Consider the following 57,338-nt stretch of genomic DNA (forward strand, 5'->3'; position numbering starts at 1 on the left):
TCGGGTACGCTGGCCGCAGCCAGCATGACGATCTGAGGGCATGCCATGAAGCGCTCGACACAGATCGGGCTGGCCGCGGTCGGGGTCGTGCTCGTCGCCTCGTTCTGGCCACGCTCCAGCGAGGAAACCCAGGAAAGCCTCGTCTATAACAGCCTGAGCGATTGCCGCGCCGGCGGGCAGCTCAGCGCGCAACAATGCGAGACCGCCTTCTCCGAAGCGACCGCCGCACGCCTCAAGGATGCGCCGAAGTTCAACAACCAGAACGAATGCGAGGCGCAGTACGGCGCCAATGGCTGTTCCAGCGCCAGCATCGGCGGCGCCCAGTATTTTGTCCCGGCGCTCGCGGGCTTCATGCTGGCGCGGGGCCTGGCCGGTTCGCAGGCGCAGCCCCTGCTGCCGCCGACAACCGCCGCTTGCCCGCCGGGCTCCGCCCAGCCGGAATGCCAGCAGGCGCGTGCCGCCGGCTCCTCTTCCTCGTCATCCGGCGGCGGCGGCTCCTATGGCAGCAGCAGCTCCTCGAGCAGCAGCCGCTCGCGCGCCTATTCGACGACGACCGGCGGCAGCGTCGCGGTGTCGCCGACGAGCACCCGCGGCGTGAGCACGACGACCAGCGTCTCGTCGCGGGGCGGCTTCGGCTCCATCGCCCGTTCCTTCTCCTCGCATTCCTCGTCCTGAGATGCGTCGCGTCACGCTTCCACCCCGTCCCGACTGGGCCGCGCAGGTCGAGCGGCTGGGCTTCGCCTTCCACACCATCGACGGCGAGACCTATTGGGACGAGAGCGCCGCCTTCGCCTTCACGCTGGAGGAGATCGAGCGCGACATCGAGGCGCCGACCGAGGCGATCGAGGAGCTCTGCTTCGCCTTCATCGAGAAGGCACTCGCCAGCGAGGAGATCCTGACCAGCCTCGCCATCCCAGCCGCGCATTGGGACTATATCCGGCGGAGCTGGCAGAGCGGCGAGCGCAATCTCTATGGCCGGCTCGACCTCGCCTATGACGGGCATGGGCCGGCCAAGCTGCTGGAATACAACGCCGATACGCCAACCGCCCTGTTCGAATCGAGCGTCGTCCAGTGGGACTGGCTCGAGCAGGCGATGGCGCGTGGCGCGCTTCCCCCCGGCAGCGACCAGTTCAACTCCCTGCACGAGCGGCTGATCGCGGCCTTCGCCGGCCTGCGCACGCCGTCGCCCTATCGCCTGCATCTCACCTGCGTCGAGGGCAGTGCCGAGGACAAGGGCACGGTCGACTATCTGACGGATTGCGCCGTCCAGGCCGGCCTCGATGCGCGTTTCACTTATATCGAGGAGATCGGCCTGCTCACGGACGGGCGCTTCTGCGACGGCGCCAACCAGCCGATCGAGACCCTGTTCAAGCTCTATCCCTGGGAATGGCTGTTCCGCGAGCGCTATGGCGAGGCGCTGGCCGGCTCGCGCTGCCAGTTCATCGAGCCGCCCTGGAAGGCGCTGCTCTCCAACAAGGGCCTGCTCGCCTGCCTCTGGGAGATGGAACCGGGCCATCCCAACCTGCTGCCGGCCTTCTTCGAGGGCGACCCGCGCTGCGCGACGCTGTCGGCCCGCCGCGTCCGCAAGCCGCTCTATTCGCGCGAGGGCGCCAATGTCACGCTGATGGAGCGCGACCGCGTCCTCGACAGCGACGACGGCCCCTATGGCGCGGAGGGCTATGTCCTGCAGGATGCCGCGACCAATCTCTTCTCTGCCGGTGGCAATTACGCGGTGCTCGGCTCCTGGCTCGTCGCCTCGCAGGCCTGCGGACTTTGCGTCCGCGAGGATGCCTCGCCGATCACGAAGAACACCTCGCGCTTCCTGCCGCACTATATCGAGCCGTGACCGCGACGCGACATGACCGCGCCGTGAAGAGTTGCTAGCCTTCCGGCCCGATAAGCCTGCCGAAAGAGTCTGCCATGCCTGCATCAGCCTCCACGCCTCGCGGCCTCGACCATCTCGTCATCGGTGTCCGCGATCTCGACGCGGCGGGAGCCTTCTACGAAAAGCTCGGTTTCAGGGTCGGTGCGCGCAATCGCCACCCCTGGGGCACCGAGAATCGGATCGTCCAGTTTCCCGGCTCCTTCCTCGAACTGGTGACGATCGCCGATGCGGGCGCGATCCCTCCAGCCGGCGAGCGGACCTTCTCGTTCGGCGCCTTCGTCCGCGACGCTCTGGCGGGGCAGGGCGAGGGGCTCTCGATGCTGGTGCTGGAAAGCACGGACGCCAAGGCCGACGCCGCCGCCTTCAAGGCTGGCGGAATCGGTGATTACGAACCCTTCTTCTTCGAGCGGCAAGGCAAGCGGCCGGACGGTTCGACGGTCAGGGTCGCTTTCGAACTCGCCTTCGCCGCCGATCCGAAGGCGCCGGAATGCGGATTCTTCGTCTGCCGGCAGCTCGAGCCGCAGAATTTCTGGAACCCGGCCTTCCAGCAACATCCGAACGGCGCCACGGCATTGTCGTCCGCGGTGATGCTGGCCGAGGACCCGGCGGCGCACCGCGCCTTCCTCACCGCTTTCAGCGGCGGGGCCGAGGTGCTCGAAGGCAACGAGGATTACGTGCTGGCGCTGCCGCGCGGGCGCCTCGACGTGCTCGATCCCGAAACCGCGCAGGGCGCCTATCAGGTCGAGCCCGATACGACGCCGGCGCGCTTTCTCGGCTTCTGCGTCGCGGTGCCGGATCTGGATGCGGTGGCGGAGCGGCTGACGGCTGCGGAGGTTCCGTTCATCCAGAACGAGGAGCGGCTCTTCGTGCAGGCGGAAGACGCCATGGGCTGCATGGTCGCCTTCGAGCCGGTCTGAACGGCTCAACGGAGAGCCACGACTTTCCGGCTGAAATCCCTCAGCCCTCATCCTGCGAGACGCCGCTGACGCGGCTCCTCAGGATGAGGGCCGAAGGGTGTGCCGGACCGACCTCTCAGGCCGCGTTCTCGGCGCGCTCCGCCGGCAGTGATGCGAGCAGCCCGATCAGCGCGCGGTCATGCAGCACGACCATGCGCTCCTTGGGCTTCAGCCAGATCACGGCGTCATCGACCGTCTCCGCATCGACGAGCTTGGCCTGCGCCACCGCGCGCTCGGGGTCGATCTCGCCGCGCCGGCGCGGATGGCTGTCGGGCAGCATCAGCTCATGCGCATGCCGAAGCTCGGGATCGGCATGGATCGCTTTCAGACCGTCGGCATCGTCGAAGCCGGCCTGGGCGAACTCTGTCTGCAATTCATTGGCGCGAAGGGCGACCGATGGCGGGTCGCCTTCCTCCGGCGTCAGCAGGAGCCCGCGGCGCTTCAGCCAGAGCCCGATGCCGAGCTGGCCCGAGGCCCATGACAGCGGGATCGCCAGGACGAGACCGACGATCGTCGGCGACATCCAGGCAAAGAGCGCAGTCGCGATCATGAAGGCCGAGAGGCCCGTCACCACGCCGAGAACCGTGTGAGTGCGATGCCGGCGGATGATGTCGTTGAGCGGGATCGAGCCGTCGTCGCGACGCTGCGGATTCCAGCCGGTGTCGCGCCCGAGCAGGATCTGGAAGACCGAACCCGACTGGATCAGCATCATGATCGGCGCGAAGAAGGCCGAGAACAGCACCTCGATCAGCGAGGACAGGATCAGCCGGATGGCGCCGCCGCCGGCCCGGCGCAGCTTGTTGTTGAACAGCGTCAGCAGGAGGCCGAACAGCTTCGGCGCCAGCAGGATCGCCATGGTCAGCGCGAACAGCCGCAAGGCGCGCTCGGGGTCGAACCGCGGCCAGACCGGGAAGAGCGTGAATTCCTGCGTGAAGTACTCGGGCCGCGCGTAGTTGACCTGCAGCACGATCAGGATACCGACGACGAGCTGCATCAGCCAGAAGGGCGAGGCGAGATAGCCCATGATGCCGGTGGCGAAATGCTGCCTCGTCGGCAGGACGAAGCCCTTCGCGCCGATGATGCGCGAATGCTGGAGATTGCCCTGGCACCAGCGCCGGTCGCGCACGGAGATGTCGATCAGCGAGGGCGGACTTTCTTCATAGGAGCCAGTCAGGTCCGGCAGCATGTAGACCGACCAGCCGGCGCGACGGATCAGCGCCGCCTCGACGAAATCGTGGCTGAGCACATGGCCGCCGAAGGGCGGCTTGCCCTTCAGGTCCGGCAGGCCGCAATGCTCGGCGAAGGCGCGCGTCCTGATGATGGCGTTGTGGCCCCAGTAATTGCCGTCGCGGCCCGACCACATGGCGAGCCCGGTGGCGATGACCGGGCCGTAGACGCGCGCCGCGAACTGCTGAAGCCGCGCGAAGAAGGTGTTGCGGTTGATGATCAGCGGCAGCGACTGGATGATACCGGCGTCGGGATCGTTTTCCATCGCGGCGGCGAGGCGCACGATGCAGCTGCCGGTCATCAGGCTGTCGGCATCGAGCACGATCATCTGCTCGTAATGCCCGCCCCAGCGCGTCACGAAATCGGCGATGTTGCCGGCCTTGCGGTGATGGTTCTTAGGCCGGTGGCGGTAATAGACCCGCGAATTCGGACCGAGCCGCTCGCGCAAAGCCAGGAAGGCGCGTTCCTCGGAGACCCAGATGTCGGGATTGGTCGTGTCGGAGACGATGAAATAATCGAAATGCTCGCCGAGCCCGGTCGCCTCGACGGATTCGCGGATCGCGGCGACCGCGGCGAAGGTCCGTGCCGAGGACTCGTTGTAGATCGGCATCACCACGACGGTGCGATGCTTCAGGCTTTCGGCCCGCTCGGCCCGTCCGACGCCGAACAGCACGCCGAAGAACCCGAGGAGCGCGCTGGTGAAGGCCAGCGCGATCCACGAGAAATTGATCGTGAACAGCAGGAGCAGGACGTACTGCAGCGAGGTCGTGCGGCTGACCGACACGACATGGTACATTTCCCAGGCGCCATAGGCCGTGAGCGCCAGCCCGCCGCCGAAGACGAAGAGGCGCTTCAGCCACGGCGTCTTCCAGTCGCGCGGAGCGGCCGGCTCGCGGCGGTCCGACGCCTTCCAGCTCCGGAAGGACTGCACGGGCATGACGAGGCGGCTCTCCGGCGGCGTCGCCGGCTCGCGCGAGACGAGTGCGCGCATGTCGGTGCCCGCGGCGCTGGGGCGGGGCGCGGTTACCACGTCCATCGGTCCAACCAGGTTTCAGAGACGGCCTGACCGCCTGCTTGCAGGACGAGCCGCAGCTCGCAGAGATTGTCGTTGCCGGGGTCGACCTCGAAGCCCACGCGCATCTGCTTGCGTTCGGGATAAGGCCAGAGGCGGATGTTCTGGATCGAGCCCGGAGCGGTCGAGACCGCGGCGCGGATCGCGGCTACGGTTGCGGCATCCCCCAGCTTGCCCCCGGTGAACTCGAGCAGGAAGCGGCGGCGGCGGCCTTGCGAGCCTTTGCCCTGTCTCATCCGGGTTACGACGGCGAGGTCCGGGCGATCCGGCGGTTGCCAGCACCAGGCCTGCCGATAGCTCATCGAGACTTCGCTGCCGGCGGCCAATGGCTGCTTCGGCCGCCAGTACATGATGATGTTTCTGTTCGCCTCGGAATCGCTGGGAATCTCGATGAGCTGGATCGAGCCCGCGCCCCATTCGCCGAGCGGCTCCATCCAGACGCTGGGCCTCAGCTCGAAGCGCTGATCGTCGTCCTGGAAGGCGGCCGCGTCGCGCTCGCGCTGCATCAGCCCGAAGCCCTTGGGATTCTGGTCGACGAAGGAGGAAACCTGGAGATTGGCCGGGTTGTTGAGCGGCCGGTAGATCCACTCGCCCGAGCCCGACTGCATCTGTACGCCCGAAACCTCGTAGATCGCCGGGCGGATGTCGTCGAAGGTTCGCCGGCTCTGCGGGCCGGAGAGGAAAATGCCGGTCGCGCAGCCGAAGCCGACATGGTCGAGCGCCTGACGCGCGAACAGCGTCATCTCGACATCCATGAAGGTGACGTCGCCGGGCCGAAGGGTCATCCGCACCGCGCCGCTGACGCTCTCCGAATCGAGCAGGCCGTGAATGACCAGCGCGGCGGTGGCGGGGTTCGGTCGTTCGATCCAGAAGGCGCGGAAGAAGGGGATTTCCTCGCCGCGCTGCTCGCCGGGCCGCAGGATCAGGGCGCGCGCCATCGCGCCGAAATTCTGCCCGCGGGCGAGGGCGCGGAAGAAGGTTGCGCCCTGGAAGCTCGCGACCTCAAAGGGGCGTTCCAGCCCCGCCGAGATTCGCATGCCGGAAAACTGTAGATCGGCATTGTCCGGGGGTGGGGCGACCCGCCCATAGTCGAACTTGCTCCGGTCGAAGGCGACCCGGCGCACCATGTCGTCCTCGACGGTGAAAAGGCTGACCGGGTTCGCGAAGACGTAGCCGCGATGCAGGGGCTCGACGGTGAAGCCGCGATTCTCGCCGGCCCAGATCGCGGCAGCGGGCTGCATCCGGATGCCGGAATACTGGTCGAAGGGCAGCGTGGCGTAGCCCTCGGGCAGATCCGTCGCCGTGAGCGGTATTAGCGGTTTTTGCGCCAGCATGCGCGCGGCATCGACGACCAGCGAAGGGTCGAAGCGCTGCCCGTCGGCGAGGCTGGGAATGTTGAAGGCTGCGGCGCCTGTCTGAGTTTGGGCGGACGCGGAAGCAGCCAGCGACGCCAGCGCTACGCCGCCAGCGGCGGCTTCCAGAAATTGCCTGCGATTCAATGACTTCGCCATGTGGTCCAAACTACGCGGACGACGCCCTCGTCCTCCGCGCTTCTAGAGCATTTCCAAGGCCGGTGAAAAGCGGTGGCGAGCGGAAAAATCTCGCCGGCCATGCTTTTGACGGATGCGGTTGCCGGTCGGTCGGCGGGCTATGTGCCGTTGGTCATGAGAATGGCCCCTTTTTATCGTGCGATGACTTTGGCAAATGCTGCCTGGATCGGCTATCCACGCGGCCTGCAATGCCATCATGCGATGAAACGACCGCGGATATCGCGGCTCGCACAGACAGGAAACGAGAAACATGACCGAAATGCAGCCCACCCGGTCCTGTCTCGCCATTGTTCTGGCAGCCGGCGAGGGAACGCGCATGAAATCGCAGCGCCCGAAAGTGCTGCACGAGGTCGGCGGACGGTCGCTGCTCGGGCACGCCCTCTCGGCGGTCGCCGAAGCCGGCGCCGAGGCTGCCGTGGTCGTGATCGGGCCGGACCGGTCGGAGGTCGGGCGCGAAGCCCAGCATTGGTTCCCCACGACCGAGCTCGCGATCCAGCAGGAGCGGCGCGGCACCGCCCATGCCGTTCTGGCGGCACGCGAGAGCCTGCGCCGCGGCTATGACGACGTCATCGTCGCTTTCGGCGATACGCCCCTGGTGCTGCCCGAGACCTTCGCCGCGCTGCGCGCCGGCCTGGCCGCGGGCGCGGCCGTCGTCGTGCTCGGCTTCGAGGCGCAAGACCCGACCGGCTATGGCCGGCTCATTGAGCGGAATGGTGAGCTCGAGGCCATCGTCGAGCACAAGGACGCGACGGAGCAGCAGCGCGCGATCACGCTCTGCAACGCCGGGCTGATGGCATTGTCAGGCGCTCGCGCGCTGGAGATTCTCGAAGCGATCGGCGACGACAACGCCCAAGGCGAGTTCTACCTGACCGATGCCGTCGCGGTCGCCCGTTCGCACGGGCTTTCCGCCACCGTGCTGCGCGCGCCGGAGAGCGAGGTCCACGGCGTCAACGATCGCGCTCAACTCGCTGTCGCCGAAGCCGAATTCCAGCGGCGCAAGCGCCTTGCCGTGATGGCGGAGGGGGCGACGCTGATCGCGCCCGAAACCGTCTTCTTCAGCTTCGACACGCAAGTCGGCCGCGATGTCCTGATCGAGCCCAACTGCTTCTTCGGCCCCGGAGTCAGCATCGCTGACGGCGCCGTGATCCATGCCTTCTCGCATTTCGAGGGCGCCGAGATCGGGCCCGCCGCCATGGTCGGCCCCTTCGCCCGCCTGCGCCCTGGCACGAAGCTCGCGGAAAAGGCCAAGGCCGGCAATTTCGTGGAGATCAAGGCCGCCGAGATCGGCGTCGGGGCCAAGGTCAACCATCTGACCTATATCGGCGACGCTTCGGTCGGCGCGGCAGCGAATATCGGCGCCGGCACCATCACCTGCAACTATGACGGCTTCCTCAAGTCCCGGACGACGATCGGCGCCGGCGCCTTCATCGGCTCCAATTCCGCGCTCGTCGCGCCCGTCACGATCGGCGACGGCGCCTATGTCGGCTCCGGCTCGGTCATTACCAATGATGTGGCTCCGGATGCGCTCGCCATCGGCCGCGGCCAGCAAGTGGAGAAGGCTGGCTGGGCCAAGAGGTTCCGGGAAGCCTCGCTCGCCCGCAAAGCGGCCAAGAAAGCGGCGGAATAGGTCGCGAATCGCGTCAAAGCGGCAAGTCGCCGTTCACAGTTCGTCACGCATAGTGATTGGGTCCGCGCGCGTTTCGCGGCTATGCGCTTTGCCTATAGCAATGGCTGAAGGGGATCGCCCATGTGTGGCATCGTCGGGATTCTGGGCAAGGAAGCAGTGGCGACGCAGGTCGTCGAAGCGCTCAGGCGGCTGGAGTATCGCGGCTACGATTCAGCGGGCGTCGCGACGCTCGAGGGCGGCCAGCTCACCCGCCGACGCGCCGAGGGCAAGCTCAAGAATCTCGAGATTCGCCTGTCGAACGAGCCGCTCGAAGGCTTGGTCGGCATCGGCCACACCCGCTGGGCGACCCACGGCAAGCCCAACGAGGTCAACGCCCACCCACACGCGACGTCGAAGCTCGCGGTGGTCCATAACGGCATCATCGAGAATTTCCGCGAATTGCGCGCCGAGCTCCAGGCCGATGGCTATGTCTTCGAGACCGAGACCGACAGCGAGATCGTTGCGCATCTCGTCACCCGCGAGCTTGATCGCGGCAAGTCTCCGTCTGATGCGGTGGCTGCGAGCCTCCCGCTTCTGCATGGCGCTTTCGCGCTCGCCTTCCTGTTCCAGGGCGAGGAAGACCTGCTGATCGGCGCCCGCAAGGGCTCGCCGCTGGCGGTCGGCATCGGCGATGGCGAGATGTATCTCGGTTCGGATGCGCTGGCGCTCGCGCCCTTCACCAACCTCATCGCCTATCTGGAAGAGGGCGACTGGGTCGTGCTGCATCGCCGTGGCGCGACCTTCTACGACAAGAGCAACACGCAGGTGGAACGCCGCGCCCAGCGTGTCGCCGCCGGCGCCTTCCTGGTCGAGAAGGGCAATCACCGCCATTTCATGGCCAAGGAGATCTACGAGCAGCCGGAGGTCGTCGGCCACACGCTGACGCAGTATCTCGACATGGTTGCCGGCAAGGTGCGTCTGCCCTTCGGCGACAAGATCGACTGGAAGGGCCTCTCGCGACTGACGATCAGCGCCTGCGGCACCTCCTATTATGCTGGCCTCATTGCGAAATACTGGTTCGAGAAGCTGGCACGCCTGCCGGTCGAGATCGATGTCGCCTCGGAATTCCGTTATCGCGAGGCGCCGCTGCCGGAGCAGGGCCTGGCGCTGTTCATCTCGCAGTCCGGCGAAACCGCAGATACGCTGGCCGGGCTGCGCTACGCCCGCCAGAACGGGCAGGCCATCCTCTCGGTCGTCAACGTTCCGACCTCGACCATCGCGCGCGAAAGCGACGCGGTCGCGCAAACGCTCGCCGGCCCCGAGATCGGCGTCGCCTCGACCAAGGCATTCGTCTGCCAGCTTGCGGTTTTCGCCTCGCTCGCGCTCGCTGCAGCGCGGGCCCGCGGCACGCTCTCGGCCGATGAGGAAGCCGTCCATGTGCAGCACCTGATCGCGCTGCCCGGCCTGATCGCCAAGGCGCTGGAGCTGGAGCCCGAGATCGAAAAGCTCGCCCGCGAGCTCTCCAAAGCCAAGGACGTGCTCTATCTCGGCCGCGGCACCAGCTTCCCGCTGGCGCTCGAAGGCGCGCTGAAGCTGAAGGAAATCAGCTACATCCACGCCGAAGGTTACGCGGCGGGCGAGCTCAAGCACGGGCCGATCGCGCTGATCGACGAGGATATGCCGGTCATCGTCGTCGCGCCTCACGATGCGCTCTTCGAGAAGACAGCCTCCAACATGCAGGAGGTCGCGGCGCGCGGCGGGCGCATCATCCTGATCACCGATGCCAAGGGCGCCGCCGAATGCGGCATCGAGCCCGAGGCGACGATCGTGATGCCGGATATGGACCCCACCTTCGCGCCGATCGTCTACGCCCTCCCGATCCAGATGATCGCCTATCAGACGGCGGTTTTCATGGGCAAGGACGTCGACCAGCCGCGCAACCTGGCGAAATCCGTCACGGTGGAGTGAGGGTGCGGCCGGGGCGCTCAGCGCTCCGGCCGGCTCGCCACATAGGCGCCAGAGGCGATCAGGCAGAGCGCCGTCGTCGCCAGCGCGATCGGCGGCGCCGAGGTCAGCGTCAGCAGCAGGAAGCTCGCCGCCATCGAGCCGCAGGCGAGGAGTTTCGCCCGCCGCGCGATGGCTCCCGTCTCGCGCCAGCGCAGCACATGCGGCCCGAGCTTCGGATGCCCGGTGAGCCAGGCCTCGAAGCGCGGCGATGAGCGCGAGAAGCACCAGGCCGCCAGGATCAGGAAGACGGTTCCGGGCATGACCGGCAAGACCAGCCCGATCGCGCCGAGCACCGTGAAGAGCCAGCCTGCGACGATCAGCACGGGCCGCGTCAGGCGGCGTGGCGGCTGATTGTCGTTCGGCACGGGCTCGATCCTTGCTTGCAGCCGGAAGGGCAGGTACTGGCGGATGCCGCCGTCTCGCCTATCATGTCATATCGCGGCGCCGACCGGTGCCGGCAAGGCGACCGGAGAGCGCATCGTTGCCACAGCATTTTCAAGCGAAGTGGATGCCGGTTCGCGTGACGAAAATGCGAGAGGACAAAGAACGCGACCATGACCGCCGGCCCGCCTGATCCACGCCTCGTCCTGCCGACCGAATTGACGCGCCCGACGCTGGGCACGCGCCTGCGCCGCTATTTCCTGACGGGGCTCGTCATCGCGGCGCCGCTCGCCATCACGGCTTCGGTGACCTGGTGGTTCATCAACTTCATCGACGGGCTGGTGAAGCCGCTCATCCCGAACTCCTACCTGCCCGATACCTATCTGCCGTATCCGATTCCCGGCTTCGGCCTCGTCATCGCGCTGGTCGGGCTGACGCTGCTCGGCTTCCTGACCGCCAATCTCGTCGGGCGCTCGCTGATCAGCGCCGGGGAATCGATCCTCGGCCGCATGCCGGTGGTTCGCGGCCTCTACAAGGGGGTCAAGCAGGTCTTCGAGACCATCTTCTCCCAGTCGGGCACCTCGTTCCGCACGGTCGGCATGGTGCAGTTCCCGCAACCGGGCATGTGGTCGATCGTCTTCATCGCGCAGGAGGCGGCGCCGGAGATCGCCGACCGCCTGCCGGATGGCGATCAGCAGATCGGCGTCTTCCTGCCTTGCACGCCGAACCCGACGACGGGCTTCTTCTTCTATCTGCCGCGCCGCGAGATCGTGGAACTCTCGATCTCGATCGAGGACGGCGCCAAGCTCATCATGTCGGCCGGGCTGATCCAGCCGGGGGAGGCGGCGCCGAAGCTCGCGCCGCAGCCGGGCTCGATCGTCTGATCAGGGCTGAAGCGCCAGCCAGATCTCCAGCACGCCATTGCCTGTCGCCGGATCGAAACGCTGGTCCATGCGCTCCAGCGTCGGGCCATCGGCGGGCTTGCGGCCGGATTTCGGCAGCCAGTCGCGCCAGATCGCCTCATAGGTCCGCTTGATCGCCGTGACATGGCCACGGTGCTCGAAGATCGCATAGGTCTGGGCCGGGACGCGGGTGCGGGCGAATTCCGCCGGCAGATTGTCGAAATCCGAAACCGCGACGCCGGCGATATAGTCGAAATTGCCGTTGTCGTCGCAGTTCAGGCTGACGCCATAGGTCGTGTAGCCGAGCTGGCCCGGCACATGGCCGATATGCGGAGCGAAGCGCTGCCAAAGCGCGGGAATGCCTTCGACCTTGCCGACGGAGAACGAGCCGCCGAGCCCGGCGATCAGCATGGGCTTGCCTTGTTCGATCCGGGGTTCGGGCAACGTGATGGATGTTTCTGCCTGCATGGGAAGGGGCTCCGAGAGACGGATGATGGAGAGATCGCGCCTCGCGCGCAGGGCCTCCGGCGTCATGCCGAACTGCTCGCGGAAGGCGCGGGTGAAGGCTTCGTGCGAGCCATAGCCCCAGCTCAGCGCGACCGAGAGGATATCGGGCGCGCCGTCAGCCAGTTGCCGCGCCGCTTCCGTCAATCGCCGCTCGCGCACATAGCGCATGATGGAGCGCCCGGTGGACGCCCCGAAGGCACGGCAGAGATGGAAGCGCGAGACGCCGCTGACCTCCGCGATCTCGTCGAGCGAAAGCTCGGAGGCGAAGCGGCTCTCGATGCACCAGATGGCTGTCTTGACCGGGTCCATGGTCCCTCCACGAAGCGGCCGAACACTGACGCGAGCGCAACCGGCCCGCTTGATCGGGATTGCTCCGGGCTCAGCCGGCCCTGAGCAAACGGATCGCGACGTCGCGCTCGAACAGATAGAGCAGCACCCGGATCGCCTGGCCGCGCGGCGTCTCCAGATGCGGGTCGCGTTCGATCAGGAGGCGTGCATCATCGCGCGCCGCCGCGAGCAGGTCACCATCCGTTTCCGGCCGGGCGATGCGCCAGTCGGGCGAGCCGGATTGCTTCGTGCCGAGCACCTCGCCTTCGCCGCGCAGGCGCAGATCCTCTTCCGCAATACGGAAGCCGTCCTCGGTCTCGCGCATGATCGTCAATCGAGCCTCGGCGATCGGCCCGAGCGGCCCCTTGTAGAGCAGGAGGCAGGTCGAGGCCGCAGAGCCGCGCCCGATCCGCCCGCGCAATTGATGGAGCTGGGCGAGGCCGAAGCGCTCGGCATGCTCGATCACCATCACGCTGGCATTGGGCACGTCGACGCCGACCTCGATCACTGTGGTCGAAACGAGGATGCGGGTCTGCCCGGCGACGAAGGCAGCCATGGCGGCGTCCTTCTCGCGGCCGGGCATCTGGCCGTGCAGCAGTCCCACCTTGTCGCCGAAGATTTCGCGCAGCGCCTCGTAGCGCTCCTGCGCGGCAGCAACGTCGAGCGTGTCGGATTCTTGCACCAGCGGGCAGACCCAGTAGACCTGCTGGCCGTTCTCGACGGCGCGGCCGATGGCGCCGACGACCTCGTCGTAACGCTCCGAGGAGATGGCGCGGGTGACGATCGGCTTCCGGCCCGCCGGCTTCTCGGACAGGATCGAAATGTCCATGTCGCCGAACCAGGTCAAGGAGAGCGTTCGCGGGATCGGCGTCGCGGTCATCACCAGCACATCGACCGCCTCGCCCTTGGAGCCGAGCAGCAAGCGCTGATGCACGCCGAAGCGGTGCTGCTCGTCGACGACAGCCAAGGCGAGATCATGGAAGGCGACGCCCTCCTGGAACAAGGCGTGGGTGCCGACGGCGATGTCGATGCTGCCATCCGCCAGCCCTTCGAGCACCTGCCGGCGGCCGGCGCCCTTCTCGCGTCCGGTCAGCAAGGCGAGCTTCAGCCCGGCTTGCTCCGCCAGCGGCGCCAGCCGCTCGGCATGCTGGCGGGCGAGGATCTCGGTCGGTGCCATCAGCACCGATTGCCGGCCGGCTTCGGCGGCGGCAGCCATCGCCATCAATGCCACCACGGTCTTGCCGGAACCGACATCGCCTTGCAGCAACCGCAGCATCCGCTCCGGCTTGGCCATATCGGAATGAATGTCAGCGATCGCCTTGCGCTGGCCCTCCGTCAATTCGAAGGGCAGGGCGGACTGGATGCGGAAGCGCAAGCCGCCATCGCCCGTGGTGGCGCGACCGGCGATCTTCTTCTGCTGGCGGCGCACCAAAGCGAGCGCGATCTGGCTCGCCAGCAATTCGTCATAGCCGATGCGCCGACGCGCGACGGTATCGCCCTCGGCGGCCTTGCGGTCGGCAGGGTGATGCAGGGCTTCGATCGCTGCATGGAAGGAGGGAAAATCGCTTTTGGCCAGGAAGCCGGCATCCTGCCATTCCGGCATGTCGGGGCAGCGCTCGGCGGCCGCCTGGGCGATGCGCATCATGACGCGCGCGCCGATGCCCTCGGTCAGCGGATAGACCGGCTCGAAGGCAGGGAGCGTCGCGGCGAGCTTGGGATCGAGGATGCGCTCGGGATGCACCATCTGGCGCATGCCTTCCCAGAGTTCGAGCTTGCCCGAGATGATGCGGTAGGCGCCAACCGGAAGAGTCTGGGCGAGATGGCGTGAATCGGCGTGGAAGAAGACGAGCGTGACGTCGCCGGTCTCATCCTCGACGATGATGCGATAGGGCGCCTTCTTACCGGCCGGGGCAGGGCGGTGCTCGCTGACGCGGGCCGCAAAGGTCGCGATATCGCCGATCGGGGCTTCGGCAATCGAAGGGCTCGGCCGGCGGTCGACCGCCCCGGTCGGCAGGTGGAACATCAGGTCGATGACGCGCGCGGGCCGCATCTCATCACCGAGGAAACGGTCCAGAACCTTGCCGAGCTTCGGCCCGACGCCGGAGAGCGTCGTGGCGGAAGCGAAGAGCGGATCGAGGATCGAAGGGCGCAAGACGTCTCAGCGATATGTCAGGAGCGCGAAGATCGCGGCCGCTTGGCCGCTGACTTCGCCGGGTTGGGTCGTTATATAACGCGCTAAGGCAGGCTCTGCGACGGGGCCGGCCCGTTCGTCATTGCGCCATCCCCCAGGTTTTCGGACCTGATCTTTTCTTGCCGAGGTTCCCATGTCCGGCTCGACCCGTTCCAGCGCCGATCTCGACCCGCGCCGCCGCAAGATCCTGTTCCGCGCCTGGCATCGCGGCATGCGCGAGACGGACCTGATCATGGGCCGCTTCGCCGACGAGGCGATCGCCGGCTTCAGCGAGGCCGAGCTCGACGAGTTCGAGCGGCTGATCGAGGTGCTGGATCGCGACCTGCTCGGCTGGATCACCGGCGAGATCGCCGTGCCGGAAAACTACGACACGGAACTGTACCGGCGCCTGAAGGCGTTTCACCACCACGACAAGCCGATTCATGTGTGAGCACCGATGAAGTGTGCGCTGTCATCCCGGGTGTAGCGAAGCATAGACCCGGGATCCATTCCGGAACGCTGCCGATAGAGATTGAGGCATGGATCCCGGCTCGGCGCCGCTTCGCGGCTTGTCCGGGATGACCTGAGATTTTTGGACGAACGACGATCGAATGAGCATTCCTCCTCCCAGCCAGATCGCCAAGCCGCAGATCGACCGCCTGCTCGATGCGCTGAACCGCGGCGACAAGCCGACGCTCGCCGGCGTGCCTGATGGATTCGACGCCGTCGTCCTTGCCGATCTCACCCGCGCCCGGGCGAAGAAGGCCGAGGGGGCAGCGATGCTCGTCTTCGTCGCCCGCGACGGCCAACGCCTGCAGGTGCTTGAGAATGCACTGCAATTCGTCGCGCCCGATCTCGAGGTGATGAGCTTCCCGGCCTGGGACTGCCAGCCCTATGACCGTGTTTCCCCGGCGCCGGCCATCGTCGCGCACCGGATGACGACGCTCTCACGCCTGGCCAAGACCAAGTCGGGTGACCGGCCGCGCCTGCTGCTGACAACCGTCAACGCCGCGCTCCAGCGCGTACCGGCTTTCGGCAAGGTCGCGTCCGAGAGCTTCTCGGCGGCGCCGGGCAACATGGTCGATATCGAGGAGCTGGCGCGCTGGCTCGACATCAACGGCTATCTGCGCACCTCGACCGTCCGCGAGACCGGCGAATTCGCCGTGCGCGGCGGCATCGTCGACCTGTTCCCGCCGGGCATGCCGGCGCCCATCCGGCTCGATTTCTTCGGCGATACGCTGGAATCGATCCGCACCTTCGATCCGGAGACGCAGCGCACCACCGGGCAATTGCGCGGACTCGACCTCGTGCCGATGTCCGAGGCGCAGATGACCAGCGAAAGCATCCGCCGCTTCCGCCAGTCCTATATCGCGACCTTCGGCACGCCGGGCCGCGACGACACGCTCTATGAAGCCGTCAGCGAAGGCCGCCGTCCGGCCGGGCTGGAGCACTGGCTGCCGCTGCTGGCGGAAAAGCTCGACACGCTCTTCACCTATCTGCCGGACGTGCCTGTTGTGCTCGACCATCAGGCCGAGGATGCGGTCGGCGAGCGCATCAGCCTGATCAAGGACTATTACGACGCCCGCAAGGCTGCGCTCGACCAGGGCGGGGCGGGCGGCATCCCCTACAAGCCGCTGCTCCCCGATGCGCTCTATCTTTCGCCAGCCGAATGGCGCGGCATCGTCGATGCCGCGGGCGTAGCGACGCTCACCCCGTTCCAGCTGCCCGACAGCGAGGGCAAGCTCATCCTCGATCTCGGCGGCAAGCAGGGCCGCAGCTTCGCGGCCGAGCGCGCCGGCGAGTCCGGCAGTGTCTTCGAGGCCGCCGTCGCCCATGTCCGCGCGCTGGAATCCGACGGCAAGCGCGTCATCCTCGCCGCCTGGTCGGAAGGGTCGCGCGAGCGCCTGGCCCATGTCCTCGAGGATCATGGGCTGAAAAGCGTCCAGATGACCGGCTCGCTGCGCGCGGCCTTCGACCTCAAGCCCGGCACGGTCGCGCTCGCGGTCTGGGGTTTCGAGAGCGGTTTCGAGGCCGGGCGCCTTGCCGTCATCGGCGAGCAGGACATTCTCGGCGACCGCCTCGTGCGTCCGCGCCGCAAGACCAAGCGACCGCAGGATTTCATCGCGGAGCTGTCCTCGCTCGTGCCGGGCGATCTCGTCGTCCATGTCGATCACGGCATCGGCCGCTTCATCGGCCTGCAATCGATCACGGCGGCCGGCGCTCCCCATGATTGCCTGGAGATCCATTACGCCTGGGATTCGAAGCTATTTTTGCCGGTCGAAAACATCGAACTGCTTTCCCGCTACGGCTCCGAGGATACCGAAGTCCAGCTCGACCGGCTCGGTGGCGGCGGTTGGCAGGCGCGCAAGGCCAAGCTCAAGCAGCGCATCCGCGAGATGGCCGGCAAGCTCATCCAGATCGCGGCGGCCCGCGCGCTCAAGGAGGCACCGCGCCTCGTGCCGCCGGATGGGCTCTACGACGAATTCGTCGCCCGCTTCCCCTTTGAGGAGACGGAAGACCAGCAGAACACCATCGATGCCGTGCTCGACGATCTCGCGGCCGGGCGCCCGATGGACCGGCTCGTCTGCGGCGATGTCGGCTTCGGCAAGACCGAGGTCGCACTGCGCGCCGCTTTCGCGACCGCGCTCAACGGCAAGCAGGTCGCGGTCGTGGTGCCGACGACGCTGCTGGCGCGTCAGCATTACCGCAACTTCGCGGATCGTTTTGCCGGCTTACCTGTCAATGTCGGGCAGGCCTCGCGCTTCGTCGGCTCGGCCGATCTCAAGGCAGTGAAGCAGGGCGCGAGGGACGGCACGATGGACATCGTCGTCGGGACCCATGCCCTGCTCGGCAAGGGTGTCGACTTCAAGGATCTCGGCCTCGTCATCGTCGACGAGGAACAGCATTTCGGCGTCGCCCATAAGGAGAAGCTGAAGGAGCTGCGCGCCGAGGTGCATATGCTGACGCTCTCGGCGACGCCGATCCCGCGCACGCTCCAGCTCGCCATGACCGGGGTGCGCGAGCTCTCGATCATCGCGACACCGCCGGTCGACCGTCTCGCCGTGCGCACCTTCGTCACGCCCTTCGACCCGCTGATCGTGCGGGAGGCCTTGCTGCGCGAGCGCTACCGGGGAGGGCGCTCCTTCTATGTCGTGCCGCGCATCGAGGACATCGCCGAGGTCAAGGACTTCCTCGACAAGCAGGTGCCGGAGGCCAAGGTCGGCATCGCCCATGGCCAGATGGCGGCGGGCACGCTGGAGGACGTGATGACGGCCTTCTATGACGGCCAGTACGACATCCTGCTCTCGACCACGATCGTCGAGTCGGGCCTCGATATCCCGACCGCGAATACGCTGATCGTGCACCGCGCCGACATGTTCGGCCTCGCCCAGCTCTACCAGCTCAGGGGCCGCGTCGGTCGCTCGAAGACGCGCGCCTATGCGCTCTTCACCGTGCCGGCCAACCGCAAGCTCACCGAGCAGGCCGACAAGCGGCTTAAAGTGCTGCAGTCGCTCGATACGCTCGGCGCCGGCTTCCAGCTCGCCAGCCACGACCTCGACATCCGAGGCGCCGGCAATCTCCTCGGCGACGAGCAGTCCGGCCATATCAAGGAAGTCGGCTACGAGCTTTACCAGCAGATGCTGGAGGAGGCGGTAGCCGCGCTCAAGGCCGGCATCGAGTTCGAGACCGAGACGCAATGGTCGCCGGCGATCCAGGTCGGCGCACCCGTCATGATCCCCGAGCACTATGTCGCCGACCTGACGCTCAGGTTGACGCTCTACAAGCGCCTCTCGACCATGGACGACGATGCGGAGCTGCAATCCTTCGGCGCCGAATTGGTCGATCGCTTCGGCCCGCTGCCGGAGGAGGTCAACCAGTTGCTGGAGATCGTCGCGATCAAGGCGCTCTGCAAGCGCGCCAATGTCGAGAAGGTCGAGGCCGGACCGAAGGGCATCATCGTCGCCTTCCGCAACAACGAATTCGCCAATCCGGAAGGGCTGGTTTCGTATGTCGCGAAGATCGGCACGCTGGCCAAGGTGCGCCCTGACATGCGTGTCGTCTTCATCGACGATTTCGACAGCGTCGAGCAGCGGCTGAAGGCGACGCGCCGCCTGCTCACCGATCTCGCCCGCATCGCCGAACGCAAGAAGGCAGCCTGAGATCGGGGCCGGACCGCAGACTGTTCCGGCAGCCTGCGGTTGACCCAGAGCGGTGCATCGGTCGATAGTGCCGCCAGTCATGTTCCGTGAGCATCGGCCCGAAAAGTCGGAAAACGCCGATGCAAAACAAAAACCACAGCAAGATGGGGCGATCATGCTGTCGATTTCGAACCGGACTGCCCTGTGCCTGACAGGGATCGCGCTATCGGGCTGCATGCAGTCCATGCCGACGGCGGAAAGCTTGACCAAGCCGACGGTCGAAGCCTTTGCGCGGCTGAGTTCCTGGACGCCGTGGAAGCCGACGCCTGAGCAGGCGCCGCCTCTGGTGATCGCCGACACGCCTCCCGCCCGGCAGGAGGTTGTAGCCGTGCCGCTCTCCGAACCCGCCATCCAGCTGAAGGAACTGCGCCGGCCGGTCGAACGGCGCCGGCCTCAGCAGACCGCAAGGCTGTCGACGGCCCGGACTGTGCCGGTTTCGGCGGGGCCGGTCCGCGCGACAGTTCCGCAGGAGAGCGCGCCGCTGCTCCCTGCCAAGGTGTCCTGCCAGACGACGAACCAGCCGGGCGAGCGCGTCAGGATGGAATGCAAGGCCGTCGAGTGAGGCGGTCGCGCCGCCGCCTCGATGCGTTCCTGCCTGTTCAGAAGTAGCGCACGTCCTCGGCCTCGACGCTGAGCGGGTCTTTGCCGCGCTTCGTCAGCCATGAGTAAACCGGCGGCACCCGGTCCGCGATCGATTCGACGTGGATGTCGATCAGGCACGGCCCGTCGGTGTAGGCGAAGGCCTTGGCCAGCGCCGCGTCGAGTTCCTCTGAGTTCGTCGCGGTCCAGGCTTTCACATCGAAGGCCTCGGCGATGGCCTGCCCGCGCGGCGGCGTAAAATCGACGCCGAAGCACTGGTTATGGCCTTTCAGCCGATGCAGGCCCTTGATCCATCCGAAAGTGCCGTTGTTGAACAGCAAGAGGATGGCTGGAACCTGCAACCGGACCAGTGTCTCCAATTCGCCGACCGACATCCCGAATGATCCATCGCCGAACATGCCGATGGGCCGGCGTTCCTTGTCCGCGAACCAGGCGCCCACAGTCGCGGGAAGCGCCGAACCGAGGCCGCCGAAGGCGCGCGGGATGGCGAAGCGCGTTCTGCGATCCTTGAGCTTGAGGAAACGCGTCATGTGAGGCGTCGGCGTGCCCGCATCCGAGTAGATGTGAGCCGGCTTGCCGTAGAGCTCCAGAGCCTCGTTGAAGCAGCGCACGGCCCGTTCCGGCCGCAGAGGCGTCGCCTCCGAGCTCAACAGGGCTTCGGCATTCGCCCAGAAATTCGCGCGCAGCTCGTTGAGCTGATCCACCCAACCCTGCGTCCGGCCGGCATCGTTCTCGGCGGGAGCCATCTCGATCAGGCGTCGCAGGACGAGGCTGGCGTCGCCCTGGACCGACACCACGTTCTGATAATTGTTCGCCATGACCTCCGGATCGATATCGATCTGGGCGACGCGCTTGTTCAGCGTGATCTTCGGGAAGGTCCAGCCGATGGTGACGACCGAACCCATCCGCGAGCCCACGAAGAGCACGAAGTCGGCATGTTCCAGCGCCCAATTGGCATGCGGATGGAAGCCGTTGTCGCCGATGACGCCGACCGCGAGGCGATGGTCGTCGGGCATAGTGCCCTGTCCGGTCATCGTCGTGCAGACGGGGATGTTCAGGCGTTCGGCCAGCTCGGTGACGTCCGGGCCGGCGCAGGAGCGGTTGACGCCGCCCCCCGAGACGATCAGCGGGCGCTTGCTGCTGGTCAGCAGCGATATCAGCGTGTCGAGCTTTTCCGGGGCAGGGAGCGTCGGATAGGCCGGAAACTCCATGCATTCCGTCTCGACATGCATGGAGATGCGGGCCGGATCGACCTCCGCCATCAGCATATCCTCCGGAATCTGCAGGTGAACGGCGCCGGGCTTGCCGGAGGTCGCGACGCGAAAGGCGCGGCGGATGATCTCCGGCAGCTTTTCCGCCGACTTGACCTGCACGGACATCTTGGTGATCGGCTCGAAAAGACGTGCGCAATCGAGCTCGGTCAGGACGCCGCGGCCCTCGCCCGGCAGGGGAATGTCGATCGTCAGGAGAATGACGGGAACCGAGGAGGCGTTGGATTCCGCGACCGGCGGCAGCGAATACATGGCACCGGCGCCCGACGGGCACTCGAAAACGCCCGGCTTCCTGGTGAAGCGGCCATAGGCGTCGGCCATGTAGCCCGCCGAACGCTCGTCGCGCGCCATGACATGGCGAATGCGGCCCTCGTTCTGTTGCAGCGCTTCATAAAGCGGCACGTTCGTGTCGCCCGGCACGCCGAAGATCACCTCGACGCCATAGCCGATCAGCATCTCGACCAGGATATCCGCGCCACGCATGTCCGAGTTCTCCTTCAATGTCCTGCAATGTCTTGGTTATCGATGGGGCTGTTGAGCTTGGAAGCGGGCGGCTTGGCCCGAGCTGACGCAGCCAACCATGCCGGCCCTCATGGCTCGATCCGCCCAAACTTGAAGCGCCGGGGCGAGTACGGGCCGATGTCGAAAGCGCCTGGCAGCCCCGCCAGATGCTCGGCCACGATGCGGCCCGTCACCGGGCCTGAGGCGAAGCCGACATGACCATGCCCGAAGGCGTAGAAGACGTTCGGGGACCGCGTGGATCTTCCGATGACCGGGAGGCCGTCCGGCGTCGACGGGCGATGCCCCATCCATTTGTCGACGCTCAGTTCCTGCATCCGGGCCAGCGCAGGGTAGGTCCGGCGGGCATGGCCGATCAGGATATCGACGCGGCTCCAGTTCGGGGGCGTATCGACCGAGGCCAGCTCGACCTGGCCGGACAGGCGCAGGCCCGCCAGCGTCGGCGTGTTCGCCATCTTGCCGTCGCTCGGCATGACCGGGTGGCGCGGTCCTCCCGCATTCAGGGGAATGACGCCGTGATAGCCCCGCTCGCTTTCAAGCGGGATCTCGTCGCCGGCACCGCTGGCCAGTCTCTTCGACCATGCCCCGGCGGCCACGACGGCCTGATCGCATGCGATCAGGCCGATATCGGTTCGGACGCCGACGAGCCGTTCGCCGGCGAACACGAATCCGCCCGCCTTGGCCCGGATCACCTTTGCTCCCCGGGCGGCCGCCATCTCGACGATCTTCGAGACGTAGCGGCCTGGATCGACGCAATGCGCGCCGTCCTCGGCGAGAATCCCGAACCCGTAATGCCGATCCAGGTCCGGCTCCCTTTCGGCCAGAGCCGTGGCGTCGAGTTCCCGCCACCGAAGCCCAGTCATCCGCCGCAGATGCCAGGACAGCGCCTCCGCCTCGAAGGCACGCCTGTCCGGATAGGCGTAGAGCAGCCCTTCGCAGCGGATCAGCTCCGGCGTGCCGAGTTCATCGCTCAAGGCTTGGTGGTGCTGCGGGCTGTCATGGAGCAGTTGGCTCAGCGCCCGGGCGGTTGCCTCGACGCGCGGGACGGAGGAGCCCGCCCAGAGGAAACGAAGCAGCCACGGCAGCAGCCGCGGGACATGCCGCCAGCGAATGACGAGGGGGCTGTCGGGATTCAGCAGATAGCCGGGGATCTTTTTCCAGAGGCCGGGCATCGACATCGGGACGACGGATGCCGGGCTGATCCAGCAGCCATGGCCATAGCTCGCGGACTGCCTGCCCGCCGGCTCACCGATATCGATCAGCGTCACCGTATGGCCAGCGCGCACGAGTTCGAGCGCGCTGCAGGCGCCAACGATGCCGCTGCCGATGACCAATGTGTGCGTTCTGGCGGCGTTGGCCATAACCATATCCCCTGGAATTTGGGCAATAGTTCTCGTCTCCGTCACGGCGGGGCCGTGAGCGGCTCAGGAAAAGCGGTGGTGCTTTCAGTCGGGCGTCAGCGCTCGGCGAGGATGCGCGCGTTCGATCTCAGCGAGCGCTCGGACACGCGAATTCCCAGACCTGGTCCATCGGGCACGACGACCTCGCCGTTGCGGTTCTCGATCTTCTCCTCGAGCACGTCTTCGGTGAGGACGTGATGCGGCATGTAGAATTCGCAGCCCAGCGAGATGCCCGGCGTCGCCGCGATGAACTGCGTCCCGGCCGCGAGGGCGATGCCGCCCTCGTAAAGCGTTCCGCCATAGCCGGGGATGCTGGCGAGATCGGCCAGCGCCATCAGCGCCTGTGCGTTGAGCATGCCGCCGGTCTTCATCAGTTTCACCGAGATGGCGTCGGCGGCTTGCAGCCTGATGATCTCCTGCAGATCGCGGGCATCGAAGCAGCTCTCATCGGCGAGGATCGGGGTATCCAGGTCCGCGGTGAAAGAGGCCATGGCCGCCAGGCAATCGCGCGGCACAGGCTGCTCGATGAAGGTCGGCTTGAACTGGTCGACGTCGCGCAGCTTCTTGATGGCGCCGAATGGCTGGAGCGCCTGATTATAGTCGATGCGCAGGTCGATCCGGTCGCCGAATGCGTTCCGCATCGCTTCGAGATGGGCGACGTCCTCGGCATGGCTCTTCACCCCGGTCTTCACCTTGAAGATCCGGTTGCCCTTCGGAACCATCTCCTCCATGCGCCGCATATCCGCGTCGAAATCCGGATCGGCGATGGAGAAGGAGAGGGGGATGGTGTCGCGAACCCGGCCGCCGAGCAGATCGGCGACCGAGAGCCCCGACGACTGCCCGAGAATGTCGAACATCGCGGTCTCGATCGCGAGCTTGGCTTCGCCATGGCCGACGAGCGCCTTCTTCATCTGCAATGTCAGAGCGCGGATGCGATCGACCCGGGCGCCGATGACGAGCGGGCGCAGATAGATGTCGAGGGCCGCGACGGCGGCCTCGGCCGTGCCGGTGAAGACCTCCCACGGCGCAGCCTCGCCCCAGCCGACGATGCCCGAGGAGGAGGTCAATTCGACGAGGACGCGCTTCACCGTGCCCTTGACGTCGCCGACGCCCTGTTGCCTCGCCATCTTGATCGGGCTTTCGATCAGGAAGACGCGCAGATTGCTGACTGTTTCCATCGTATCGAACTCTTGTGCAGGCGTTTACCGGGGCGACGCGCCCTTATGGAAATGGCTCAGGAACGTCTTCGTCGCGTCCATCCTCGGCGTGTCGATCACCTCGCGCGCCGGGCCCTCTTCCACGACGTAGCCGTCGCGCATGAAGACCACGCGGTCGGCGACATCGCGCGCGAAGGTGATCTCGTGCGTGACGATCACCATCGTCATGCCGTCGGCGGCGAGCTTCTGCATCGCTTGCAGGACTTCGCCGACGAGCTCGGGGTCCAGCGCCGAGGTCACCTCGTCGAACAGCATGACCTCCGGCTCCATGGCCAGGGCGCGAGCGATCGCGACGCGCTGCTTCTGGCCGCCCGACAGCGTGTCGGGCATCTGCGAGGCGCGGTCCGCGAGCCCGACCTTTTCGAGCTGCGCCATCGCCTGGTCGGTCGCCGTCTTCCGGTCCAGCCCCTTCACATGGATGGGGGCCTCGATGACGTTGCCAAGCACCGACATGTGCGGGAACAGGTTGAAGCTCTGGAACACCATGCCGGTGCGGGTGCGGAACGCGGCCAGCGATTTGGTCTTGGGCTGCTGGACCGATTTCCCGAACTGGAAGCTGGCTTCCCCGACGCGGATGGTTCCGTCATCAGGGGTCACCAGCAAGTTGATGCATCTCAGCAGCGTCGACTTGCCCGATCCCGACGGCCCCAGCAAAGCGACGACGCCGCCTTGCTCGACCTGCAGGTTGATGTCCTTCAAGACCTCCAGCTGGCCGAAGCATTTCCGCAACCGGGAGATCTCGATCATCGGCGTTTTCGCTGTCATCGGGCCTCTCCCAGGCGGCGCTCGCGGCGGCGGACATACAGCGTCAGGGGGAAGAGGATCATGAAATAGGCGACCGCCACGGCCGAGTAGGTTTCCAGCGGGCGGAAGCTGTCATGGGCCGCGATCTGGCCCTGATAGACCAGGTCGGGAACGGCGAGAACCGACACCAGGGAGGTGTTCTTGAACTGCAGGATCGACTGGTTCATCAGCGCCGGGAGCATCCGGCGCAGAGCCTGGGGCAGGATGATGCGGCGCATGGCCAGCGCAGGCGTCATCCCCAACGCCGAAGCGGCTTCGGACTGCCCCGGGTCGATCGAGACGATGCCGCCACGGATGATCTCGGCGTAGAACGAGCCGCCATAGCAGGAGAGGGCGAGAAGCGAGGCGGTGATCGGGGTCATTTCGATGCCCGCGATCATCGGCAGCGCATAATAGCACCAGATCAGCTGCACCAGGACCGGCGTGCAACGAAAGACCTCGATGAAGCCGAGCGCGAACCCGCGCAGAATCCTGAAGCGGGACAGCAGGCAGATCGCCGCGGTCATGCCGATGGCCAGGCCGCCGACGACCGTCGCGGCCGTGAAAGCCACAGTCACGCCCAGACCCTGCAGGAGCAACCAACGGTAGCCCCACAGGATGGAGAAATCCCATTCATACATGGTGGTGAAGTCCCGTGATCGAAATCGAGCATGGAGGGGCTTAAAGCCCCGCCATATTAGACCATCAGATTTCGAATCCGGGGGGGAAGTCGCTTTCCTTGACGCCGACGAGTTCCATGTTCTTCACGACGGCGTTCTTGATGAAGCCGCTGTCGCGTTCCCTGCTGATCCAGCCATCCACGAATTCGCGCCAGGACTGATCGGCCTCACGCCGGAAGCCCGCATTCGAGGTGGTGAAATCGGCCGGCGTCGGCATGACGATCTCGCCGAGCGCGGCGTTCTTGGCGCGCAGCGAGAGCGAGAGGATCAGAACCAGACACTGCGCATCGACGCGCCCGGCCTGCAAGGCAGCGGTCGCGTCACTGGCTGTCTTCAGCCGCGAGATCTGGGCATTGGGAGCGAGGCGGGTGACGGCGGCGTCATGCGACGAACCGGCATCGACCGCGATCCGCATTTCCGGCTTGTTGAAGTCGCTCCAGCTCTTCGCTCCCAGGCCCTTCTTGGTGACCATCGTGAAGGCGTTCTTGAAGACCGGGCCGGAAAAATCGATGACCTTCTGCCGTTCCGGCGTGGGGTTGAGGCCGAAGAAGACGTCGATCTTGTCGGCCTGGAGATCCAGCACCGAGTTGCCCCAGGTCGTTTCCAGGATCGACATCTTCACGCCGAGGTCGTCCGCGAGCTTCTTGCAGATATCGATGTAGAATCCGCGCCAGCTGCCGTCGGTGACGCTCTTCTGATAGTAGGGAGCCCCGTCCGCCACGGCCGCGATCCGAAGGGTGCCTGACGCTTTGATCCGCTCCAGGGAACCGGCCGCCAAAGCGCCTTTCCCCGTATAGAGACCGGCTGCTCCGGCAACCGCGCCAAAGCCGATCAGCTTGTTGAACTCACGCCTGTCCATACTCTTCCCCTCTCCAGTTCACATCCGGCGGCTCTGGCTTTCTGCGCCTGAGCTGTTGCCTGTCCCCTCGGATCAGTCGCTCAGGCTCTCTTTATCGAGCCGGACGGACCGAGTTTGACCGGCTCCCCGATGAAACAAAAACGTTGAAAATTTCATCTAGGATGACTTTTAATCATGATGGCCACCGAGGTTCTCATGAGACGTTACCTACCGTCGCTCTCAGCTTTGCACGCATTTGAGGCGGCAGCGCGATTCATGAATTTTACCAAGGCGGCAGAGGATCTGGGCCTCACGCAGAGCGGCATCAGCAGGCAGATCCACAATCTGGAGAAATTTCTCGGCGTGCCGTTGTTCCACCGGTCGGGACCACGTCTGGTTCTGACGGAAGTCGGCGCGAACTATTACCGGGACCTCGCGCTGACGCTGGACAAGCTCCAGGAAATCACCATCGACGCCGTGCGGGGGCGCTCCGTCGATAGCTCCCTCATGATCGGCACCCATCCGACATTGGGCGCGCGCTGGCTCCCCAGGCGGATCGAAACATTCATCCGCGCGCATGCGGAGATCCCGATCGAAGTCACGCTGGCGCCCGCGGATCTGGACTTCGAAACCACGCGCCTCGACATCGCCATCCTGCGAGGGGTCGGGACGTGGCTGAACGCCAGGTCGGTCGAATTGTTTGCCGAAGAGATTGCCATTGTGGCTTCGCCCAAGCTGGTGGAGCTCGGAACGAAGCTCGAAAACGAGGATTTCGCGAAATTCCCGATGCTGCAGAACGCCAGCCGCCCCAGCATGTGGCTGCATTGGCTGCGGCTTTCCGGGCTCAACTATCAGGGCCGAATTCAGGGAACCCGGTTCGCGCACACCGAGATGCTCATCAATGCCGCGGTCCAGGGCATCGGCATTGCCATCGTGCCCGTCTGCTACATCGAAGCCGAGCTCGCTCGAAACGAACTCCATATGCCGTTTGGACCGCCGATCTTGTCGGGCGACTCCTATTATGCGGTCTATCCCGAAAGAAAGGCGCAATTGCCGAGCGTCGTGGCGTTCCGCGGCTGGGTCACGCGCGAGACGCGAACCTATCGAAAGCTGAAGACGCAGTAATGCGCGTCGCATCCGTCGTTCGGCAGGGCGGCTAAAGGTACCGGACGATGATCTGACCGGCCTTCCGAAAGGCGACCCGCCGTGAAGTAGGCTTTTGAGCTTTTGGAAGATGCCCTGTCGCTGCCCATACCGGCCGGCGCAACGCGCCTCCCGACGACGGCCCTGGAACGCAGCTTGCCCCGGTAGCCCGTACAGGACCGGGAGATGTCATCGTGGGTCAGACTAAGTACCGTCACGACACAAGCCGCACCGCGGTTGTCTCGTTTCAAGCCTCCGAGCGGCATGAGCAGATCGCTTGGCTCAAGGACTTTGCTGTCGGCCTGGCGGTCGCCATCGGCGCCGGAACCGTGTTCGCCCTGGCGATGTCCTTGTGTCACGCGGTCTGGACCGCGCTGAGCTGACTTCGATCGATAACGGCCTCAGCTGCCGCAGCACGATCGAGTTTCGGAACGACGGCGTCGATGAACCTGTCCATCGTTGCTTCACCCATATCCACGGCCTTGGCACCTTCACCGTGGATAATCCTCACATCGGCGATGCCGAGGACGTTGAGAATGGCCGTGAGGTATCGCGGGGCAAAATTGAGGTGGTCGATGGGCGAGGCCTCGCCATAGATGCCGCCGGATGCCAGCACCACGGTGGCCTTCTTGCCGATCAGCAGCCCCTTGCCGTCAAAGCCAAGCGTTACGCCCTTGCGCACGATGTGATCGATCCAGGCTTTGAGGCTGGCCGGGATATTGTAGTTGTAGACCGGCGTGGCGACGACAAGCTCGTCAGCTGCCAGCAATTCGGCAACCAGCGCGTCCGAGAGGCGCAGTTGCTCGGCCATGTCCGAGGTATGGGCATGCGGTGGCGTGAAATAAGCCGATAACCACGGCATGGTCACGTGCGGCAGCGCATCCACGGCCAGGTCGCGCCGCACGATCGCGCCATCCGGGTGCACCTCGAGCCAATTGGCGACAAGGCGTTTGGTCAGCTGACGGGAAATCGAAGCCTCGCCGCGCGCGCTGGTTTCGACAACGAGAAGGTTGGGCATGGCGTCCTCAAGGCTTTGGGCTGAACAGCCGGAACAGATGTGGACGATATGTAGGACTTTCTATTCAGCGGCAGGAGCGATAATAAACCGATCATCTCTATCGGCTAATGAGATGGATTATGATCGGCAGTCTCAGCCTCGACCAATTGCGCGTCCTGGTGACGATTGCTGATGCCGGCAGCTTTTCGGCGGCCGGGCGGCAATTGCGCCGCGCGCAATCGGCAATCAGCCAGTCGGTAGCGACATTGGAAGCCGCGCAGGGCGTCCAGCTCTTTGACCGCAGCACCCATCGCCCCCGCCTGACTGAAACGGGCCGGGTTCTGGTCGATCAGGCCCGACTGGTGCTTTCGAGCGCGGCACGCTTCGAGGCCGTCGCCATCGGTGCGCGAGGCGGGATCGAGCCCGAGCTCGCCCTGGCCATAGATCCGCTGGTGCCTACCGCCCCGCTCATCGAAAGCCTGCGCGCTTTGCACCAGGCCTATCCGCATCTTCCCATCAGCTTCTCGACCGAGGGGCTGGGCGGGGCGCTGCGTCGTTTGCGCAGCAGCGACGTCGCACTGGCCTTCTGCCTGCTGCTGCCGGTGGTGCCCGAGGACGTCGTGGCTTCGCCGATCCTGCGCGTGGCGCTGACGCCCGTGGTCAGCGCCGAACACCCATTGGCAGTGCTTGGTCGTCCGGCAACCCGCGACGACCTGGAGCGCCATATCCAGCTCGTCCTGTCCGATCCGGTCGATCGGGAAGCGAACAATTACGGCCTGGCCAGCGCCACGCGGTGGCGCTTTGTCGACCTCGGCCGCAGACTGGATTTCCTGCTGGCCGGCTTCGGCTGGTGCCGCATGCCGGAGTATCTGATTGCCGATCATCTCGCAGCCGGCAATCTGGTTCGGCTCGAGCTGGCCGAAGATGCCCGTGACCCGGCGAACGCCCTGACCATCTACGCCGCCCGCATGGCGGACCATGTACCTGGCCCGGCTGGCCGGTGGCTCCTTAACGACCTGCAGGCCCGGCTGTCGCTCTGATCCGGTCAAACAGTTGTCGTCAGTATCGCCTCGAAGATGACATGTCAGTCGCCAGAACGAGCAAGGTTCATGTCACTTTGCTCAGTTCACGGACGGGGAGACGGCTGATGCTGTATCCTGTGGCTGTTTCAGCCGCGCGGCGCAGCATGGCCGGGTCTGACACTCCCTGATGGTCGAGCCGCGGCGTATAGGGCGCCTCCAGCCGTGCGGCCTCCTCGTCGGTGAGGCTGATCGACAGGGAGGCCACGGCGTCGTCGATATGCTCTGCTTTCAGCGCACCGACGATCGGAGCTGCCACCACGGGATTGCGACGCAACCAGGCCAGCGCAATCATGGGCCGGCCGACGCCCCGTTCTTCCGCAACCGCCCCCACCGCATCGACAATCAGCTTGTCGCTGTCGGCCGTGGCTGCTCCTAGCTTGTAGACCGCTTCGCTTTCCGCTCGTGCAGTGGTCACACCCCACGGCCGGGCCAGCCGGCCGCGGTTCAGAGGGCTGTAGATGATGGTCTGCACCCCTTCATCGATGCAAAGCGGATGCATCTCGCGCTCTTCCTCGCGGTCGAGAAGATTGTAGCTATCCTGCATCGACACGAAGCGGGCCCAGCCGTTGGATTCCTGCAGGTGTAGCGCTTTGCCGAATTCCCAGGCCTTCATGGACGATGCGCCGAGATAGCGGACCTTGCCGGCCTTGACGACATCGTTCAGGGCCGCGAGCGTTTCTTCCCAGGGGGTGGTCCTGTCACGACGATGGATTTGGTAGAGGTCGATATAGTCGGTGCTCAGGCGCCTGAGGCTCATATCGACTTCGGTCATGATCGCCTTGCGCGATAGCCCCATACTATTGGGTCCGTCGCGCATGGGCGCGCTGAGTTTGGCGGCGATCACCACGTTTTCGCGGTGTGCAAAGTCCTTCAGTGCCCGCCCGAGGATCTCCTCGCTGGAACCGTTCGAATACAAATTGGCGGTGTCGAAGACATTGATGCCCGCCTCGAGTGCATGGCGAACGAGACGTCGACTTGCTTCCTCGTCGAGCGACCAGGAAGGGTAACCGCGCGACGGGTCCCCGAACCCCATACAGCCAATAGCGATAGGCGAAATATCGAGGCCCGTCCGGCCGAGCTTGGCATATTGCATGTCCGTCTCCACATGCACTATATTCGGACAACTGTCCGCTTGTTGCCAAATAACGGACAATTGTCCGCTTAGTCAAGAGGCGATATGGCTGCACAAGAGGATGGATTGCGAGCGGACGCCCGCGCCAACCGTGATCGCATTCTCGAGGTGGCACGAAAGGCCCTGACCGCCGATCCCGAAACGCCGCTCAGCGCCATCGGCAAGGCAGCCGGCGTCGGGCAAGGCACGCTCTATCGGCACTTCCCGACGCGGGAAGCTCTGGCCCTGGCGATTTATCGCAAGGAGATCAACGCCCTTGCGGCTCTCGCATCCACGCTTCTGCAGGAGCATCCGCCGCTGGAGGCATTTCGTCTGTGGTGCGCCCAGGTGGCGGATTCCAGCGCCATGAAGCGCGGCGTGGCAAAACTTCTGCAAGGGGCCACGTCCGAGGATGACGAACGCGAAACCTATCAGCAGATGCTGTTGGCAGTGCGTTCACTCATCGCTGCATGCGAGACCGCCGGCGCGATTGATCGCGATGCAAATGCCGATGATGTTTTGATGCTTCTCGGAGTCCTCTGGCAAATCCCATCCCATCGCGGCAGGGATGCTCAGGCAGCGAGGATCATAGCGCTCATCTTCAGGGGGTTGGGTGCCGAAGACGAGCCAGGCTGCCTCGCTGGACCATGAAGCTCGTTCTTTGTTGGAGCGCGTGTCGGGGGTTTGGTTCGCTATGCCAGTTGGCGGCGATGCGGTGATCGGCAGCCAATGGCGGAAGGGGTGGGATTCGAACCCACGGTGGGCTTGCACCCACGGCGGTTTTCAAGACCGCTGCCTTAAACCACTCGGCCACCCTTCCGGTGGCCCGTTCAATGCCGCTCGCCCACAGATTTTGCAAGTGGCCCGGAAGCTGTCCCGTGCACAGCCGTTCGGCTCAAAATCACGCCGATCCGGCGATTTTCGACCGCTTTCGAGGCCCGGCGACCACCCTGTTCCGAGCGTGGCATAGGCGCAACGTTCCCCCGAAAAAACCGAAGGGTCGGCGGATCGGGTTGACACGTGTCCGTTTTCCGACACTTTTGTGCCCGCTCCAAGGCAGGGGATGGCCCGCCGATGGCGGCGCGTCGCGCTGTCTTCGTTTAACGATCCCTTAATGGAATTAGCCGAAAACTCGGCAAGGTCGCGCTTGCGACTTTGGTCCGGCGCGACGTTTTTGGCTTGAAAGACGGAATGACGGCATGATTCGAGGCGCTCGCTTGTCGACCATGGAAACGTCCTCCGAAGACTCCGGGTCGATCACGGCGCCCTCTGGCTCCATGTCCATTGCGAGACTCGGCTGCGTGGTTCTCGCCGGGCTGCTCGTCGCCAACTGCGCCGGAAACCAGGTTGCCGGTCGCCGCTCCAAGGAAATCGGCGCCTTTCCGCAGTCGAAATACGGCGCCGCCAGCCCGCGCGTCATCGCCGATGGCGAGCCGGTGCCGAAGGGCGGGGGGCGCCTGCTGGTCGGAAAAGCCTATTCGGTCGCAGGCAAGCGCTACGTCCCATTCGAAAAGCCCGTCGGCTACAGTGCCGTTGGCACGGCCTCCTGGTATGGCGAGGCTTTTCATGGCCGCCGAACCTCGAACGGCGAAGTCTACGACCGCAACAGCATCACCGCCGCGCACCCGACCATGCCACTCCCGGCCTATGCGCGCGTCACCAATCTCCTCAATAACCGTTCGATCATCGTGCGCGTGAACGATCGCGGTCCGTTCCATGGCGGCCGCCTGATGGACGTTTCGCAGAAGACGGCCGAGGCGCTGGCCTTCCGCCATCTCGGCACGGCCCGCATCAAGATGGAATATCTCGGCCAGGCCTCGCTGGCGGGCTCGGACGATAATCTCCTGCTTGCAACGCTGCGCACGGACGGCTCGCCGGCTCCGATCCCCGGAACCAGCGCGCGCACCATGGTCGCGAGCGCGAGCGGGGTGTCGACCACGCGCACGCCGACCCCGGACCTGGACACGCAGCCCGCATTCGAACCTGAACCGGCCCCGGTCAGCGCGCCGCCAGCCAGCCAGCCGGTCGCGCAGGCTTATGCGCCGCCGCAACCGCGCGTCGTCGCGCCGAGCGACCCCGTCGTCGCCAGCTTGGCCTCGGCGAGTTCGAGGCCGCTGAATACGCCGGTTTCGACGGCTGCGGGTACGCCGGTTCATGCCGCGCCGCTGCCGCCCAACCGTCCGTTCGATCTCGACACCATTGCCAACGCAGCCCGGCCGGTCGCGGTTCCCGCGACGCTGCGTACGACCTTGCCGCCGGTGCGGGGCAACGTCGCAAGCCTGTTCGCCACGCCCGAGAGGGCGCCGGGCGAGCGCTTCTCCGGCAATCACCCGCTGAACCGGCTGGCACCGCAGACGCTGCAATCGCTGGCACGGAATTGACGCTGGCCCGGCTTGACCTCGGCCGGGGCGCTCTGCTTCAGATCGGAGTATGAGCGCGACGTTTGACCCGACATCGCAAGGCAGGCCGTTCCCCCTCGCGGGGAGGTTTCTGCGCGGGTTGGCACTGCTGCTTCTCGTCTTCGTCGCGGCTCCCGAGGCGCGAGCCCAGAATTTCCAATCGCAGGCGCCCTTCGCCTTCCTGCTCGATTCCGACAGCGGCGCGGTTCTCTACGAGAAGTCGGCCGACGATCCGATGGTGCCGGCCAGCATGGCCAAGATCGCGACCGCGCTCGTCGCCTTCCAGGAAATCGGGGCAGGGCGGCTCAATCTCGATAGCGAGATCGGCATTTCCGAGAATGCCTGGCGCAAGGGCGGCGCCCCGGCGCGCGGCACGACGATGTTCGCGATGGTGCGCAGCCGGATCAAGCTCTCCGACATCCTGCAGGGCTTGATCGTCCAGGCGGGCAACGATGCGGCCATTGCGCTGGCCGAAGCGATCGCCGGCGACGAGGCGACCTTCGGCCGCGTCATGACCGAGCGGGTGAGGGCGCTCGGCCTGACGAAATCCGTCTTCCGCAACGCGACCGGCATGCCCGATCCCGAACAGCGGGTCACGGCGCGCGAGCTCGCGCTGTTGGCGAACCACATCGTCAAGACCTACCCCGAGCTCTACAAAATCTTCGGCCAGAAGGAATTCACCTGGAACAAGATCCGCCAGGTCAACCGCAATCCGCTGCTGACGATGGAGATCGGTGCGGATGGATTGCAGACCGGCGATCTGGAGGAATCCGGCTACGGGCTGGTCGGCTCGGCCATCGAGAACGGCCAGCGGCTGATCGTCGTGGTGAACGGGCTCAAGAACGGGCGGGACCGCGCCGCCGAGGCCCGCAAGCTGCTCGAATGGGGTTTTCGAGCCTTCGAGAAGCGCCAGCTCTTCGCCGATGGCGAGGTGATCGGCGAGGCCAGCGTCTATGGCGGCGAGAAGGGGCGCATCGCCCTGCGGACCAAGGGCGCGGTCAGCCTGCTGTTGCCGCGTGGTGCAGGCGAGCGCCTCTCGGCCCGGATCGTCTATCAGGGGCCCTTGAATGTGCCGGTGCAGGAAGGCGCCGCGGTGGCGCAGCTCGTCGTGTCGCGCGGCGATGTGAAGACGCTGGAGGTTCCGCTCTACGCCGCGGAGACGGTCAAGGCGGGGAGTTTGCAGAGCCGGGCGCTCGATGCCTTGCTCGAAGTCTCGACCGGCTGGGTTCGTCAGGCGCTCGCCCGGATCACGCGGTCCTGACGTGCAGCACGGTCATTTCATCACGCTCGAAGGCGGTGAGGGCGCCGGCAAGTCGACGCTGGCGAAAGCGCTGGCGCAGAGGCTGCGCGATGGCGGCGCGAGCGTCGTCACGACGCGCGAGCCCGGCGGCTCGCCAAAGGCGGAAGCCATCCGCGAGGCCATCCTGGCCGGCCGCATCAAACAATACGGCGCCTTTGCCGAGGCGCTGATGTTTTCGGCGGCGCGGATCGACCATATCGACCGCCTGATCCGCCCGGCTCTGGCGCAGGGCAACTGGGTGATCTGCGATCGCTTCATCGATTCGACCCGCGTCTATCAGGGCGTCCTCGGCGATATCGACGCGAGTTTGCTCGGCGAGCTCGAACAGGTCACCATCGACGGGCTGATGCCGGAATTGACGCTGATCCTCGATCTCGATCCCGAAATCGGTCTCGCCCGCGCCGCCAAGCGCCGCAGCCCCGGCGAGAGCGTCGATCGTTTCGAAGGCGAGGCGCTCGCCTTTCATCGCAAGCTCCGCGGGGCCTATCTGGACATCGCCGGGCGCGAGCCGCAACGTTGCGTCGTGATCGATGCGGCGCTGCCGGCGGAAGAACTCGCCGACGCCGCCTGGAGCGCCCTGCGCGACCGCCTCCCAATCGGACCGGAATCCTGATGCGCGAGACCAGCGACGAACCAGACCGGCTGCCCATCGCGCCGCATCCGCGCGAGACCCTGGCCCTGATCGGCCATGCCGCGCAGGAACGCGCCTTCCTCGATGCGCTGCGCGGCGGCCGGATGCATCATGCCTGGCTGCTCGGCGGCCCGGAGGGCATCGGCAAGGCAAGCTTCGCCTATCGTGCCGCGCGCTTCATGCTGGCGGCGGGCGATCCCTCGGAGCGGGCGGCCCGTAGCGACAGCCTCGCCATGCCGGAGAACGACCCGGCGACGCGGCGCGTCATGGCCCGCTCGCATCCGGATCTGCATCTGCTGCGCCGCAGCCTGAAGCCGGACGGCAAGAGCTACACCAGCAACATCCCCGTCGACGCGGCTCGCCGCGTCATCGACCGCTTCGGCGCCAGCGCGGCGGAAGGCGGCTGGCGCATCTGCATCGTCGATTCCGCCGAGGATATGGACCGGCCGACCGCGAACGCCCTGCTGAAACTGCTGGAAGAGCCGCCGCCAAGGGCCCTGTTCCTCATCGTCGCCCATGCGCCGGGAAGGCTGCTGCCGACGATCCGTTCGCGCTGCCGGCTCCTGAGCTTCGAGCCTTTGCCGGCCCAGCAGGTGCTCGAGGCCGGGAGCATCGCCCTGGAGCGCATGGAGACGCCGTTCGACGCGTCGGCCCTGCTGCGGGCGTCCCATCTCGCGGAAGGCTCGGTCAGGCGCGCCCTGACCTATGTCGATCCCGAGACGCTGGCGCTGGTCGAGGCGGTGCGGGCACGGCTCGATGCCTTGCCGCAGATCGACCTTGCCGCGCTGCTGGCGCTGGCCGAGGATGTCGCCGGCAAGGCCGGCGAGCGCGACTTCGCCGTAATGATCGAGACGGTGCAGGGCTGGCTCTCCGACCATCTCCACGCGCATGCTGCGGCGCAACCGGCGCGCCTTGCACCGTTGGCGGAGGTATGGGAAAAGCTGGAACGTTCGGCGCGCGAGGTCGAGACCTATAATCTCGACCGCCGCCCGCTGGTGATGTCGATGTTTCATGATCTGTCGGCTGCGGTTTCCCGCTCGCGCGCAGCGTGAAGCGAAGCTCTCGGACAGATGATGGCCACGGCCCCGAAATTCTACCTGACGACCGCGATCCACTATACCAACGGGCCGCCGCATATCGGCCACGCCTATGAGATGGTGGCTGCGGACGCGATCGCGCGCTTCAAGCGGCTCGACGGCTACGACGTCTTCGCCATGACCGGCACCGACGAGCACGGCCAGAAGGTGCAGCGCACGGCCGCTCAGAACGGTCTTTCGCCGAAGGCGTTCGTTGACGGGATCGCGGCCCGCTTCCACGAGATGGAGCAGGCGCTCGGCTGTTCCTTCGACCGTTTCATCCGCACCACCGATCCCGACCACAAGATCTCGACCGACGAGCTCTGGCGCCGGATGGAGGCCAATGGCGACATCTATCTCGCCAAATATTCCGGCTGGTATTCCGTCCGCGACGAAGCCTTCTACGGCGAAGAGGAGACCACCCTCCAGCCCGACGGCACGCGGCTGGGCGGGCAGGGGACTCCGGTGGAGTGGGTCGAGGAGGAGAGCTATTTCTTCCGCCTCGCCAAATACCAGGACGCGCTGCTGAAGCTTTATGCGGACGTGCCGGACTTCGTCTCGCCTGAGACGCGGAAGAACGAGGTCGTCTCGTTCGTCAAAGGCGGGCTCGAGGATCTCTCGATCAGCCGCACATCCTTCGACTGGGGGCTGCCCGTTCCGGGCGACCCGAAGCATGTCATGTATGTCTGGGTCGACGCGCTCAATAACTACCTGACCGGAACGGGCTTTCCCGATCCGGCGAGCCCGCGCGCCCATTACTGGCCGGCCGACGTCCACATCATCGGCAAGGACATCGTGCGCTTCCACACGGTCTACTGGCCGGCCTTCCTGATGTCGGCAGGGCTGCCGCTGCCCAAGCGCGTCTTCGGCCACGGCTTCCTGCTGAACAAGGGCACGAAGATGTCGAAGTCGCTCGGCAATGTGGTCGATCCGTTCGACCTCGCCGCGACCTATGGCGTCGACCAGTTGCGTTATTTCTTCCTGCGCGAGGTCTCCTTCGGCCAGGACGGCAATTACAGCCATGACGCCATCGTCGGGCGGATCAATGCCGACCTCGCCAACGATCTCGGCAATCTCGCGCAGCGCTCGCTCTCGATGATCGCGAAGAACTGCGAGGGCAGGGTGCCGCCTTGCGGGGCGCTGACCGAGGCCGACGACGCGATGCTCGCCATGGCCGACGGCGCGCTCGCCAGGGCGCGTGAGGCGATGAAGGATTTCGCCCTGCACAGCCTGCTCGCCGAGATCTGGGCCGTGGTGGCGGAGGCGAACCGCTATTTCGCCGCCAACGAGCCCTGGCGCTTGACCAAGACCGATCCGGCTCGCCGCGACACCGTGCTCTACGTCACGATCGAGGTGATCCGGCAGGTCGCGATCCTGGTGCAGCCGGTGATGCCGGTGGCCGCAGGCAAATTGCTCGACCTGCTTGGCGTTCCGGCCGAGGCGCGCAATTTCGCGGCACTCGGCAAGGCCGGTCGTCTGGACAGCGGGACAGCGTTGCCGGCGCCGAGCGCGGTCTTCCCGCGCTATGTCGAGCCCGAGGATGGTCAGGCCGCGTGATGCTGATCGATACGCATTGCCATCTCGACTTTCCGGATTTCGCCGAGGACCTGCCGGCCTATGTCGCGCGGGCCGAGGCCGCCGGCGTCGGCCGGATGGTGACGATCTCGACGCGGGTGGCGCGTTTCGCGGACTATGCCGGAATCGCCGAGCGCTTTCCCTCGGTCTGGTTCTCGGTCGGCACCCATCCGCATCAGGCGCATGAGGAGCTCGACGTCACGGCCGAACGGCTCGTCGAGCTATCCCGTCACCCACGCTGCGTCGCGATTGGCGAAGCCGGGCTCGACTACCACTACGATTCGAGCCCGCGCGAGGCGCAGGCTCAGGGGTTGCGCACGCACATCGCCGCGGCGCGCATGACGCAGTTGCCGCTCGTCATCCATTCGCGCGAGGCCGATGACGACATGGCGGCGATCCTGCGCGAGGAAATGGGGAAGGGTGCCTTCCCCGCCATCCTGCATTGTTTCACGGCCGGCGAAGCGCTGGCGATGACCGGCGTCGAGCTCGGCCTCTACGTCTCCTTTTCCGGCATCCTGACCTTCAAGACCTCCGAGAACCTGCGCCGGATCGCCCGCATGGTTCCGCGCGAGCGACTGCTGGTCGAGACAGACGCGCCCTATCTTGCGCCCGTGCCGTTCAGAGGTAAGCGTAACCAGCCCGCTTATGTCGTTGAGACAGCGAAGGTTCTGGCCGATACGATCGGCGTCGACTTCGACGAGGCCGCCCGGATCACCACGGAGAACGCGCGGCGTTGTTACTGGAAGATGGACCACGCCGCGCCCGTGGCGCAGGTCGCCTGATCCGGCCATGGCGCTGACGATCATGATCCTCGGCTGCGGCTCCTCCGGCGGTGTGCCGCGGCCCGGCTCCGGCTGGGGCGCCTGCGATCCTGCCGATCCGAAGAACCGCCGCCGGCGCTGCTCGATCCTGGTGACGCGTTCCGGTCCGGACGGCACGACACGGGTGCTGGTCGACACATCGCCGGATCTGCGCGAGCAGCTTCTCTCGGCCGAGGTTCCGGCGCTCGACGGCGTGCTGATGACGCATGACCACGCCGACCATACCCACGGCATCGACGATTTGCGCGCGCTGGTCCTGCACATGCACCGTCGCATCCCCATCTATGCCGATAAGCCGACGCAGGCTTCGCTGCATGGACGCTTCGGCTATCTCTTCGAGATGCCGCCGGGCAGCTACTATCCGCCGATCCTCGATCTGAATGAGATCAGCGCCGGGCGCAGCCGGACGATCGACGGCCCCGGAGGCCCGATCGAGGCGCTGCCGTTCCGCGTCGAGCACGGGCCGAATTACGAAGCGCTCGGCTTCCGTTTCGGCGATCTGGCTTATCTGCCGGATGTCAGCCTGATCCCGCAGGCCGCCCTGGAGGCCATGGCGGGGCTTGATGTTCTGATCCTCGATTGCTTGCGCGAGACGCCGCATCCGAGCCATTTCCATCTCGCGCAATCGCTTGAGACGATCGCAGCGTTGAAGCCAAAGCGCGCGATCCTGACGAACCTCCATGCCGATCTCGATTATGCGAGCCTGTCCAAACGTTTGGAGGGAAATATCGAGGTTGCGTATGATGGACTGATCATCGAGACACGGGCCTGACGATCCTGCTTGGCCGCGTTTCGGCATCAGTTTTTGTTCCAGATCGAGCGGTTTCGGCAACTGTTGCACTTCGATACTCTCGTAAGTGCAATGTCTTACGTGTAACTTGAAGAATTCTGCAGTTGCAGCTTCATGCAACAACGGTCTGTTGCATAACGCAAATTTGAAAAGGCAACACACGAGGATCTGTTGCAAAAAACAACGATCGACGTGTTGCATTGTGAAGCTATTGGCGAGTGCCTGTGCACAGGAATGGGCCGGCGCGCCCTAAAACTGGCGCTGTAGCCGGCCTATTCCTGTGTGCCGGCACGCATCCAACTATCTTCAGCTTCCATGGCTTCAAGGAGGGCTGCGACCTTCACCGTGGCGAAATGGCAGAAGGTGTCCGAGACCGCATAGGGCAGGACAATCATATCGCCGTGGCGCATCGCGCCGCAGGTGTAGACGACGTTGGGAACATAGCCTTCCCGCTCCGAGGGCTCGGGCTGAACGAACGGCTCGCGCAGGCGAGCCAGCACTTTCGACGGGTCCGCCTTGTCGAGCAGAACGGCGCCGATCGTGTATTTCCGCACCGCCCCGACGCCGTGGATCAGGAGCAGCCAGCCTTCGTCGAGCTCGATGGGCGAGCCGCAGGTACCGATCTGCACGAACTCCCACGGGAATTGCGGCTTCAGGATCGCGACCCCACCGTCCCAGACCAGAAGGTCGTCCGAATAGATCAGGTGGAGATTTTCATTGTCCTGCCGGGAGATCATCGCATAGCGGCCGCCGAGCTTGCGCGGAAAGAGCGCCATGCCTTTGTTCACGGCGGCGGAGCCGCGCAGCGGCGACAGCCGGAACGACAGGAAGTCGCGGGTCTCGATCAGTTCCGAGCGGATCGACCTGCCGTCATAGGCGGTATAGGTGGCGCGATAGATCGTCTCGCCGCTTTCCTCGAACGCGACGAAGCGCGCATCCTCGATGCCGTTCGACTGGGACGCGGTCACGGGAAAGACCACCCGCTCGCTGATGTCGCTATCGGCCGCGAAGACGACCTCGACGTCCTCGCCATCGAGGCGCGCCATCCGGTTGCGCAAGGTTGCGATTGTCGCCAGGCGCGAGGTCGGAGCGACGCTGACGTCGCCATTGGCCGCGATCGATCCCGCGCGGAACGTCAGGGACGAGATATGTCCTTCTCCGACGGCGCGGACGCTCAGGATGAAGCGGAGCCCGCCGGCGGGAGCGTCGGACTGGTCGGGATGCAGCACGATGCTCGGATTGAAGAGTGCCGCCGCCTCGAACGAATACTCATGCATGAAATAGGAGCCGACCAACTGGCGCTGGACCTTCGTGAAGGTACCGTGGGCGGCAAAGGCACCCTCCATCTCGTCGGCGCGTGCCTCGAACCTCTCCAGCAGATTGCGGTGCCGACCGTTGAAGTTCTCGAGCACCTCGCCCAACAGGCTCGCAGCCGCCTCCGGGGCGAGAGACAGAACCCGGTCGACGATATGGTTCGCCTTGGCTTTTTCGGCGGCACCGAAATCCCTGGGCTCGCCCGCCGGGCCGAACCGACGCACGACGACCCTCGAGGGATCTGGATGCAGGTACAAGGCCTGCCTGTTCAGGAAACTGGGCTGGGACAAGATGTCCGCCGATCTGTTTGTGCAAGGTCGCCGAAGGCTCAGGCGTGCAAGACCCGAAGCGGCGCCAGTTTCGGTCGATCCCCGCTGACGCGGGCAAGCTGGCGAATCTCGGCGAGGCTGATCAGATAGGATACCACGGATTCGCCGCCGCGGTTCTCATTTGGCCGATCACGATGCAGGCCGTCGCGGCAGGCGCCGGTATCGAGGTCGACCAGCGACGATGAGAGATCGTTGTCGCCCAGGAACCAGGCAAAGGCCCGCGCGGCTTCGATGCGCCATTGCGGATCGCCGTCGGCGCGCCAGGCGGCGAGGCAGGCGGAAATCGCCGCCGTCGCCTCCAGCGGCTGCTGGTCGAAAGCCTTCGGTGCGCTGCGCTTGTCGCCGAAGCTCTCTGAGCCGACCGGCCTGAACAGACCTGCCGGATTCGTCTGGAGATACGTGAGCCAGCGCAGAGAGCGCAGGCCGGCCTCGACATAGGCCGGCACCTGCATCGACAATCCCGTCGTGATCAGGGCTTGAGGCAGGCGCGCATTGTCATAGGAAAGCCCGTCCTCGAACCAGACCCAATCCGGCGTCTCGACCTTTGAGATCAGGCCGAGGAGGCGGTCGGCGAGGGCCGTCCGCAACGAGACCGCAGCCGCGGTGGTGCAATGGGCATCGAGGCCGAGCAGGGCAAAGGCCCAGGCGCGCGGCGAGGTGAAGCTCTCGATGACGGGCAGGGCCTCGCCGAACAGGGCCGCAGCCCAACGTCGCCGCGAAACGCTCGCATCGTCGCGCGCGCAAACGCCGAGCGCCCAGAGCGTGCGGCCATGACTGTCTTCCGACCCGGCCTCCTCGAGCCATTGCCGGCTGAAGCTCATGAAGTTGCGGAAGCGCCGTCGATCGGGATTCCAGGCATGCTGGACGAAGGAGGCGAAGCGCGCCGTGAGCGCGTCCGGCAGATGCGCCTCACCGGCGCCGCTCAGAACGCTGGCGAGGAGCAGGGCGCGGGCATTGTCGTCGACGCAATAGCCATGCGCGCGATCCGGCACGGAATGGACGGCGTGCTGGAACAGGCCGGTATCGTCGCACATGCAGAGGAGGTGGCCGGTTTGCATCTCGGGCGGCGCTACGATTGCGGGCAGGAGCCTCGGCTCGCCATGATCAGCGATGACGCTCAGCACGCGACCCCGGCGCGCTGTCTCGAAAGCGGCGAGATAGCGCTTCGCAGTCCGCTCCCAGGTCATCGAGCGGCTGCTCGCATAGGCACGCAGCCTCATGGCCTGGCGCCGGGGCGCATCGGTCAGCAGACCCGCGATCTCGTTGCCGATGGCAACGACGTCGCCGAAGGGCACGAGGATGCCGCGGCCGTCGGCGAGCAATTCCCTGGCGTGCCAATAGGGTGTCGAAACCACGGCCTTGCCGAGCCCGAAACTGTAGGCCAGCGTGCCGGATGTCATCTGCGCCTCGTTGAGATAGGGCGTGACATAGACATCGCACATCGAGATGAAGCTGAGCAGCCGCGCCTGATCGACGAACTGGTTGAGGAAGACGACGTGGTCCTCGACGCCGAGCTCGCGCACGCGGGCCATCAGGCTCTCCCGATAGGCCTCGCCATGCTCGCGAACCAGATTGGGATGCGTCGCGCCCAGAACGACATAGATCGCGTCAGGGCGGCGCCTCAGGATCGAGGGCATCGCGTCGATCATCACCTCGATGCCCTTGTTGGGTGACAAAAGGCCGAAGGTCAGGATGACGGAGTGCTCGGCGAACCCCAGTCGTTCCTTGGCTTCGTCGGGCTCGACAAAGGCGAATTCGGGAATGCCGTGCGCGATCACCTCGATCTTGTCCGCCGGCAGCCGGTAGACGGCTCGCAGCAGGTCGCGCGCCTTTTCGGCCATGACGACCACGCGCGCCGAGGCATCGACGATCCGCTCCATCACATTGCGCTGCAGTGCGGTCGGCTCGGACAGCACGGTATGGAGCGTGGTCACGACGGGCATCGTCAGGCGCGACAGCAGCGCCATGATGTGCCCTCCGGCCTCACCGCCGAAGATGCCGAACTCGTGCTGGAGGGAGACGACATCGAAGCGGCCCTCGTTCAGGAAATCGGCCGCACGCGCATAGTCTTCGAGCCGCTGGTCGGAAATCTGGCAGTGCACGGAAAACGGATAGTCGTAGCTCTCGCCCGCGTCATTCATGGCGACGATGGAGGTGTCGACATCGGAGGATGCGATCGCCTGCTGCAGATCCGTGGTGAAGGTCGCGATCCCGCAGCGGCGGGGCAGCGAGTTGCCGATGAAGGCGATGCGTTTGGTCGGGCTCATGATCGTGCCTCCGTGGACGGGACTGGCGAGCTCGCAACGGCCTGCGGCGGCCCGGTCGTCGGTGAAACCGTCTCGCGGAACTTCGGCATGCCCTCCCCGTCGACCCGTTGCAGGAGGTGACGACTGGGCGTTGCGGCGTCATAGGCGACGAGGCACGACAGGCCGGCTTCGCCCGGCGCGATGCGCGCGGCCTGCGCCTCGATGAAGCAGCCCTGGCCAACGCCGATTTGCAGAGTGCCGATCCTGGCATCGCCGGCGATGGCAGCGAGCCAGGTCTCGCACCGGGCATCGAGCTCCCAGATCGATCCGGCAGGCAGGTCAATCCGCTCGAAGACGAAATAGGGATTTGCGACGAGCAGGGTCCGGACGCCGCTCAGGCGCCGTGCCGGCGCGGTGCGTTTCGTGGGGCCAACATGAGCGACCGCCACGCCCTGCTCAATATGAAGGTCGCGGGCACGGCCATGATCGAAGAGACGGAACGTCGTATCGCTGCGCTGCTGGATCTCGGCGAGCACCAGGCCAGCGCCGATCGCGTGGATCGTCCCGGCCGGGACGGCGATGACCTCCCCCGCGTGCGGCTTGTGCCATGCGACAAACCGGGCAATCGAGCCATCGGCAACGGCCGCCCGCAATTGCTCGGGGGTAACGACCGCCTTGAGGCCGACTCCGACTGCGGCGTCAGATGTAGCGGACAGGATGTACCAGGCTTCCGTCTTGCCGCGCGGCAGCTCCATCCCATGGGCGGCGGCATCGTCCGGGTGCACCTGGATCGACAGGGCCTCCCGCGTGAACAGGAGTTTGAGCAACAAGGCCGGTTCCGGCGCGTGTTTGTCGCAGCGCTGGAACCAGAGTTCGCCGATTGGAACGCTGAGATGCCCGGTTCCACTCCAAGGAAGAAGGTCGGTCGACCCCCAGGGCTTGGGGATCAGTTCCATGCAGGCTTGTTCGAGCGCCATGATAGGGCTCCTGGTTCGTGCGGCCGAACATCGACCGACGGATCGTCCCACGCCGGCCTTGGGCTGCGGCCGTTCGCGGGCGCCGGCGCAAGCGATCGCGTATTGCGAGCGGCGTCGGCTGGCTGGCGCGGGTCAGAAGGACGCCAGCTGCACCCCTGGTTTTGGAGCAATCTTCCGAGCGATCGGATCGATCCGGTTGTTCGACTCGGGATCGAAACGCGCGATGGCAGAGGTGAGGCATCGCGGTCGTCCGCCGCGCATATCGCATGTAACGGCGCTGCGGAGGCTGTCGCGCGGGCCTCCACACCGGTACGCTTCAAGCGCTGAGGTCGGCCTCCAACGCGCTGGCCAGTTCGCCCGGGCTCACCGCGAACACCTGTGAGCTGCCCGACGAAGATAGAGACGGCGTGTGCAGCATGGTGGCGATCTGGCGATAGGCCAGGAACGAGGCGGCTGGAATCTCCTCCTCGTCGACCACCACGCGGTAGGTGCCGGCAGGCTGCGTATGGTCCAACACGCTCAGCCTGAACGGCTTCCTGAATGTGACCGTGGTTTCCCGGCTGCGGGTATTCATGTCAGCTCTTCTTCTCCGGTTTTCCCGCGAGTTCGAGCGCTACTGGCAGGCCCTTTGCGGACACGGGCACTGCCGCCGCTTCCTTTTTCTTCTTGGGCTTCTTGGCCTCTCGATTGCCGCGCGTCTGTCCCTTGGCCATATGAAACTCCTCTTGCGGAGCAGGAGGCGACATGATCGCCACCATCTCCGCGCTGCTCACGCGGAATGGCTCGTGATCGTGAGCGATGTCGCTGCGTGCGGCTGTCGCCGATCGTCTCAGGTCTTGGCCGTGCCGAGCGTTTCGGCGCAGGCCTTGGCGACGGCCGCGTCCGGCGACGGGCTACCGATCATCGTGGCCCAGCCGCCCTTGGCGATGAAATCGCCCTGGCTCCACGAACTGATCTTCTTCAGCTCGGCAAGGGCGGCATCGGCATTGGGCTGCTTCTGGAAGTTGCTCACGCAGATCGGAGACAAGGCCGCGACAACGGCATTCTCAGCTCTGAGCTTCGCGACGCGTTCGCTCGACGAAGCCGTCGACCACCCACCCCAGGTGAAGCCGACAATGGCAAGGGCAACAGCACCGCCAACGGCGCCCCAGATGGCAGGTTTGGTTTGCGAGGAGATTTTCATGGAAAATCCTTCCGATTTGCGGAAGAAAAATCTCCCGTTAAATAATATAGCACGGAAACAGAAAATAATTCAGGTTATTTTTCTCACGAAGGCGAGGTCGAATATTAATTTCATTTCACGCATTATATGAGTTTATGACGCTGGAAATTCCAATTAATATTCGGTTAATTCAGATTATTCATTTACAAATCTCTACTCATTTGAGATGAGGCGTTTGATCGTCTGCTGTGCCTCTTTTTTCTGCGAACTGAAGGCACAACCTGCAGATGCCTCGAAGAGAGGTTTCCACTTCGTCGGCAAGGGGGGACTTTGATATCCGCCAGGGAACTGGGAACCGGCGACAATTTACCAAGCACGAGGATCGCCATCGACAGGCGGCGGCGAAGGCGCCTGAGGGCATACTTCATGTGAGCGGCGTTGTGCGGCCCGATATAGCATAGGCAGATCAGTGGCGGACCGCGCTCGGCAAGGCGCTCCATGCCGGGAGCCAACAGCGCGGTTGGAGGTAACGCTTCGGCCGCCAGTCCATGCTTCTCTAGGATTTGGCCCAGCATCAGCGCGGCCGCCTCATCGAGTTGCGATTGCGCGCCGACGGCCTGAGCCTGCCACGAGTTCGAATTCGCTTCCTTGTCCAGCAGGCAATCAACATGACACCACCGGGAAAGAGCTCCGCAGCCGGTGCTTGTCCCCCGTCATGCGTCGCAGACGCGGCTTATTCCGTAATCAGCTGCGCCTCGGTTGGCGGGCGCGGGTGAAGCATTTTCGCGTGAAGGCGTGCATTTTTTTTCACACTGCGGGAGCCGACTATGAAGGAGCACCGCAGAATTCGCGGTATTTCCGGCCGGCGCGGTGTTCGACCCAGTTTCTTTTTTCATGACGTCGCCGATTTTTTCCAAATGGCGTTTTAGCGGGCTCATTGCCGCGTCAAGCGGCATGATGTGAGCTTCACGCCCCCTGTTTTCATCGTAATCTTGCCTGACGGGACTATCGAGATTGCGGACAGATACTCATGAACCGGGCCGTCGTAAGTCTGAACTCTGCTGCAGGGATCGATGCGAGGCGCCTCGAGCGGCTTCTCGACGGGTTTGAGCCTAGCTTCATCTTTCAGCCGGTCGATCCGCTGCCGGAGGCCGAATATGTCGACCGGCTGCGCCGCATCCGCCGCGAGGCTACCGTCGCAGGCCACGATGTGACGCTGGTGCATGCCGACGGCATCGGCTGGTATCACGTCTCCAATTCCTATCTCCGCTATATCTGCGACTGGGCGCGGGAAGGCGTGCTGGTCATTCCGACCGACGAGGACAAGCCACTCACGCTGTTTTCGTTCTTCTCCTCCTCGGTGTTGCTGCCGCCGGCCGGCGAACCGCTGCTGGTCGAGGACATCTGGCAGGTCGGGACCTGGGGGCGCGAGAGCTATAACCGCCCGGGCAGGATGGTGGATCGCGTCGTCGCGGCAGTCGCGGGTTTCCTGCACGATCAGGGGTTCGCCCGCGCGCAGATCGGCACGATCGGCGATGCGACCTCCGCAGGATACTGGAACGGGCTGAAGGCGGAGCTGCCGAAGGCGAGCTTCATCGCGGCACAGGATATCGTCGACCGGATGCAGCGCCTGCGCAGCCCGGCCGAGCAGAGGCTGGTGCGCGCCGCCGCCCAGCTCGCCGATATCGGCATCCAGGCAGCCTATCACGTCACCCGGCCAGGCGTGACGGATCATGAAATCTACGCTGCCTTCACCTATGCCCAGCTCGCCCGTGGCGGCGAAAGCGGCGATGGCTACCAGATCGGCATCAACCGCTGGGGCACGGCTTGCGGCAAGCCCTACGGCCATGTCGTCCGCGATGGCGACCTGATCAATCTCTACATCTCCGCCACGACCTATCGTGGCTACAACGCGCAGATCGCGCGCATGATCGCGGTCGGCACGATCACGCCGAAGCAGGAGGAGGTGCTGGAGATGTGCGTGGAGGGCGTGCGCGCCGCGGCCGCGCACGTCAAGCCGGGCGCGCTGGTTTCGGAGGTCGCGAACGCTTCCTTCGAGCCCTATATCCGGCGCGGCTATCTCGGCTCCGCCGACAGCCGCACCATGCCCTACAACTGGAACGCCAACGAGGATGGCTCGCCGCGGCGGGTGCCGCGCCAGGCGGTGCCGGACGAGGATTGGGAGCGGCAGGGGCGCCGGCTGATGCATGTCTATCCGGCGACGCTGGGCCCGCACAATCCCAATGCCGGCCACCAGGTCTCGATGCCGAAATTCACGCATTACAACATCGCTTCGAACAACCACGACCGGCTGGAGCCGGGCATGACCTTCGTGCTCCATTCGCAGTGGCTCGATCCGATGGTGGCCGGCTGCAATGTCGGCGACTGCTATCTCGTCACGGCCGCTGGGGCGGAGAACCTGTCCTGCCACACGCCGCTGGAACCTCACCGGGTCAAGCTCTGAAAGCCAGCGCCTGCGCTGGCGGAAAAGGATTGCGATGATGCTGACGCGCCGTAGCCTCGTTTCCGCACTCGGCGTGACCTGCGCTGCTGCCGCGCTCCCGGCGCGGGCACAGGCGAAGCCGGTCACGCTCGTCGTCGCCAATTCGCAATGGCTCGACGCCCTGCGCGGCAAGAGCCTCTGGGCTGCACTGCAGAAGTACCAGCAGATCGCGCCCCATGTGACATTGCAGCAGGAGGCGATCCCCTCGGCCGATTTCAACGACAAGATCACGACCGAGCTCGGCGCCGGGCAGGGCCCTGACATCGCGCTGATGCAGGAAGGCCTGTTCTTCTCCCTCGCCGATGCCAGCTTCCTGGTCCCGCTCGACAAGGCGGCCGAGGGTGTCGCGCTCAACGTTACCAACGAGCAGGGCGTCTTCAAGGGCAAGCGGCTGGGCGTGGCCTGGCAGCGCGCCGCCTATGCGTTGATCTACAACAGGAAGCTGGTCGAGGCCGCCGGCGTTGCGATCCCCCGCGACATCGACGGGCTGATCGCCGCCGCCAGGGCGATCCAGGACAAGACTGGCGCGGTCGGCTTCTCCTCCCGGCACCAGATGGCGGATTTCTCCGGCTGGTTCATGGATTTCCAGAACTGGGCCTATGGCTATGGCACCAACTGGGTGGACGGCCAGGGCAAGCTGACATTGAACACCCCCGAAGCGGTCGCGGCTGTCGCGGCCTTCAAGAAGGTCTATGACGCCAGCATCGTGCCGATCGGCGATGACATGCCGACCCAGCGCATGCGTTTCAAGCAGCGCCAGATCGGCCTCAGCATCGACAATAGCGGCGGCACGCTCAACATCGCGTCCGGAGGGCCGCTCGCCGCCGGCGATGTCGGCGCCGCCGCCTTGCCCTTCCCGCAGCCGGGCGCCTATCAGCAGATATTCCTCGGCATCTCCCGCCATTCGAAGAACCAGAACGAGGCACTTGCCTTCCTGTCCTGGCTTCTCGGCCGCGAGGGTCAGCAAGCCCTGCGCGACGCATCCGGACCGGACACGCTGGCGACCGACGTGCCGCTGACCGACGCCTTCCGTGCCGCCAATCCCTGGGCCGACTCCTTCGCCGCGCTTGCCCTGAAGGCACGCAGCACGCTGATCCCGGGCTACGAGACCAAGACGCCGTCGATCATGCGTCTGGTCATGGAGGCCGTCGAGAAGGTGATCGTCGCGGGCGTCGCCCCGAAGACCGCGCTGGACGAGGCCCAGAAGCAGGCACTCGCGCGCTTCTAGGACATGTCTCGGGCCGTTCGGCGGGCTGGCTTATAGCGGGCTCACGATCGAGGGTAGGGACGCAGGCCTCTCACAGGGCGCGCGACAGGCGAAGGCAAAGCAGCAAGCCGAGCGACGAAACGGTCGCGGGGAGGGGCGAGAATCGATGTCCGCAAGGGCGCTATCCGCAGCGAGGCCGTTCGGCACGAGGGCTCTGCCCTACGCCTTCATTCTGCCGCCGATCACCTATCTCGGCCTGTTCATGTTCTGGCCGCTCGCCCGCCAGATGTGGATGAGCCTGACCAATGCCAAGCTCGCCACGCCGAACGAGGGAGACTTCGTCGGACTGGCGAATTACGCGCGACTGATCGAGACGCCCGCCTTCTATGCCTCACTCAAGGCGACGATCCTCTACGCGAGCTGCGCCGTCGTGCTGGGCGTTGCGCTAGGTGTCGTCTCAGCCTTCGCGATCAACCGGCCCTTCCGCGGGCGGGCGGTCATCCGCGCGGTGCTGCTGTTCGGCTGGGCGGTCCCGAACGTCGCGGCAGCGCTGATCTGGCTGTGGATGTTCAACGAACGCTCCGGCGTTCTCAACCAGATCCTGACCGGCATCGGCCTTTCGCGCCTGCGCTGGCTGACCAGCATCGACTGGGCGCTGCCTTCCATCCTCCTGGTCACGATCTGGCAGGTGGCGCCCTTCGTCATGCTGGTGGTGCTGGCGGCGCTGCAATCGGTGCCGGAGGAGGTGCGGGAGGCGGCGCGCGTCGACGGCGCCGACCCGCTCAACGTCTTCCGCGCCGTGACCTGGCCTCACATCCTGCCGGCGGTGCAACTCGCCAGCCTGCTGGTGGCCGTGTGGTCGATCCGGCGCTTCGATATCATCTATCTGCTCACCGGAGGCGGTCCGCTCGGCAGCACCTCGACGCTGGTGGTCCGTATTCGCCAGACAGCCTTCGAGGCGCATGAACTCGGCATGGCGAGCGCCTATGGCGCCGTCGGGCTCCTCCTCGCCCTTCTCATTGCCGCGATTCACCAGACGGTCGACAGGCGGCGCACACGCTGGATGGCGGATCGATGACATCTCTGGGCAAGCTTCCACGCTTTCTGCTCATCGGGCTGCTGGCCGTGCTGGCGGGCTTCCCGGTCTACTGGATGGCGACCACGGCGCTGTCCGACCAGGACCAGCTCTATGTCGGCCGCCAGGTGCCCTGGCCGCAGCTCGGCAATCTCGGCAGCCTGCTCGCCGCGATACGGGAGGTGCCGGCCGGGCGCTGGATGGTCAATTCGCTCGTCATTGCCGCCGGCACCACGGTGGTGAGTCTGCTGCTCGGCTCGCTGGCGGGCTACGCGCTCAGCCGCTTCCGTTTCCGCGGGCGCGGCTTGGTCGGCTTCCTGCTGTTCATGACGCAGGTGGTGCCCGAGGCACTGATCCTCGTGCCGCTCTATGCGATGTTCATCACGCTCGGCCTGCTGAACGATCTCGCCGGCCTGGCACTGGCCAATGCGGCTTTTTCCCTGCCGGTCGCCACCTTCATTATCAAGGGTGCCATCGACACGGTGCCCTACGAGATCGAGGAATCGGCGCAGGTCGACAACTGCCCGCGCTTCGGCATCCTCTGCATGATCGTGCTGCCTCTTGTGGCGCCGAGCCTCGCCGCGGCGGCCGTCATCGCCTTTTTCGCCGGCTGGAACGAATATCTCTTCGCCTCGACCTTCCTGATGAATCGGGAGCTCTGGCCGGCCAGTGTCGGGCTTGCCTCCTTCATCGGGCAGTACGAGACGCCGCTTTCGGTGGTCATGGGCACGGCGCTACTGTTCAGCCTGCCGGCGATCACCTTCTTCCTGCTCATCCAGCGCCGCATCGTCTCCGGACTGACCTCCGGAGCCGTCAAAGGATAGCCATGCCGGAACTCGTTCTCGACAAGCTCTCGAAATCCTTCGGAGAGGCCACGATCATTCCCTCGCTGTCGGCTTCGATACCGGACGGCGAGTTCCTGGTGCTGCTCGGCCCTTCGGGTTGCGGCAAGTCGACCCTGCTGCGGATGATCGCCGGCCTGACCGAGATCTCGTCCGGAGAGCTGCGTTTCGACGGGACAAGGGCGAATGACTGGTCGCCGAAGCAGCGGGGGATAGCCTTCGTCTTCCAGTCCTATGCGCTCTATCCGCATATGACGGTGCGCGGGAATATCAGCTTCCCGCTGATCATGGACGCTTTCCGGCCCTGGCATCATCTGCCTGTGCTGAACTCCATCATGCGCCGGCGCCTGATGCGCAACCCCGACATCGCGCGGCGGACCCAGGCCATCGCCCGCCAGCTCGAGCTCGAACCCCTGCTGGAGCGTCGCCCGGCGGGGCTATCGGGAGGGCAGCGCCAGCGCGTGGCGCTCGCCCGCGCGCTCGTCCGCGATCCCTCGGTGTATCTGCTCGACGAGCCGCTCTCCAATCTCGACGCCAAGCTGCGCACGCAGATGCGCGCCGAGATATCCTCGCTCCACCACAAGGTGGGCAAGACCTTCGTCTACGTGACCCACGATCAGATCGAAGCGATGACGATGGCGACGCGGATCATCATCCTCGACCGCGGCGTCGTGCAGCAGATCGGCACGCCCGACGAGATCTACGCGGAGCCCGCCAATACATTCGTGGCCAGGTTCATCGGCTCTCCGGCGATGAACCTGATCCCCGTCGTCGCCGGCAGGGGCCGCCTGACCGTGCCGCCCTCCCTCGGCTTCGCCTATGCCGGCCCGGTGCCGGGCGGAAGCAAGCAGATCCTCGGCATCCGCCCGGAAAAGCTGCGGCTACTCCCCGAAGGCGAAGGGGCGCTTCCGGCGGAAGTCGCAGTCGTGGAAAGCCTCGGCGCCGAGACGGTCATCGGCTGCCGGCTGCTCACGGGCGCGTCGGAGGAGCATTTGCTCGACCACGACCTGATCTTCGTGCGCATGCCCGGCGTGCGGCGCATCGCGATCGGCGCACGCTGCACGCTCGGTTTCTCGACCGAGGATGTGACCTGGTTCGATGCCGAAACCGGCCGACGCCTCACGGTCTGATCTCTCCAGCCAGCGGGATTTCCTGCCATGCAACGCTTCCACATCAGCGCGACCGGCCACAGCCTGAACTATCTGCCGGAATATGTCGCAGCTCGACAGGGGTACTTCGCCGAAGAGGGCCTCGAGGTCACGGTCAGCGTGCCCAAGCCCTGGGATCTGGTGCTGGACGAGCTCGGCAACGGCACGGCCGATGCCGTGCTGGGCGGCATCTGGGTGCCGTCCATGTTCCGCGGCCGGGGCAAGCATTACGTGCCTTTCGCGCAGATGGCGGCACGCGCGCCGCTCGCCCTCCTCGGCCGCCAGCCGAGAGCGTCCTTCTCCTGGCGTGACCTGCCCGGCAAAGTCATCGCAATGAAGGGCAGCAACGGTGCGAGCGTCGGGCTCTTCGTCAAGCTCCTCCTGCGCGAGAACGGTATCGACCCGCGCGAGGTCGGCTTCATCCAGGATCTCGACGGCGCGATGCTGTCCGACCTGTTCCGCGGTGGCATGGCCGACTTCCTGGCGATCGACTATCCCAACGCCGCGGCGCTTGAGCTCGCCGGCGTCGGTCATGTGGCCGCCCCGCTCGCCATCGTCGGAGGCGACGTGCCATGGAGCGTCTACTACGCCGAGGGCGAGGCTTCCCCCGAACGGCTCGACCGGCAACGGCGCTTCATGCGCGGCCTCGGACGCGGCATGGAGCAGGTGCTTGCGCATGATGCCCGCGAGATTGCGGAGTTTCTGGCACAGGCCTTCCCGCGTCTTTCGCCCGATCTCCTCGTCCGCCTCACCAACGAATACCGGGCTTGCGGCATGTGGACGACGCCGCGCATCGATGCCGCCAGCTATGAGCGTTGGCAGCGCGGCATCGCGGACGGTCATTTGACCGCAGCTCCGATCCCCTACGACGCACTGATCGACGCGCGCCCGGCTGCGCCGGCCTGAGGGCCCGCAGCAAGACGGCTTCGGCCGCGGCCCGCCTCAGCGACGCTGACCGAGCTTCGGCGTCGCGACGTCGTCAAGCAGGCTCACCAGGCTGTCGACGCGCCGGAAGCGCGCGAGGCTGGCTTCCCCCGACGCCGCCGCGACGCTCCATGCCAGGAAATTGATGATCGGCACCGCCGCGACGAAGGAGTTGAAGGGGGAGGGCGACTGGCAGCGGCAGCGCAGCACGTGATGGGCGGCGGCAGAACGCTCGTCGATGCTGAGATCGGTGATCAGTACGGTGATCGCCCCGCTGGCCGCCGCCTCGGCGAGAATCACCGGCAGAAGTCGGGGGCGCCTGCGAAAGGCGATGACCATGAAGACGTCGCCGGGAGCGATCGAGGCGATCTCGTGGGAATAGGAGGCTCCGCCGGCAGGCAGGACCTGGACGTCGTCCTTGACCAGCGTGAAATAGTGAGCGGCGTGATGGGCAAGCCCGTAGCCGCTGCGCAGGCCCATGATCCAGAGCCGGCGCGCGGCGACGATCGCCTCGGTGATCTGGACCAGTGCCTCCTCGGACAGGGTTGCCGCCGTATCCCGGATATTGACGAGATCAGACTCGATGACGTGCTGCAACGAAACCTCGCTGGACGGCGCCCGGTCGGGATCGGTGAGGCCGGCGCGCGGCGAACCCCAGAGCTGGTCGGTTCGAATCTGGTGCTTGGCCGCCGGGACGGAGGTGTATCCGAGGGCTCGGAACAACCGCGCCGCCGTCGCCTTCGAGACCCCGGCCATCCCTGCGAGTTCGCCCGCCGTAAGGTCTGAAATAGTCATCTGATGGCGCAGCAGCACATCCGCGAGCCGACGCTCGGACGGTGTCAGGCCGGCATAAGCAGCAAAGATGCGTGCTTCCAGCGAGCGGGGGAGCGAGGAAGCATCCGGTTTCGTCATGGAGATATGAGTACCGATCAACCGCGATGGTCCTCAACGTTGCATCGTAAACCGGCCGTCTCGTCAACGGCACGATCATGGGCATGGGTCGGGATGATGTGAGGAACTGCTGCTCCGGTCGCAAACCGGCGTCTCAATCCGGCGAAAAGTGAAGCTCGCGGTTCGCGACGGCTCCATTCTAGGTATAAACTTACGTCTCGCCGCGTGCTCCACTCTTAATCCAATTACGGTTCACCTTGGCCCCAGGATCCTGGGATCAAATGTGTTGGTCTTCGCGGCGGAAATCCGGCGAAGACCGCAGAAGCAGCGTGGTGCGCCCGCACGGCATGGCGGCGATGTCGAACGACCCTGTGCATGCCGAAGTCACTCGCATTCATCATCGCGATTTCGCCGTCTCTTTTCACCCGACGGGACTTTCGCCATCATCGGCTCCAATCAGGCTTGGTGATTGGACAGTCGGTAGAACGGCCGAAACGACGGGGTTTCCGCTGGTGTCCGGCCAAGCCAGGAACAACTCGGCCTGGGTGCTTTCGGCGCCCGCCAACGGCCGCAAAGTCACCTCAGCCGGACAGCAAGCAAGAGCGCCGCCTTGCTCGAACACACACGCTTCCTGACGCGCGGCAGCAATGGCAATTTTCGCTTCGGGCCTGAACTCTGGCGGCTCGGCTCGCTCTATCGACGTAGCTTCGATCTTGTTGGCACGCCGCTCGACCGTCTCAAACAAGGAGCCGTCGAAGAGGTCTTGTTGGTCGCCACCAGAGACTTTGGCTGATGCACTCAATCTCCAGCGAGAGCGCGATCATCACCGAAGCTGCCATTCGGGCTGCGGATCAACTCAAGATTCCTGCGGGGGCATTTGCAGCGATCATCGGTCTCAACGAGGCGACAGTGGCGCACATCAGGCGCGGTAGCTCTGCACTTTGAGCCCGGCACGAAGCCGTTCGAGCTTGCCGTTCTTTTCGTGCAGTTGTTTTGCTCGCTCGATGCAGTTGCCGGCGGCGACGATCAGGTAGCCGCAAGCTGGCTTGTCAGCCCGAATGCCACCCTCGATGCTCGGCCGATCGAGAAGTTGCAGACCGTGGCCGGGCTCGTTGATGTCATCGCCTATCTGGAAGTGCGTCGCGCTCTCAACTGAGTTTGGAAGAGTCCTGCCGCTGTAAAAGAGAGACGGTCGAGGACATGCCGTCAACTGAACAGCCATCCTGGCCTTCACGTCCGCCAGATTCACGCTGAGGGCGACCTCACTCAGGCTGAATGCCGCAAGCGTAGCAGATGCACACCCTGACCAAATAACAGGGGGATCCTATGGCGGACGTGATGAGGTCGGATGCGAGCGCGCCGTGTGCGGCCTATCCACACCTACCGGGCGACCGGGAAAATCGAGGCTCCGATCCGCGCTGCGCTGTCGAGGTTTTCAGTGACCTGAGGAATCGCGTTTCGCCTGGGCGACATGGGATGCCTTGCGAAGGCGTCCCCGTTCCGCCGGGCGGATCAGCGAATTCACCTCCTTGTCCGGGATGTCGTGCATGCCCCGATTGGCGTGCCGGGTGTTGAACGGGATGTTGTTCTGCTGCGCGTGCATCTTGAGTTCGAGCGCGCGCTGGGCGTTCTCGATCAGGCTATGGTTCTTCGCCATCTCGGCGCGACGCTGAATCTCGGCATTCAGTCGTTTCAGGGCAGCCGACAGCGTTGTTGCCTTCAGGCTCGACCCGGCATGTCCGCTGCTGGGCTCCGCACCTTTGGGAGGCGATTTGCCGCGCATCTCGCGCCGCTGCTGGTTGGCGTGGCTGCTGGCCTTGTCGCGCAGGTCCCGCAACCGCTTCAGCAAGACGTTCAAGGCGTCGTCCGCCAGGTCCTGGATGGATGTCCAAGCTTCTGGCGCCGCAAAAATCGAGGACTTACGAAACCATCAATGCACTTCGAATGCGCACATTGGTAGCTTGCGTCAGAAGCGGCCTCGGACGCACCAGCCGCCTGGAAACAAGGCGTTATCCGCCGGGCTGGGTTTCCACAGCTTTCGCTGTCGAGCGATCGGAGAGGACCAAAAAGCAGCCCAAACACCGAGGACCGCCATGGAAATCCAAGCTTACGCCGACGGCCTGGCCGATATGTTCTGCCCCTATCTCACTGCCCAGGGAAATTCTTCGCCGAAGGGTGGAGGCTAGCGCAGACCAGCAACTGCGATGCGCCGACAGCGGAACTTTGCTCATCGCCTGTAAGCGGACCTCTAGAACGCTGAAACGGCATGACCTCAAACGTCCCATGTCGGACCTTCAGCGGGTTCGCTGCGGAGCCAGGGTAACCTCAGAACCTGACTGCGAGCACGCCCTTGAAGGCGTGGTCCTGCGCGTCCTGGGCGAGCTGCCCGGTATAGGAGAGGCCGAGCGAGGCGCTCTGGCCGATGGCCAGGTCGAGCCCCGCCTCGAGCAGGGCGGCGTCCTTCGCGATCGGGACACCAGCGACCGAGAACGGTGTACTGCCGGCAAAGGCCAGCGTTGCGGTCGGGGTGACGTCTCCGAAGGCGTGGCGCCAGGCTAATCCGCCGCGCAGGGTCAGGCCCACGCCCCGCAGATCGAAGCTGGTCGCGGCACGCAGTCCAAGCGTGGAATATCCTACATTGGTGTCGCCGCCACGGCTTGAGAGCGCCGCGGCGCCGCTGGTCTCGCGGAAGCCATCGGTATGCAGGTTGACATAGGCCAGGCCGGCAAAGGGCTCGAACGCCACCCGGCCGAGATCGACCCGGTAGCCGAGCTCCCCAAAAACCTGGGCGGTGCCGGCATTGTAGTCGGCCTTGAGGCTATTGCCGAAACCGGCGAAGGCGACAGTGCGGCTGATCTCGACGTCGTGCCAGGTGTAGCTCGCGCCAGTGCGCAGGTTGAGCGCGCCCCATTGCCCGCCACCATAGAGGCCGAGATGGTAGTTGTCGCTCTCGCCCGAGGAGCGCCGGCCCTTCACGTCGAACTCGGAGCGGCTGTAGCCGGCAACGACGCCGACGCGCAGGGTGTCGAACACCGCAGCATCGGCACCGATGAGGAAGCTGCCGGTCGAGCGCGTCAACTTGGCAGCGTTGCGGTCGCTGTCCGTTGTGCCCCAGGAGCCGTAGCCCTGGCCCCAGACCGCGAAGCGGTCGGACCTGAGCTCGGGCATCGGACCTTTCACGCTTGGGGCGAGATCGGCGGTGAAGCCGTAGTTCAACGTCGTCATGGGCTGCGCGCCGACCGCGCCGAAGGCCGAACGCAGTCGGTCGTTGACGGCGTTGCGCAGGAGCCAGCTCTCGTCGATCAGCGCCGTCTTCGCCGAGGCGTGAACCTCGCCGGAGAGCGAGTCGAAGGCGGCGCGCGCACCTGGCGCGTCGAGCATCAGCAGGCTGTTGTAGAGCGCCAGCCTGCCGCCGACCTGCGGCAGCGTGTCGAGAGCGCCAGCGGTGACAAATTGGTTGCGCGTCTGCGCCACGGTTTCGAAAATCGCTGGCGGGGGTGTCGGCGTTGGGCCAGAGCCGGGAGGGGTGGTCGGGGGAGTACCCGGGTCAGGGGGAGTGACCGGAGGCGTCCCCTTGACCGCAATGATGAGGTCGACCTGGTTGGGCTGCTGGTCGACGGAGAGGTCGAGGAAGGCGGAACGCGAGACCGCTCCGGGGGCGCTGCCGATGACACCGCCTGTCGCGGTGAGGATCGTGT

51 protein-coding genes and 1 tRNA gene (2 of these 52 only partly in view) are annotated in these 57,338 nt (G+C 65.4%); 29 read left to right on the top strand and 23 right to left on the bottom strand.

The window, feature by feature from the left end:
* The 4 genes from IED13_RS19065 to IED13_RS19080 form a co-directional block, all read left to right on the top strand.
* Positions 1-36: the 3' portion of a DUF350 domain-containing protein gene (locus tag IED13_RS19065; protein WP_133564245.1), read on the top strand. Its footprint begins 366 nt before the window's first position; 36 of the gene's 402 nt are visible here — the last part of the coding sequence; the start codon falls outside the window, past its left edge; the stop codon is at positions 34-36.
* A gap of 9 nt (positions 37-45) precedes the next feature.
* Positions 46-675: a DUF1190 domain-containing protein gene (locus IED13_RS19070; protein ID WP_142020919.1), complete on the top strand. Its 630-nt coding sequence runs from the start codon at positions 46-48 to the stop codon at positions 673-675.
* A gap of 1 nt (position 676) precedes the next feature.
* Positions 677-1,846, top strand: coding sequence for a glutathionylspermidine synthase family protein (locus IED13_RS19075; RefSeq protein WP_191125116.1), 1,170 nt, complete (start codon positions 677-679; stop codon positions 1,844-1,846).
* Positions 1,847-1,920: 74 nt separating this feature from the next.
* Positions 1,921-2,802, top strand: coding sequence for a VOC family protein (locus IED13_RS19080; RefSeq protein WP_113252337.1), 882 nt, complete (start codon positions 1,921-1,923; stop codon positions 2,800-2,802).
* Positions 2,803-2,917: 115 nt separating this feature from the next.
* On the opposite strand, the gene mdoH is transcribed toward IED13_RS19080, so the two are convergent.
* Entirely contained in the window at positions 2,918-5,104 is a 2,187-nt protein-coding gene (mdoH, locus tag IED13_RS19085) for a glucans biosynthesis glucosyltransferase MdoH (protein ID WP_081925618.1), read from the bottom strand.
* Complete coding sequence (locus tag IED13_RS19090; RefSeq protein WP_248312669.1) at positions 5,092-6,639, bottom strand: OpgD/OpgG family glucan biosynthesis protein; 1,548 nt, start codon at positions 6,637-6,639, stop codon at positions 5,092-5,094. Before IED13_RS19090 ends, mdoH begins: the two co-directional genes overlap by 13 nt.
* Positions 6,640-6,949: 310 nt before the next feature.
* Here IED13_RS19090 and glmU point away from each other — a divergent pair, with 310 nt between their 5' ends.
* On the top strand, positions 6,950-8,317 hold the full coding sequence (gene glmU, locus IED13_RS19095; protein ID WP_191125168.1) for a bifunctional UDP-N-acetylglucosamine diphosphorylase/glucosamine-1-phosphate N-acetyltransferase GlmU: 1,368 nt from the start codon (positions 6,950-6,952) through the stop codon (positions 8,315-8,317).
* Between the two features lie 120 nt (positions 8,318-8,437).
* Positions 8,438-10,264 carry a glutamine--fructose-6-phosphate transaminase (isomerizing) gene (gene glmS, locus IED13_RS19100; RefSeq protein WP_191125118.1) on the top strand — a complete coding sequence of 609 codons (1,827 nt, stop codon included), beginning with the start codon at positions 8,438-8,440 and terminating at the stop codon, positions 10,262-10,264.
* Positions 10,265-10,281: 17 nt separating this feature from the next.
* Here the strand turns inward: glmS and IED13_RS19105 are convergent, their stop codons facing one another.
* On the bottom strand, positions 10,282-10,668 hold the full coding sequence (locus tag IED13_RS19105) for a YbaN family protein (RefSeq protein WP_318652288.1): 387 nt from the start codon (positions 10,666-10,668) through the stop codon (positions 10,282-10,284).
* A 189-nt stretch (positions 10,669-10,857) separates the two neighbouring features.
* On the opposite strand from IED13_RS19105, the gene IED13_RS19110 reads away from it, so the two are divergent.
* Positions 10,858-11,568 (top strand): DUF502 domain-containing protein, encoded by a 711-nt coding sequence (locus IED13_RS19110; protein ID WP_133564254.1) that lies wholly within the window; start codon positions 10,858-10,860, stop codon positions 11,566-11,568.
* Here the strand turns inward: IED13_RS19110 and IED13_RS19115 are convergent, their stop codons facing one another.
* Positions 11,569-12,402, bottom strand: a complete 834-nt coding sequence (locus tag IED13_RS19115; protein ID WP_191125119.1) for an AraC family transcriptional regulator — start codon at positions 12,400-12,402, stop codon at positions 11,569-11,571.
* Positions 12,403-12,472: 70 nt separating this feature from the next.
* On the bottom strand, positions 12,473-14,572 hold the full coding sequence (gene recG, locus IED13_RS19120; RefSeq protein ID WP_191125120.1) for an ATP-dependent DNA helicase RecG: 2,100 nt from the start codon (positions 14,570-14,572) through the stop codon (positions 12,473-12,475).
* Between the two features lie 172 nt (positions 14,573-14,744).
* Between recG and IED13_RS19125 the strand changes: the two genes are divergently transcribed.
* From IED13_RS19125 to IED13_RS19135, 3 genes are all read left to right on the top strand, one after another.
* Complete coding sequence (locus tag IED13_RS19125) at positions 14,745-15,041, top strand: FAD assembly factor SdhE (RefSeq protein WP_191125121.1); 297 nt, start codon at positions 14,745-14,747, stop codon at positions 15,039-15,041.
* 160 nt (positions 15,042-15,201) lie between these two features.
* Positions 15,202-18,750 carry a transcription-repair coupling factor gene (mfd, locus tag IED13_RS19130; RefSeq protein WP_191125122.1) on the top strand — a complete coding sequence of 1,183 codons (3,549 nt, stop codon included), beginning with the start codon at positions 15,202-15,204 and terminating at the stop codon, positions 18,748-18,750.
* Between the two features lie 154 nt (positions 18,751-18,904).
* Entirely contained in the window at positions 18,905-19,351 is a 447-nt protein-coding gene (locus IED13_RS19135) for a hypothetical protein (protein ID WP_210323678.1), read from the top strand.
* Positions 19,352-19,388: 37 nt separating this feature from the next.
* Here IED13_RS19135 and IED13_RS19140 read toward each other — a convergent pair whose 3' ends face one another.
* The 6 genes from IED13_RS19140 to IED13_RS19165 form a co-directional block, all read right to left on the bottom strand.
* On the bottom strand, positions 19,389-21,143 hold the full coding sequence (locus IED13_RS19140) for a thiamine pyrophosphate-binding protein (protein ID WP_191125124.1): 1,755 nt from the start codon (positions 21,141-21,143) through the stop codon (positions 19,389-19,391).
* A gap of 107 nt (positions 21,144-21,250) precedes the next feature.
* The gene (locus tag IED13_RS19145) at positions 21,251-22,540 is read right to left on the bottom strand and encodes an NAD(P)/FAD-dependent oxidoreductase (protein WP_191125125.1); all 1,290 of its coding nucleotides are present in this window, start codon (positions 22,538-22,540) and stop codon (positions 21,251-21,253) included.
* A gap of 95 nt (positions 22,541-22,635) precedes the next feature.
* On the bottom strand, positions 22,636-23,757 hold the full coding sequence (locus IED13_RS19150) for an enolase C-terminal domain-like protein (protein WP_133564265.1): 1,122 nt from the start codon (positions 23,755-23,757) through the stop codon (positions 22,636-22,638).
* Positions 23,758-23,781: 24 nt separating this feature from the next.
* Positions 23,782-24,561 carry an amino acid ABC transporter ATP-binding protein gene (locus IED13_RS19155; RefSeq protein WP_133564267.1) on the bottom strand — a complete coding sequence of 260 codons (780 nt, stop codon included), beginning with the start codon at positions 24,559-24,561 and terminating at the stop codon, positions 23,782-23,784.
* Positions 24,558-25,220: an amino acid ABC transporter permease gene (locus IED13_RS19160; RefSeq protein WP_038367365.1), complete on the bottom strand. Its 663-nt coding sequence runs from the start codon at positions 25,218-25,220 to the stop codon at positions 24,558-24,560. The genes IED13_RS19155 and IED13_RS19160 overlap by 4 nt, the downstream gene beginning before the upstream one ends.
* Positions 25,221-25,284: 64 nt before the next feature.
* Complete coding sequence (locus tag IED13_RS19165; RefSeq protein WP_191125126.1) at positions 25,285-26,118, bottom strand: transporter substrate-binding domain-containing protein; 834 nt, start codon at positions 26,116-26,118, stop codon at positions 25,285-25,287.
* 174 nt (positions 26,119-26,292) lie between these two features.
* On the opposite strand from IED13_RS19165, the gene IED13_RS19170 reads away from it, so the two are divergent.
* Positions 26,293-27,222: a LysR substrate-binding domain-containing protein gene (locus tag IED13_RS19170; RefSeq protein ID WP_248312670.1), complete on the top strand. Its 930-nt coding sequence runs from the start codon at positions 26,293-26,295 to the stop codon at positions 27,220-27,222.
* Positions 27,223-27,434: 212 nt separating this feature from the next.
* Positions 27,435-27,623 carry a hypothetical protein gene (locus tag IED13_RS28590; protein WP_113252323.1) on the top strand — a complete coding sequence of 63 codons (189 nt, stop codon included), beginning with the start codon at positions 27,435-27,437 and terminating at the stop codon, positions 27,621-27,623.
* On the opposite strand, the gene IED13_RS19175 is transcribed toward IED13_RS28590, so the two are convergent.
* Positions 27,596-28,258, bottom strand: a complete 663-nt coding sequence (locus tag IED13_RS19175; RefSeq protein WP_191125127.1) for an FMN-dependent NADH-azoreductase — start codon at positions 28,256-28,258, stop codon at positions 27,596-27,598. The genes IED13_RS28590 and IED13_RS19175 overlap by 28 nt on opposite strands.
* Before the next feature lie 119 nt (positions 28,259-28,377).
* Between IED13_RS19175 and IED13_RS19180 the strand changes: the two genes are divergently transcribed.
* Positions 28,378-29,277, top strand: a complete 900-nt coding sequence (locus tag IED13_RS19180) for a LysR family transcriptional regulator (RefSeq protein WP_191125128.1) — start codon at positions 28,378-28,380, stop codon at positions 29,275-29,277.
* A gap of 67 nt (positions 29,278-29,344) precedes the next feature.
* Here the strand turns inward: IED13_RS19180 and IED13_RS19185 are convergent, their stop codons facing one another.
* Entirely contained in the window at positions 29,345-30,412 is a 1,068-nt protein-coding gene (locus tag IED13_RS19185; RefSeq protein WP_191125129.1) for an aldo/keto reductase, read from the bottom strand.
* A gap of 84 nt (positions 30,413-30,496) precedes the next feature.
* Between IED13_RS19185 and IED13_RS29250 the strand changes: the two genes are divergently transcribed.
* Positions 30,497-31,081, top strand: a complete 585-nt coding sequence (locus IED13_RS29250) for a TetR/AcrR family transcriptional regulator (protein ID WP_191125130.1) — start codon at positions 30,497-30,499, stop codon at positions 31,079-31,081.
* Between the two features lie 79 nt (positions 31,082-31,160).
* On the opposite strand, the gene IED13_RS19195 is transcribed toward IED13_RS29250, so the two are convergent.
* A tRNA-Ser gene (locus IED13_RS19195) sits at positions 31,161-31,250 on the bottom strand.
* A 457-nt stretch (positions 31,251-31,707) separates the two neighbouring features.
* On the opposite strand from IED13_RS19195, the gene IED13_RS19200 reads away from it, so the two are divergent.
* From IED13_RS19200 to IED13_RS19230, 7 genes are read left to right on the top strand one after another with little or no spacing between them, the layout of a single operon-like run.
* A complete protein-coding gene (locus IED13_RS19200; RefSeq protein ID WP_156116048.1) occupies positions 31,708-32,811 on the top strand; it encodes a septal ring lytic transglycosylase RlpA family protein in 1,104 nt (367 codons plus the stop codon).
* Positions 32,812-32,860: 49 nt separating this feature from the next.
* Positions 32,861-34,090 (top strand): D-alanyl-D-alanine carboxypeptidase family protein, encoded by a 1,230-nt coding sequence (locus tag IED13_RS19205; RefSeq protein ID WP_191125131.1) that lies wholly within the window; start codon positions 32,861-32,863, stop codon positions 34,088-34,090.
* Position 34,091: 1 nt separating this feature from the next.
* On the top strand, positions 34,092-34,742 hold the full coding sequence (tmk, locus tag IED13_RS19210) for a dTMP kinase (RefSeq protein WP_260368339.1): 651 nt from the start codon (positions 34,092-34,094) through the stop codon (positions 34,740-34,742).
* Entirely contained in the window at positions 34,742-35,812 is a 1,071-nt protein-coding gene (locus IED13_RS19215; protein ID WP_191125133.1) for a DNA polymerase III subunit delta', read from the top strand. The genes tmk and IED13_RS19215 overlap by 1 nt, the downstream gene beginning before the upstream one ends.
* A 21-nt stretch (positions 35,813-35,833) precedes the next feature.
* On the top strand, positions 35,834-37,393 hold the full coding sequence (metG, locus tag IED13_RS19220) for a methionine--tRNA ligase (protein ID WP_191125134.1): 1,560 nt from the start codon (positions 35,834-35,836) through the stop codon (positions 37,391-37,393).
* Complete coding sequence (locus IED13_RS19225) at positions 37,393-38,193, top strand: TatD family hydrolase (protein WP_191125170.1); 801 nt, start codon at positions 37,393-37,395, stop codon at positions 38,191-38,193. Before metG ends, IED13_RS19225 begins: the two co-directional genes overlap by 1 nt.
* Before the next feature lie 7 nt (positions 38,194-38,200).
* Entirely contained in the window at positions 38,201-39,004 is an 804-nt protein-coding gene (locus IED13_RS19230) for an MBL fold metallo-hydrolase (protein ID WP_191125135.1), read from the top strand.
* Between the two features lie 290 nt (positions 39,005-39,294).
* Here IED13_RS19230 and IED13_RS19235 read toward each other — a convergent pair whose 3' ends face one another.
* From IED13_RS19235 to IED13_RS19260, 6 genes are all read right to left on the bottom strand, one after another.
* Complete coding sequence (locus IED13_RS19235; protein WP_191125136.1) at positions 39,295-40,626, bottom strand: glycoside hydrolase family 130 protein; 1,332 nt, start codon at positions 40,624-40,626, stop codon at positions 39,295-39,297.
* Between the two features lie 38 nt (positions 40,627-40,664).
* Complete coding sequence (locus tag IED13_RS19240) at positions 40,665-42,932, bottom strand: glycosyltransferase family 4 protein (RefSeq protein WP_191125137.1); 2,268 nt, start codon at positions 42,930-42,932, stop codon at positions 40,665-40,667.
* Entirely contained in the window at positions 42,929-43,888 is a 960-nt protein-coding gene (locus IED13_RS19245; RefSeq protein WP_191125138.1) for a class I mannose-6-phosphate isomerase, read from the bottom strand. The genes IED13_RS19240 and IED13_RS19245 overlap by 4 nt, the downstream gene beginning before the upstream one ends.
* A 316-nt stretch (positions 43,889-44,204) precedes the next feature.
* A complete protein-coding gene (locus IED13_RS19250) occupies positions 44,205-44,462 on the bottom strand; it encodes a hypothetical protein (RefSeq protein ID WP_142020937.1) in 258 nt (85 codons plus the stop codon).
* A 1-nt stretch (position 44,463) separates the two neighbouring features.
* Positions 44,464-44,661 (bottom strand): hypothetical protein, encoded by a 198-nt coding sequence (locus IED13_RS19255; protein WP_191125173.1) that lies wholly within the window; start codon positions 44,659-44,661, stop codon positions 44,464-44,466.
* A gap of 56 nt (positions 44,662-44,717) precedes the next feature.
* A complete protein-coding gene (locus IED13_RS19260) occupies positions 44,718-45,071 on the bottom strand; it encodes a hypothetical protein (protein WP_191125139.1) in 354 nt (117 codons plus the stop codon).
* A gap of 1,009 nt (positions 45,072-46,080) precedes the next feature.
* Between IED13_RS19260 and IED13_RS19265 the strand changes: the two genes are divergently transcribed.
* The 6 genes from IED13_RS19265 (at position 46,081) to IED13_RS19290 (ending at position 52,731) form a co-directional block, all read left to right on the top strand.
* Complete coding sequence (locus tag IED13_RS19265) at positions 46,081-47,514, top strand: M24 family metallopeptidase (RefSeq protein WP_191125140.1); 1,434 nt, start codon at positions 46,081-46,083, stop codon at positions 47,512-47,514.
* Between the two features lie 37 nt (positions 47,515-47,551).
* Positions 47,552-48,781 carry an ABC transporter substrate-binding protein gene (locus IED13_RS19270; protein ID WP_248312671.1) on the top strand — a complete coding sequence of 410 codons (1,230 nt, stop codon included), beginning with the start codon at positions 47,552-47,554 and terminating at the stop codon, positions 48,779-48,781.
* Positions 48,782-48,926: 145 nt separating this feature from the next.
* On the top strand, positions 48,927-49,838 hold the full coding sequence (locus IED13_RS19275; protein WP_191125142.1) for a carbohydrate ABC transporter permease: 912 nt from the start codon (positions 48,927-48,929) through the stop codon (positions 49,836-49,838).
* On the top strand, positions 49,835-50,659 hold the full coding sequence (locus tag IED13_RS19280) for a carbohydrate ABC transporter permease (protein ID WP_191125143.1): 825 nt from the start codon (positions 49,835-49,837) through the stop codon (positions 50,657-50,659). Before IED13_RS19275 ends, IED13_RS19280 begins: the two co-directional genes overlap by 4 nt.
* A gap of 2 nt (positions 50,660-50,661) precedes the next feature.
* Entirely contained in the window at positions 50,662-51,807 is a 1,146-nt protein-coding gene (locus IED13_RS19285) for an ABC transporter ATP-binding protein (RefSeq protein WP_191125144.1), read from the top strand.
* A gap of 27 nt (positions 51,808-51,834) precedes the next feature.
* Positions 51,835-52,731, top strand: a complete 897-nt coding sequence (locus tag IED13_RS19290) for an ABC transporter substrate-binding protein (protein ID WP_191125145.1) — start codon at positions 51,835-51,837, stop codon at positions 52,729-52,731.
* 36 nt (positions 52,732-52,767) lie between these two features.
* Here the strand turns inward: IED13_RS19290 and IED13_RS19295 are convergent, their stop codons facing one another.
* The gene (locus IED13_RS19295; protein WP_191125146.1) at positions 52,768-53,661 is read right to left on the bottom strand and encodes a MurR/RpiR family transcriptional regulator; all 894 of its coding nucleotides are present in this window, start codon (positions 53,659-53,661) and stop codon (positions 52,768-52,770) included.
* A gap of 589 nt (positions 53,662-54,250) precedes the next feature.
* Here IED13_RS19295 and IED13_RS19300 point away from each other — a divergent pair.
* The gene (locus IED13_RS19300; RefSeq protein ID WP_191125147.1) at positions 54,251-54,433 is read left to right on the top strand and encodes a hypothetical protein; all 183 of its coding nucleotides are present in this window, start codon (positions 54,251-54,253) and stop codon (positions 54,431-54,433) included.
* 189 nt (positions 54,434-54,622) lie between these two features.
* On the top strand, positions 54,623-54,796 hold the full coding sequence (locus IED13_RS29255; protein ID WP_318652290.1) for an MbcA/ParS/Xre antitoxin family protein: 174 nt from the start codon (positions 54,623-54,625) through the stop codon (positions 54,794-54,796).
* A gap of 279 nt (positions 54,797-55,075) precedes the next feature.
* On the opposite strand, the gene IED13_RS19310 is transcribed toward IED13_RS29255, so the two are convergent.
* Together IED13_RS19310 and IED13_RS19315 are read right to left on the bottom strand one after the other, a co-directional pair.
* The gene (locus tag IED13_RS19310; RefSeq protein WP_191125148.1) at positions 55,076-55,489 is read right to left on the bottom strand and encodes a hypothetical protein; all 414 of its coding nucleotides are present in this window, start codon (positions 55,487-55,489) and stop codon (positions 55,076-55,078) included.
* A gap of 476 nt (positions 55,490-55,965) precedes the next feature.
* Positions 55,966-57,338 carry the end of an autotransporter domain-containing protein gene (locus tag IED13_RS19315; RefSeq protein ID WP_191125149.1) on the bottom strand. Its footprint extends 3,742 nt past the window's final position, so the window shows 1,373 of its 5,115 coding nt (coding positions 3,743-5,115); the start codon falls outside the window, past its right edge — the gene reads right to left on this strand; it ends in the stop codon at positions 55,966-55,968.

Origin of the sequence: Allobosea spartocytisi, assembly GCF_014764685.1 — a bacterium.
In the GTDB taxonomy this organism is placed as follows: domain Bacteria; phylum Pseudomonadota; class Alphaproteobacteria; order Rhizobiales; family Beijerinckiaceae; genus Allobosea; species Allobosea spartocytisi.

Bases quoted from the DNA above. Each gene is read 5' to 3' on its own strand.
- IED13_RS19145 (WP_191125125.1), bottom strand. From the start codon at position 22,540: ATGGCCAACGCCGCCAGAACGCACACATTGGTCATCGGCAGCGGCATC.
- IED13_RS19185 (WP_191125129.1), bottom strand. From the start codon at position 30,412: ATGCAATATGCCAAGCTCGGCCGGACGGGCCTCGATATTTCGCCTATC.
- IED13_RS19165 (WP_191125126.1), bottom strand. From the start codon at position 26,118: ATGGACAGGCGTGAGTTCAACAAGCTGATCGGCTTTGGCGCGGTTGCC.
- IED13_RS19075 (WP_191125116.1), top strand. From the start codon at position 677: ATGCGTCGCGTCACGCTTCCACCCCGTCCCGACTGGGCCGCGCAGGTC.
- IED13_RS29250 (WP_191125130.1), top strand. From the start codon at position 30,497: ATGGCTGCACAAGAGGATGGATTGCGAGCGGACGCCCGCGCCAACCGT.
- IED13_RS19110 (WP_133564254.1), top strand. From the start codon at position 10,858: ATGACCGCCGGCCCGCCTGATCCACGCCTCGTCCTGCCGACCGAATTG.
- IED13_RS19155 (WP_133564267.1), bottom strand. From the start codon at position 24,561: ATGACAGCGAAAACGCCGATGATCGAGATCTCCCGGTTGCGGAAATGC.
- IED13_RS19265 (WP_191125140.1), top strand. From the start codon at position 46,081: ATGAACCGGGCCGTCGTAAGTCTGAACTCTGCTGCAGGGATCGATGCG.
- IED13_RS19290 (WP_191125145.1), top strand. From the start codon at position 51,835: ATGCAACGCTTCCACATCAGCGCGACCGGCCACAGCCTGAACTATCTG.
- IED13_RS19245 (WP_191125138.1), bottom strand. From the start codon at position 43,888: ATGGCGCTCGAACAAGCCTGCATGGAACTGATCCCCAAGCCCTGGGGG.
- IED13_RS19175 (WP_191125127.1), bottom strand. From the start codon at position 28,258: ATGCCCAACCTTCTCGTTGTCGAAACCAGCGCGCGCGGCGAGGCTTCG.
- IED13_RS19200 (WP_156116048.1), top strand. From the start codon at position 31,708: ATGTCCATTGCGAGACTCGGCTGCGTGGTTCTCGCCGGGCTGCTCGTC.
- IED13_RS19080 (WP_113252337.1), top strand. From the start codon at position 1,921: ATGCCTGCATCAGCCTCCACGCCTCGCGGCCTCGACCATCTCGTCATC.
- IED13_RS19260 (WP_191125139.1), bottom strand. From the start codon at position 45,071: ATGAAAATCTCCTCGCAAACCAAACCTGCCATCTGGGGCGCCGTTGGC.
- metG (WP_191125134.1), top strand. From the start codon at position 35,834: ATGGCCACGGCCCCGAAATTCTACCTGACGACCGCGATCCACTATACC.
- glmS (WP_191125118.1), top strand. From the start codon at position 8,438: ATGTGTGGCATCGTCGGGATTCTGGGCAAGGAAGCAGTGGCGACGCAG.
- IED13_RS19115 (WP_191125119.1), bottom strand. From the start codon at position 12,402: ATGGACCCGGTCAAGACAGCCATCTGGTGCATCGAGAGCCGCTTCGCC.
- IED13_RS19280 (WP_191125143.1), top strand. From the start codon at position 49,835: ATGACATCTCTGGGCAAGCTTCCACGCTTTCTGCTCATCGGGCTGCTG.
- mfd (WP_191125122.1), top strand. From the start codon at position 15,202: ATGAGCATTCCTCCTCCCAGCCAGATCGCCAAGCCGCAGATCGACCGC.
- IED13_RS19135 (WP_210323678.1), top strand. From the start codon at position 18,905: ATGCTGTCGATTTCGAACCGGACTGCCCTGTGCCTGACAGGGATCGCG.
- IED13_RS19250 (WP_142020937.1), bottom strand. From the start codon at position 44,462: ATGAATACCCGCAGCCGGGAAACCACGGTCACATTCAGGAAGCCGTTC.
- IED13_RS19285 (WP_191125144.1), top strand. From the start codon at position 50,662: ATGCCGGAACTCGTTCTCGACAAGCTCTCGAAATCCTTCGGAGAGGCC.
- IED13_RS19275 (WP_191125142.1), top strand. From the start codon at position 48,927: ATGTCCGCAAGGGCGCTATCCGCAGCGAGGCCGTTCGGCACGAGGGCT.
- IED13_RS19230 (WP_191125135.1), top strand. From the start codon at position 38,201: ATGGCGCTGACGATCATGATCCTCGGCTGCGGCTCCTCCGGCGGTGTG.
- IED13_RS19240 (WP_191125137.1), bottom strand. From the start codon at position 42,932: ATGAGCCCGACCAAACGCATCGCCTTCATCGGCAACTCGCTGCCCCGC.
- mdoH (WP_081925618.1), bottom strand. From the start codon at position 5,104: ATGGACGTGGTAACCGCGCCCCGCCCCAGCGCCGCGGGCACCGACATG.
- IED13_RS19205 (WP_191125131.1), top strand. From the start codon at position 32,861: ATGAGCGCGACGTTTGACCCGACATCGCAAGGCAGGCCGTTCCCCCTC.
- IED13_RS19070 (WP_142020919.1), top strand. From the start codon at position 46: ATGAAGCGCTCGACACAGATCGGGCTGGCCGCGGTCGGGGTCGTGCTC.
- IED13_RS19180 (WP_191125128.1), top strand. From the start codon at position 28,378: ATGATCGGCAGTCTCAGCCTCGACCAATTGCGCGTCCTGGTGACGATT.
- IED13_RS19270 (WP_248312671.1), top strand. From the start codon at position 47,552: ATGCTGACGCGCCGTAGCCTCGTTTCCGCACTCGGCGTGACCTGCGCT.
- IED13_RS19215 (WP_191125133.1), top strand. From the start codon at position 34,742: ATGCGCGAGACCAGCGACGAACCAGACCGGCTGCCCATCGCGCCGCAT.
- IED13_RS19170 (WP_248312670.1), top strand. From the start codon at position 26,293: ATGATGGCCACCGAGGTTCTCATGAGACGTTACCTACCGTCGCTCTCA.
- glmU (WP_191125168.1), top strand. From the start codon at position 6,950: ATGCAGCCCACCCGGTCCTGTCTCGCCATTGTTCTGGCAGCCGGCGAG.
- IED13_RS19140 (WP_191125124.1), bottom strand. From the start codon at position 21,143: ATGCGTGGCGCGGATATCCTGGTCGAGATGCTGATCGGCTATGGCGTC.
- IED13_RS19295 (WP_191125146.1), bottom strand. From the start codon at position 53,661: ATGACGAAACCGGATGCTTCCTCGCTCCCCCGCTCGCTGGAAGCACGC.
- IED13_RS19125 (WP_191125121.1), top strand. From the start codon at position 14,745: ATGTCCGGCTCGACCCGTTCCAGCGCCGATCTCGACCCGCGCCGCCGC.
- IED13_RS19160 (WP_038367365.1), bottom strand. From the start codon at position 25,220: ATGTATGAATGGGATTTCTCCATCCTGTGGGGCTACCGTTGGTTGCTC.
- IED13_RS19150 (WP_133564265.1), bottom strand. From the start codon at position 23,757: ATGGAAACAGTCAGCAATCTGCGCGTCTTCCTGATCGAAAGCCCGATC.
- IED13_RS19225 (WP_191125170.1), top strand. From the start codon at position 37,393: ATGCTGATCGATACGCATTGCCATCTCGACTTTCCGGATTTCGCCGAG.